We start from the raw sequence: 57,671 nt of genomic DNA, 5'->3' as shown, positions 1-57,671 counted from the left end.
GGTTGGGCGGCGGGAAAAGGTGATAAGGATCAGGGGACGGCAAGGTCTCCTACCACCCCAGCCAAGTCTTTCTGATCATTGAAGTAAGAACCCGAAGCACCCCCGGTGACGGGAATGCCCCAGGCCAGACTGCAACCTATGCGGGTGCCTCGGGTGACCCCTCCCAAGGTCCGGGAGAGGTCGTGGACATAGCCACAGGTTAGTTCAAGGCCCTCCAGTCAACCCCGTTGGCCCGTCTATCGCGATCATCGTTCAGGTTATCCCGCCGGTCGCCGATGGTCAGGTGGCCAGGATTCACGCAGCGGCGATTATGGCAAAGATGCCTGACGACTTGGTGGCGGTTGGTGGCAAGGTTGACGTGGCAGAAGATATGTGTTGAAAGCGCGATACGAGAAACACTGTCGAAAAGAAAAAATGACACTCAGTTGAACTAAGATTGCAATGTAAAAGAGAAACAAGGCTATACACCTGCCTGTTTCGAGCACTGCTGTTCAACGCTCGTAAACCCCTGAAGAACTAAGAACTGCTAGCCTCATGTTGAGGAGAATCTTGCGTTCTTCATCCCCCCCCCCAAATCACCCGTGATTGACCTATTTCGCGGGAAAAACTTAAAATTGGACGTAAAATGAATGTACTAATACCGACTCCGATTTCCCGGAGAACAAGAATAAAGAGAGGGCTAAAAGCTGAGGAGGCGCAAACCCCGTGGAGCCGCTAGTCGATCAACCAGAAACAATCCAAGAGGGCCAAGATCCAGCAACCGAAGAGGACCAGAAGAAACTAGAACATGAACAGCACAAGGAAACTCTCTCCCGCTTCGTGGCGAAGCGATATCTGCGTCGTGATGGCAAGTTCTTCCGAGTAAAGAACACTGGAGCTCCGATCTCGGCCACCGATGTGAAGCGGGCCAGTTTCCATCAAGTCAAGGACGCTTTCCGCGACATTGAGATCACCGATGAGCTTTGGTCTGTCCGTCGTCATATAAAATGGGACATCAGAGCGGTTTGAACACTAGAGGCTCTGGCTCGTATGTGTGATTGATTATGCGGCTTGTTTTAGATGTTGCAAGCGGCGTTGGCGGATTGTCTGTTTCTTAATCTTTTCCCTTTCTCTGAGAATGGCCTTGTCGCGGCCGAAGTAGACGTCGGCTGGTGTGACGTTGTTCAGGCTCTCGTGGTAACGTTGGTTGTTATAATATTCGACGAAGGCACCGATCTGGCGCTCAAGATCGCCGGGCAAGTAGTAGTTTTCGAGCAGAACCCGGTTCTTCATGGTCTGGTGCCAGCGTTCGATCTTGCCTTGGGTCTGCGGATGGAATGGTGCGCCCCGAACATGCGTCATTTTTTGATCCTCCAACCACTTGGCCAGATCGCCGGAGATGTAGCATGAACCGTTGTCGCTGAGCAGGCGTGGCTTGTGACGCACAACCGCCTGGTCGCAACCAGACGCCGTCAGCGCCAGTTCGATCGTGTCTGTCATGTCCTCGGCACGCATGTTGGTGCAAAGCTTCCACGCAATGATGTAGCGGCTGTAATCATCGAGGATCGTGCTCAGATAATACCAACCCCAGCCAATGATCTTGAAGTAGGTGAAGTCTGTTTGCCACATCTCGTTGATGGTCGTGGTTTTGTCTTTGAACTCCTCGGCCGCTTTAATGACCACATAGTCAGGTGCTGTTATCAGGTCCGCTGCTTTGAGAATGCCCCTCTCGGGGTCATGCTGCGCATAACCCTGTCGGGCAGTGGATAAGCTGATGATTCAGAAACAAAATACCGTTTCTCATCAGTGTATTTGACGGCCAGTTCCCGCGTGGTCAGCGCTTCATGTTCCAGCGCGAACTCGATCAGGTCATCACGACGGGCATCAGGGATGCGGTTCCAGACCGATCCTGGACGTGGGGATCGGTCTGCCAGTCCATCCAGGCCGCCGTCAATATAGAGATCATACCATCGATAGAATCGTCGTGCGCGGGATGCCCAGCATGTCGAGGGTTTGTTTCACCGGCAAGTGTGATCCCTCAACGGTGCGGATGATCTCCAGTTTCTCGGACGCAGGGTATCTCATTCCTCGAACTCCCCAGCCCCTGTCATGCTTTTTTTGAGCAGACGGTTCTCAAGGGTGAGATCGGCAACGCATTCCTTTAATGCTAGCGACTCCGAGCGCAGCTCCTTCACTTCGGGCGACGTAGCCTGTCGTGCCGTATCACCAGATAACCGGCGCTTGCCAGCTTCCAGAAATTCCTTCGACCAGCTGTAATATAGGCTCTCAGCGATACCTTCCCGGCGACACAGCACCGAGATGCTTTCCTCGCCACGCAGGCCCGCCAAGACGATGCGGATTTTCACTTCAGCTGAATAGGTTTGCCGCGTCTTGCGGCGGATGTTCTTAACCACCTTGTCGGCGGCGTCTTTCGATGTCTGGGGCTTCTTCGTCATCTTGATCTCCTAATCGATAAGATGAACCAGAAATCCTCCGTTATTCAAATCCTCAAATCTGTCCCACGGGTGCTGACGTCAGACACTTGATGAGCAACCCGATCCCAGCGCTGATCATGTCAGAGACTACATCATTTATCGGCAGACAGCGAGGTGTGAGGGTTACTTGAAACGGATGCAGGCCCATGAAAGAAAATGGGGAGAGGTCGCGCCCTATCGCTACCCGTGATTTTAGTCGTTTGGGATGAGTGAAACTGCTGGCTGGAGTTAATTTGGAGAACGCGCAAATGTTGAGCACCGAAAAAGTTGCTGTGCGTCGGCAGAGTTTTTGGGTCCAAAGGCGGCCTAAACTAAGAGAGAGTTTGGCTCATCTGGTTGGTTGGATTATGCGGCGGGTTGTCTTTGATGCAAGCGGCGTGCTTCGAGCGTCTTTCGTTTGATCCTTTCCCTTTGTTGTGGAATGGCTTTGTCGCGTCCGAAGTAGACGTCTGATGGCGTGACGTTGTTCAGGCTCTCATGGAAACGTTGGTGATTATAGTGATCGACGAAGGCTTCGATTTGAGCCTCGAGATCACCGAGTAAGAAGTAGTTTTCCAGCAGGATGCGGTTCTTCAAGGTTTGGTGCCATCGTTCGATCTTGCCCTGTGTCCGGGGGTGGTATTACGCACCGCGAGAATGCTTCATGCCTTTGCCTTGCAGCCACTTGGCCAAATCGCCTGAGACGTAGCTTGATCCGTTTTCGCTCAACAATCGCGACTTGTGAACCACTTGGACCTGGTCGCAGCCAGACGCCTGAAAAGCCAGCTCTAGAGTGTCGGTCACATCCTCAGCCTTCATGTTTGTACAGAGCTTCCATCCCTATCGGGACATTGCTGCGCAATACCCTGCCGGGCAGTGGAGACGATGTAACGGCTGTAATCGTCCAAGATGGTGCTGAGATAGAACCATCCCCAGCCCAGAACCTTGAGGTACGTAAAGTCGGTCTGCCACAGCTGGTGGATGGCTGTCGTTTTGTCTTTGAACTCGCTGGCGGCCTTAATGACAATGAAGGCAGGACTGGTGATCAGATCGTGCGCCTTCAAGATCCGATATGTCGAAGCCTCCGATACAAAGTAGCTTTCCTTGTCCGTGAATGTCACCGCCAATTCCCGTGACGACAACTCCGTTTCCGTCAACGCGAGTTTAACCACCTTGCGCCGAATCTCATCGGGAATGCGGTTCCAAACATGCTTTGGTTTGGGCGATTGATCCTGTGATCCTGCAACCCAGCCTCCCCACGCTGCAGATAACGATCATACCAACGGTAAAACGTAGTGCGCGGGATGCCGAGCTTGGCCAAAGTCTGGCGCGCTGACCGATGGCCTTCTTCGACCAAACGGATGATCTCCAGCTCTTCGGATGCTGCATACCTCATTCGTGGTCGCCCCCATTGCCCAGCATGCTTTTTTTTAGCAAACGGAGCTCGAGTGTTTGCTCTGCAACGACTTCCTTCAGATCACGGGCTTCACGGCGCAGGTCTTTGACCTCGTCTGTGTTCGCAGCACGTGCCGTATCCCCAGCTAAACGTCGCTTCCCAGCTTCCATGAAGTCCTTGGAACATTTGTAATAGATGCCCTGCGAGATTCCTTCACGGCGGCACAGCTCTGCAATGCTGTCCTCACCGCGCAGCCCGTCCAGCACGATCCGGATCTTTTCTTCAGATGAATAATGCTTGCGGGTAGCCCGTTTGATATCTTTGACGATCTTCTCGCCAAGGCTTTTGCGTGTTCCAGTTGTTTGTCTCATTTTCCACGCCTCAGTGGTTACGATGAGCAACAAACCCTCTCTTAGCAAATAGCCCTATTTGGACCCATAGGCGCTGACGTCAGACAGTCGAGAACCTCCGCCGATGTCCGCTTTGGGCCTTTCGTGTCGGTCGACACGATCGGCAGATTCCGAGCATTCTTTGTATTTGCAGTGTATTTTCTTCACTACGGCAATGCGGGCATTCGCTGCGTTTTGTATTAGCAACCTCAAACTGCAGGGCATGACAGCTCGACATTCATATCCCTGTCATATTGGCCTGCTAGCGCGCCCGTTATGGGAACACAGCAAACTCGCGAACATCTGATAGAGGCCGCGGAGTCGGTGATCCGCCGCGCGTCCCGGCTTGAGGACATATCGGTCAGGCGCATCGTAACGGAAGCGGGCACCAACGTCTCGGCCATCTCCTATCATTTTACGTCACTTGAAGGTCTTACGGTGGCGACTGCCTCGAAGGTGTATCGCCGGTTGAACCTCGCGCGGCTAACCGAACTGCAGGCTGCAGTCTCTGCCGCGCAGCCGCGCCCGGTTCCGATCAAGCGGATTATCCGGGCACTCATAGGCACGTCGGTTCGATGGAGCGTCAATCCCGAGAGCCCCTATGCCATTTTTCGCTACCTACGCCATGTGACGAGCATGTCTGACCACACCGAAATCCTGAAAGAGATAGTCAATGACGTCGATCACCACACCACCTTCGTTCATTATCTCTCGCAATCGGCACCATGGTTCACCGAAAGTGAAATCCGCTGGCGGCTGACCGCAGCACTTGGCGTCCGGTCCCAGTTCACGCGGCAGTCGCACCGGGCAGAGGTCCTTACGGGTGAAAGCATGACGGGCGACCCGGAGGCGTTGATCGACAGTCTTTGCGAGATCATCTCGGCCATGTTCCAGCGGCCTGTCGCGGAACACGCGCCGACCCCGCAGCAGAATCCGCGCGTTTCGAACAACGTTTGAGGTCCGTCATAGGGCAGTGACCGAATCGAACTAGACCGCGTTTCGAACCACAAGAGGAAGCGCGCCCATGGCAGACATCCAGATCACCGGCCTGGCAAAGGCCTTCGGAGGCAATCCGATCCTGACGGATCTGGACCTGTCGATCCGTTCCCAGGAGTTTCTAGTGGTACTGGGTGCCTCGGGCTGCGGCAAGTCCACGCTACTGCGCCTTATCGCGGGCTTGGAGGAACCGGACGCGGGCAGCATCCGCATTGATGGCGCGCCAGTAGAGCATTTGCAGCCCGGCAAGCGCGGCTGTGCGATGGTTTTCCAGAACTACGCGCTTTACCCGCATATGAGCGTGGCGGCGAACATGGGCTACGGGCTGAAGGTCGCCGGTATGGCGCGCGCTCAGCGCACAGCGCGCGTGTCCGAAGTTGCCCGTATGCTGGAACTTGATCACCTACTGGACCGCAAGCCCAGCCAGCTTTCTGGCGGGCAGCGCCAGAGGGTTGCCATGGGCCGCGCGATGACGCGCGAACCCAAGGTATTCCTGTTCGACGAGCCGCTATCGAATCTCGACGCCAAGCTCCGCACGGCCATGCGTGCGGAAATTCGTCGTCTGCACCGTCAGCTTGGCACAACGTCCGTTTTTGTCACCCATGACCAGGTCGAGGCCATGAGCATGGCAGATCGTATGGTGCTGATGAATGCCGGACAGATCGAGCAGATCGGCACGCCGCAAGAGTTGTTCCACCGCCCCCAAAGCGCCTTTGTCGCGGGGTTTCTGGGCAGCCCGGCCATGAACCTGTTTGAGGTGGCCGTGGGCCCTGAGGGCCGTGTGTTGACGGCATCGGGCTGGGAACCGGCGCCGGGTCTTGTCGTTAATCGCCCTCTGGGCACGGCGCTGACGATGGGACTGCGCCCCGGTGCCTTGCATCCTGATGGCAGGGAACGGCGTTTCACCCCGGACCTTTGCGAGGACATGGGCACTGAATTGCACCTGCACGCGCGCAGTGCTGGCGCACCGCAGGAGGTCATTCTAGTCCTGCCCGCCGATCGCCCGTTGCCCCGTGGCCCCTTCGGTCTGAGCGCGGCACCCGAAGACGCACACCTTTTCGACATCAAATCGGGGCGGCGTGTCGCCGCCCGTTCCACAACCAAAAAAATGGAAATGGCCCATGGCTGACCCAACATTCGTTCACCTGACAGACCTGCATTTTGGCGAACCCGACGATCCGCATTTGCATTCGGACACCGAGGCGACGATGGACCAGATCCTCTCCAACATCGCCAAGATCGAGCCGCGTCCCGATTTTGCCATCGCGTCTGGCGACCTGACCAACGCCGGGGATCCGCAGAGCTATCGCAAGCTCACCCGTGCGCTCGACGGGATCGGGATGCCCGTGGTCTATGCCATTGGCAACCACGACACCCGGGCGGGTTTCCGCGAAGGGATGCTGGGCGAAGCACCTGGCAGCGATATGCCCTACGACCATGATCAGGTATTGGCCGGCATTCATGTGATCACCCTTGACAGCACCGTCCCCGGTGCCATCGGCGGCGCGATTGAGCCCGCGCAATTCGACTGGCTGAAAACCCGCCTCGCGGATCACGCGGATTTGCCAAAGCTGCTGGTCATTCATCATCCCCCCATGCTGGGCGAGACGCAGGATCCTGATTTCTGGCGCGGCATCCGTTTCGAGGACAGCCTACGCCTGGCTGAAATCCTCAAGGGCCGCGACGACATCAAGGGCATTCTCTGTGGTCATATCCACCACGACCGGTTCAGCGTCTGGCACGGCATCCCGGTTATCGTCGGTCTGGGCCAGCATGCGGCCACCGACATTTTGGTCACCGACCGGCTGCGCATGGTCCAAGGCGCGGGCTTTGGCATCGGCCGCCTGCGCCCATCCGGGCTGACCATGGCGCTGGTACCGCTGCCCTCGGACCGCGCCGAGCTGAATTCCTATCCGCTCTCAATGTTGCGCGCGCACGTAGAACAAGTCGAAGCAGCGGCGCATGCCGCGCCGGAGCACGCCGATTGATCGGCTTTCATACCCATTCGAAAACACGACAACCCTCCCCCGAAAGGATCTGAAGATGCTACGCAGAACGTTGATGTCCACTGGTGCCGCGGCGCTGGTTTTTGCCGGCCTCGGCCTGCCCTCCTCCGCCCAGATGGCGGAGGAGATCACAGAGCCGGTGACGGTCACCTTTTATTCCTACAACCTTGCCACGGCAGGTCAGCGCAACGACGCGACCATGGAAATGCTGAACAAGTTCATGGAAGATAACCCACTGATCACGGTTGAGCCCATCGGCGCGCCGTCCAACGAGATCCTCTCGCGCGTACAGGCCGATATCGTTGCGGGTCAGCAGCCAGATGTGGCCCAGCTCGTGTTCCGTGACCTGATCTACGCCGCGCACGATCTGGGGGCCGAAGCGCTGGAAGACCTTGCAAAGGACGAATTAGCCCAGCACTCCGAAGGAATGGTAGAGAACGGTCTGGAACTGGGCCGCGTCGACGGCAAGACCTATGGACTGGCCTACACATTCTCCACGCCGGTGATGTTCATCAACAAGGACATCTTTCGCGAAGCCGGACTTGACCCCCAAACCCCGCCCCGCACGTGGGAAGAGGTGAAAGCCGCCGGCATAGCGATCCAGAAGAATACCAACTACCACGGCTTCTTCCCAGGCGCCTTTGGCCCGATTGACGGCACTTTCGTCTATCAGTCCATCGTGATGTCCAACGGCGGTCGTGTGCGCGAAGGCAACAAGCTGACCTTCGCCGACGACGGAGCGGCAGATGCCGTCGCCATGCTACGCGACCTGCGCGACAGCGGGGCCTACGCCGACATCGACGTGGCCGCCCACATGGATACCTTCTCCGCTGGCAAGCTGGGCATGTTCCTTTTCACTTCCGCGGTGCAGAATAGCTTTTCCAATGCAGCCGAAGGCAACTTCGAAATGGACGTCGTAGCGATGCCGTCCTTCGGCGACAAACCGACAGCCCCGACCAATTCAGGCTCTGCACTTTATGTTCTATCTAAGGACCCGGTGCAGCAACGCGCCGCGTGGGAACTGATGAAGTTCCTTACCTCCAAATATGCCTATACGCAGATCACCTCTAAGATCGGGTATCTGCCGCTCCGCCTCGATATTGTGAATGACCCCAAGTACCTCAAGGATTGGGTAGAGGCGAACCCCCTCATCCGCCCGAACCTCGAACAGCTTGAGCGTCTGACCGCGAATGTCGCCTTCGCCGGCCCGAATTACCGCCAGGTCGAAAACATGATGAAAGACGCGGCGACTGCTGCCGTGTTGGGCGATGACGATCCGTACGAGGTACTGAGCGCCGCGCAGGACGAAGCGCAAAAGCTAATGCCCTCAGACGACTGATCGCCCACCTAAACGCACGCGCGCGGCCCCTTTACAAGGGGCTGCGCTCCCCCAGTCAAAGGTGTACCACATGACCGACGCGCCCCTTCAGGCCACACTCTCTCCGCTGGGATTGCAGCGCAGGGCCCGCCACTTTGCGAACTTGCGGCTTCCCATCGCGCCCTGGCTTTATCTAGCGCCGACGCTTTGCATTCTCTTTGTCTGGATTTACTGGCCCCTCTTAAGGTCCATTGAGCTTTCCTTCACCGAGTGGAACATGCTGCCCACGGCCACCCCGCGGCCGGTGGGCCTTCAGAACTACCGCAACCTGCTTGAGTTGCCCGAACTGCAACAGGCGGCAATGAACACCGTCTGGTACGTAGTTGGGCTGTTGCCACTGTCGGTGGTGATCCCGCTTTTCGTGGCAATACTGACGCAGAACCTACGCGGGCCGATGCGCAACCTCTACCGCTCGCTCATCTTCGTGCCGATGATCGTGCCGCCCATCGTTGCCGCCGTGCTCTGGCGCTGGTTGCTAAACCGCGACTACGGTCTGGTCAATCTGGGGCTCTCTACCCTTGGCATCGATCCTGTCAGTTTTTTCGCCGATCCCGATCTCGCGCTTTGGACGATGGTCTGGATCACGGGCTGGAAGCTGATGGGGTTCTCGACACTGTTGTTCTCGGCGGCCAACAGTACCATTGATCCCGGCTACCTTGAGGCCGCGCGCATGGACGGCGCAACCGAATGGCAAATCACGCGGGACATCCGGCTGCCGCTTCTGTCGCCGATGATCCTGCTTCTGATCATGATGACTGTGCTTTTCGGCGCGCAGTGGAGCTTTGTCTATATCAACGCGATCACGGACGGCGGACCGCTGGGATCTACCTCCAACATCTTCTTCCTGATGTGGAAATACGGATTTCAGACCTTCTCTGCGGGATGGAGCGCGACTGCAGGTGTGATGACCTTCATCACCTTCGGCGTGCTGGCCCTCGTATTTCAGGCCCTGTCTAGAAAGGTGACTTTCCATGACGATTAGGTTCTCGCCGAAAGGCATTCTCACGCATGGCACGATGATACTGCTGTCTCTAACGGCGGTTGTGCCGATCTGCTGGATGGTTGTCACGTCGCTGCGCCCTGCCACAGGTATCTTCGAAGCGACGCTCTGGCCCTCGGAAGTGACATTCGACAACTACGTTTATGTTTTCGACGCGATCCCGATGCTTCGGATGTTGTGGAATACCTTTGTCATGGCCAGCGCCACCGCGATCGCACAAGTGCTGACGGGGCTGACTGCCGCCTACGCGCTGACACGCTGGCGCTTTCGGGGCGGCAAGGCCGTGCAGGCGCTGATCGCGTTGTCCTGGTTGGTGCCTTTCCAGGTCACCATGATACCCAACTATGTGCTGTCCACGAAGCTTGGGCTGCTCAACACCATAACAGGCCTCGTCCTGCCCAACGCCGCCGCCGCTTTTGCGGTTCTGCTGCTGGTCAACGCCATGCGGTCTTTCCCCCGGCAGGTGATCGAGGCGGCGCGTATGGATGATGCTGGGCACTGGCGCATCTTGTGGCAGATCATCGTCCCCAACTTGCGCGCTCCCCTCGCCTCTCTCGGTGTGCTCGCCTTCATCTCGGCGTGGAACGAATACTTCTGGCCACTCTTGTTGATCCGGCGGATGGACGATGCGGTTGTCCAGATCGGCCTTCAGATGTTTATGTCGCAAGAAGGCAACCAGTGGGGGCCGTTGATGGCCGCCGCTACGCTAGCCTCCCTACCGGTTTTGGCCATTTATCTTGTTCTGCACCGTCAGATCATCGAGAGCTTCATGAAATCAGGTATCAAATGACACAAAACAACGGGCTAACGCCTGTAGGCATGCATAATTTCCGCGACCTCGGGGGCATCCAGCTCAAGGACGGGCAACAGGTGCGCCGGGGTGCAATCTTTCGCTCCTGCGCACTGCGTGACACCGCCATCCCCCATATAGCAGGCCATGCCGGACCAGCCCGCGTGATCGACCTGCGCTCCGAGGCTGAGATCGCTGCCGATCCCGGGGCACTTGCCACCTGCAAAGACCGGGTATGCATCCCGATTTTCGCACGTCTCGACCCGGTGTCGGCTTTGCTGGCAGCGGATCCTGACGCGAGGCTGTCGCAACGCTATATCATGGCGCTCGACACCGTGCCCGAAGGCTTTGCCGCAGTCATGACCGCCATCGCGCGGGCACCTGCAGGTCCCGTCGTATTTCACTGCACTGCTGGAAAGGACCGAACCGGCCTAGTTGCAGCACTGCTCCTGTCGTTACTGGGGGCCAGCCCAGACAGCATCGCGCGCGACTACGCCGAAACCGCAAATTTTGCGCCCGGCTTGCTGCGCAGTCTCGAACGCGATGCCCGCGACCGCGGCGGAGATCCCGCCCTCATTCGCCGTATCCTGACGTCAAATGCCGAAGACATGCTGTCTGTCATTGATCACATCGAAGCCCGGCACGGCGGCGCAACCACTTACGTAACCACAGCGGGGTTGTCCGCCGCAGATAGGAAACAGCTTGAACGCAGATTGGTTGTGAGCAAAGAGAGCAGCCCTGCCCCCCCCCCCGGCCCCGATGTTGAAGTTCTTCTCGGTTGATCTGAGCTTGATGCTGCCAATGATTTCCAAAAAATGACAGCGGCAAGCTGAGCGACGTGCTGCATTGGTCAGCGCTTCACCTCAATCGAAGCCCTCAACAGGCAAAGGCCACAGTTCGTTCTGTCCATCGGGCTGGCGGACAGTCGTAGTACTCCGCGCAGATTCAGTCCAAGTAACAGAGTATTGGCGGCACACGCAATCTACGCAAACCGGAGTTCTGTGCCCCACCGCAGTATCGAACGATCCAAGCTCGAAGCCGACTTCGGATGCGTTGCAGCATCATATGATACGCTGCCTCGGTCAACGTCGTGTTGTCGATGTGGGAGGGATTGGCAGATCGGAGGATCAGTTGTTAAATGTCACTGAGAACTCACCCATGTGAACACATTGCCCTGACGGTTTTGTTCAAGGGCCCGAGGTGATCATCGCGGATGAGGCGGTGTCGGCACCGGATGTCTCGACGACAGCGCGGGTCACGCAGCTGATGTAGGACATCCAGGATCAGCTTGGCATTGCCTTTCTGTTCGTCTCGCATGATATCGCCGTCGTAGAACGCGTCAGCCACCGCATCGCGGTCATGTATCAGGGAGAAATTGTTGAAATGGGCGAGACCCAGCAGGTGCTGCGATACCCCTGCCACCCGCATACAAAAAAACTTCTCTCCGCGGCCCCAAGCCCACTTCCACGCAAACCCGACGGCGCATATCTGCAGGTTTCGCAAAGCGGTGTTCTAGTGAATTAAGCTGTCTGGAAAACGTAAGGTGCTCTAACTTAAAATCCATGCCGCCGTCGGTGTCCTCATGCCTCTCGGAAACGGGTCCATTGTGTACCATCAGCAGACAACCCAACTCTGGGCACGATGACACGGACACGTGGGTGGGCATCTTGGTCGAATTCTCGAACAGCCATCGGTAGAAGGCGGGCTCGTAATGATATGCAATGTCTGCAATCCGCGCCGGAAGCGTGAAGCCATTATGTGCTGTTTGACCTAAGCGACGGCCAAAGTTGCCGACGTCCCGACGCGCATACCCAAACCTTGGCCTTGCACTATTAGCAGGACAAGGCCAGTTCTTCACCATCTGATGATCTTTGCGAAATTGGGTCAATTCTATCGGCACGCCGTACGGCACATTCAACCCAATTTACATCCACCCAAGCGTACGCGGCAACCAAAGGCTCAAGCCGGGGATCAAGACCAACACGATCAAGCGTAGCAAATCTCCTATGACAAACGGCACAACGCCCTTGAATATCTGGCGCATGGTCAGGTTATCGGCCATCGCGTGTATGACAAAGACGTTGATCCCGATCGGAGGAGTGATCATTCCCAGTTCAATCACCACGATATTGACGACACCCCACCATATGGGATCGTACCCCATGTTGATAATCAACGGATACACAAATGGAAGCGTCAGAACCATTGCAGCGATCGTGTCGAAAATTGCCCCCATAAGGATATAAAACAGCAGCAGACAGAAGATCACGACAAGAGAAGGCAACCCCAATCCTTCGATCCATGACACTGCTGCCGCAGGCAGGCCGCTCAGTGTTGCAAAGTAGGAAAAGATCGACGCCCCGATAATAATAACAAAGATCAGTCCCGTATTTGATGCAGTATCTCCGAGACAGCCCAGAAACGTCCGCACATTCAGGCGCTTCCGGAACAGGGCAAGGCAAAGTGCAATCGTAGCCCCGACGGATGCTGCCTCGGTTACTGTAAAGATACCGCTATAGATGCCACCGGAGACTGCAAAGGCGAGCAACATCACAGCCCAATTCTGCTTCGTTACCATCCAGCGCTCGGACCAATTAGAACGCTGCCCCGCAGGTGCTGCGTCAGGATTGATTTTCACGGCCACGGCCACTGCGCCGAAATAGAATACGACCGCTAAAAGTCCTGGAATTATCGCTGCGAGAAACAAAGTGATAATAGAGTTCTCGGTCAGGATCGCATAGAGGATCATCACTACACTTGGGGGAACGATCATGCCAAGTGTGCCACCTGATGCGATAGCCCCCGCAGCCAACCCGGGCGAATACCCACGTGCCAGCATTTGTGGCAAAGCGATCCGGACCATTGTCGCAGCAGTCGCAACTGATGAGCCGCAGATCGCACCAAAACCGGCGCATGCGCCTATGGTCGCGAAAATCAAACCGCCCTTGCGGTGTCCCAGAAAGCTGTAGGCAAGACGATAGAGTTCACTGGACAACCCGCCCGCATGGGCAAGGTTTCCCATTAAAAGAAACATCGCGACCACCGCGAGCCCTTCTGAGGCCAAAGCAGACGAAGGTTCCGTCCCCAACAAAGACAGCGCAGGGCCGAACCCGATGATAAAGCCTGTACCAACGACACCAACCACACCCATGGCGATCCCAATTGGCACCTGTAACAAGATCAAGGCAAACATTGCTAAAAGGCCAAGTGAGCCGACAAGAAATGGATCAGTCATTGGGTAATCCTAAATGGCTTCCGCACTTTCGCGGGAATTGAGTGTCGAATGTGCAGGCTTGATGCCCTTGAACGCAGCTTTGGTCCAAATTGCGGTGACGTAGATTTGTACCGGCACACAGAAGGACATGATGATCGTTGCAACCCACCACCAAGGAGCAAGCAGCATTTCGACCGTACGTGTGGTGCGCGCGGCGGCAGTATAATTCTCCCCGAGGACGATAAACTGCCAGACAAGAAGCCCGAAAAACACAAGTGTCACAAACGCGGCCAGTGCTTCGAACCACATTGACACCCGCGGCCCGACCACCTTTTCCAATACACGGATAGTCACGTTGCTTTGACGCAGCAGACCGGCGGGAAAACAGCTTGCAATGACGATCGGATACACCAACTCACCGTAGTCATTGAAACCAGACACACGAGGCAAGCCAAGATAACGCGCGCTACCGTCGTAGAAGGTGAGGATGGCCACAATGACAAGCCCGCAAAACCCGGCCACAGCGATCGACTGGGTAAGTTTGTCGAGCTTACGGGCAAGCGCGATGCTGCCCGTATACTCCACCTTTTCGCTGGCCGCCTGCATTAGTTGCCAGCCCGGATTTCAGCAAGGATGTCCACAGCTGCATCATAGACCACGCTACCGTTAGGGGTGCGCTCAATCCACCAATCGTGAACCGCTTTGGATCGCTCCTCGTACGCCTTAAGGTCACTTTCCGAAATTTCGGTTCTGTTCAGCGCCCCCTCAGCCGTTACCTTTTCAATGATAGCTGCGCCGGCATCGGTATAAGCGCCGGCACCCATGTTCGCGAAAGCCTCGCCACCATGGGCAGACATTGCTGCCTGGGTCTGCGCAGGAAGAGAATTCCATTTGCCTTCGTTCATGAGAAACAGAAACGGAATTGCGCCTGTTGGCACCTCAAAGGACTGCTCGACCAGTGGAAAGGACTTGAATGTCGCCATACCGGTCCAGCCTTGAATGACACCCTCGACAGTACCCCGGCTGAGGGCTTCGTTATACTCCGATGATGACAACGTCTGGGGGGCTGCGCCAAATTCCTCAAGCCAACGGGCTTGGATCGGTCCTGCCGAACGGATCTTCAGGTCCTTCAGCCCGTCCAGCGTTTCGATCTGCTTTTTCATGAACAGCGTGTTGGGCTCTGTCGAGAAAAAGCCGACAACATGCACGCCGTCAAAGCCCGTCAACAAACCGGCTTCATAGAGTTTCCATCCGGTTGTCGATGCTTCGTGGGCGTTTCGGAACAGGAATGGCAATTCGAAAAGGCCCATTTCCGGAAACTGGCCAGCTGTATAGCTAGGCAAGATCCAGGCCGCATCTGCGACACCGTTTTGAACAAGCTCAAACTGTTTAAACGGGCTTTTTCCCAATGTGCCGCCCCAGAACCCGCGCATCGCGATCTGATCACCAAGATCGGCCGCAACGGCGTCCATCCACGGTTCGATTACTTTGGATACGCCGGTCGCTTTTTCAGAGGTAAAGCTGGCCACCTTGATCGTATCCTGCGCCATCGCCGACATCGTCAAAAGACCTAGAGCTGCGACACTGGTTGCGAGATTTTTTATCAGTTTCATTCTTATTTTCCCTGTTGTTGAAGTTTCGTTTCAATCTAATCCGCCAAGTTTTCTAAGAACCGGCGCGGTCTTTGGAATGGTGACGGTCTTCTCTTCGGTGTAGAATGCTTCGCATGACGCGCCGCCTTCGCGCCCGACGCCGGAATCGCCATACCCCCCGAAAGGCGCGCGCAATTCGCGCATCATCGGCGTATTCACCCACAATACCCCTGCTCGCAGGCCCTCAGTCATTTCCATGACCGTGGGCAGGTGGTCCGACCAGACGTAAGCCACCAGCCCGAACTTGGTGTCGTTGGCCATGGCGACAGCTTCTTGAGTGCTGTCAAAGGGCAAGATGGTAGCGAACGGGCCGAATATTTCTTCTTGGGCGACAGTATCCGAATTCGAAGTGGCGCAGACTGCGGTGGGCGAAATGAAATATCCCTCCCCCATATCTTCCCGACGGCTGCCCCCGGTTAACAGTTTGCCACCTTCGTTTTTGGTAATATTGGCAAAGTCCAGAACGCGGTTCATGTGCGGCAGTGACGCCAGCGGGCCAAGCTCGGTCTCATCTGCAGTCGGATCTCCCACTTTCAATTTTGCGGCCCGCTCGACAAAGCGCTCACAAAACTCCGCGTGGATGCTCCGCTCTACCAGAATGCGGGAACCGGCCAAACATTGCTGACCGTTATTCGAAAAAATCCCCAGTAAGGCCCCGTCTAGCGCACGTTCAAAGTCCGCCGTCGCGGTAATGATGTTCGCTGACTTGCCACCCAGTTCCATTGTACAAGGCACAAGGTTCCGACCTGCGGCCGACATGATCGAACGGCCGGTTTCCGTGCCACCCGTGAAGCTGATCAAGTCCACATCAGGGTGTTCTACAAGTGCCGACCCTGTGACCGTGCCGCGGCCATTCACAAGATTAAGTACGCCTTCGGGCAAGACGTCTTGCAACAATTCAACCAATCTCATCAATGCGAGCGGTGTCTGCTCGGACGGTTTCAACACACAGGTGTTGCCGAAGGCCAAAGCCGACGCAATTTTCATAGACGCCAGCGCAACCGGCGCATTCCACGGCGCAATCAGTGCCGCGACACCGACCGGATCACGGGTAACGGTCGTCATATACCCTTCGGTTTGATCGAACCGCTGACCGCTGCTTTGGCTGATGTATTCGGCAAAGAACCCGAAATTATGGGCGGCGCGCGCCATATGGCGCTGGCGCAACTCACGCAGCAACAATCCTGTTGCAACGCACTCAAGTCGCGCCAGTTCGTCTGCGTGATCAAGGATTGTCTGCTGGCAGCGTCGCAGAACGTCGACCCGTTTCGCCACAGACAACCGCGACCAAGGTCCGGTATCGAAGGCTTGGCGCGCCATTTTTACCGCGGCATCAACCGATGCTGCATCATCTTCCACAAGCGACGAAACTTGTTGGCCGGTTGCAGGATAAAATACGGGCATTTCGATACCGCCGCCCAAAGAGCGTTTTCCGCCAACAAATCCGTGCGCTACAGAGGGGGGGGCAATAGGTAAGTGGAAAGTCACGATTTGATCCTCATGTCATGAAAGCTCCGCCATTCACATGAAGTGTCTGGCCGTTTACATAGGCGGCATCCTGCGACAACAGGAACAAGATGGGTCCAACGATATCAGCGGGTGTTGCAATACGGCCCATCGGGTTCGACGCCCCGTAGGCTTTCGTATCAAAACGAGGCAATTCAACCGGGGTGCCGCGGTGCGATCCACCGTACAAAAACTCCGTATCCACCGCCGAAGGTGCCACGCAATTGACCCGAATTCGCGGGGCCAGCTCCAGCGCGAGCTGTCGGGTCAATGCAGAGATGCCAGCCTTGGCCACAGCGTATGGGCCGTAACCGGCCCGCGCGAAATGCCCTAGACCGGAACCAACATTCACAAATGACCCGCCGTCTTTGAGACGGGGAGCCATCACAACGGCGGCGCGATGTGCGGTTGTTAAATTGCCGTCGATCAGGTGATGCCAGTCGTCGGCTGGCGCATCAACGACTGGTTGGGACTTGCCCATAAAGCCCGCCAAATTCACGAAACCGTCGGTGGGCTCACCATCAAGGGCATGCTCCAACGCACCATTGCCGGACGCATCAAAGCCGGTCACATGCACCCCTTCAGGCGCATGCCATTTTGTTAATGTTGAAAACAGATCGACAACCTCAACCCGCCAGCCTCGCGTTACGGCGGTTCCCACCAAGGCACGGCCGATGCCACCTGCCCCGCCAAGAATAGTAAGGGTCCGCGTCACGTGATCGCCTCGGCGCGCTTCAGACCGGTAAACATCGAAGATCGCATTAGGAAAGCTCGGGCGGCATCTCGATCCGCGACGGTTTGCTGCAACTCTCGCAAATAGGCTTTACGCTCTGCCGGATCCTTGACGGCCATCCGTTTGCGGTTCGCATCGGCCTGTGCAAGGATCTCTTCGGCTGCGATCGGACGGCGTTGACGTGTATAAAGATCAAGCAAATCATCCGGCGCACCATCCAGAACCGCGACCAATTTTTCGGACAGATTGAACGCGTCGTGAATGCCGCCATTCATCCCCATACCGCCTTTGGGGCTATTAAGGTGAGCCGCATCACCGGCAAGCAGCAAACGCCCTTTTCGATAATCGGACACGATGCGACGATGCACGCGATAAATCCGCTTTTCTTCTACCTCAATCTCTGGTGCATCAGGAATAATTGCGCGGGTCTTGGCGATAATGGACCTGTCGGTCAATGCATCTTCGGGAGTTTCATCTGCGCCGGGGTGCAGCGAGATGCGCCACAAATCAGGCAAGCGCAAAAGGGAATAGGTACCCTCATTATGCCAGACGTAGTTCACCCCAGACAAACCAGAAAGGTAATTTTCAAACGGCAACTTTGTCGTCGCCAACACGGTACTCTCAGGATAGGTTTGCCCTTCTAACGACACACCCATTGCGTTGCGCACCAAACTGCGCGCACCATCGCAACCGATGACGTAATCAGCTGAAATCCGTTCGCCACCGACCTCAACCCAAGCAGATCCATTGGCATCCTGACCAACAGCAGAAACCGGCGTGGAAAATGAAACGGTTCCGGAAGGCAGGCGGCGCAACAACGCCTCCGACAAGCGGGCCTGACGGCATTGAAGCCGATACGGGTGATCCGTTTCATCCGCCAGGACATTCAGGTCGAACTCAACAAGATCACCATCTTCATGTTGGCGAATTTGCCAAGTTGGCGTGATCCGCCCCTGTGCAACAAGCTCTGCAGTGATGCCGGATTCTTTAAACATATCAAGGGTCGGCGGATGGAACGTAGAGGCGCGCAGTTGGTCGGAAATTGCGTCGTCCGCTTCGAATACGTGAACGCTTACTCCCAAGCCGATCAAGCGCCACGCCATCGTTAGACCAACCGGTCCGGCCCCTATTATCACTACGGAATTCGTCATACCACTATGCATGTAACTTGTCGCAATCTTATTGACATAAGGATATACTATTATATCTTTTAAGCGCATGTCAAGAAAGAGTATTGAGGGGAAAATGAAGAAATTTACTTTGAGGCCCGCACGAACTGCGCTGCTGATTGTCGACTTGCAGAACGATTTTCTGCATCCCGAAGGTGCCTATGCGCGCGGCGGTCAAAAGGACGCCGCTATCGCAGCACTTCCAGAGCGGATCGCCCCCTTGGCGGACGCTCTGAGACGCAAAGGCGGCTGGGTTGTTTCGACCCAATTTACGCTTGTACCAGGGCGAGGCGGGGAGCCACTGATTTCACCCCACCTCAAAGAACTACGCCCCTTCCTGCGCAAAGGCGACTTCCAACCCGGTGCGTGGGGACATCAATTGGTAGATGAATTGCAGCCTGCTGATTTAACCATCGAAAAGGTCGCTTATTCGGCATTTTACATGACGCGTATGGAATGGGCCCTTCGAAAGGTCGGTATCGAATCTTTGATCGTGGGCGGCATCGTCACGAATGGCGGTGTGGCGTCGACCGTGCGCGATGCACATGTGCGTGATTTGAACACCTGCGTGTTAAGTGACGGATGCGCGGCCTTTAGTGCCCAAACCCACAATTCCGCGATCGCGGACCTTGGTACAGTATCACCCGTGATGACCTGCGCGCAGGCACTCCAAAGCATCCAAGAGGCAGATGAAACATGAGCCAGTCAGATTACGGTGCCGGCGGCATCATCGGGATGTTGACACCCCAAGCCAATACAACTGTTGAGCCGGAGTTCTGGGCCTTAATGCCTGCCGATTGGTCGATGCTTAACGCACGATTGACGAGCGATAAGTCCACGATTGAAGAGCGCCTTGTTGATTACACCACGCGCTTTGTCCACACCGCTGAAGACTTTGCCAACGCGCCAGTTGATGTCATTGGCATCGGATGCACCGGTGCCTCCTACCTGATTGGGCGTGACAAAGAACAAGAGCTGATGGCCGAGATTTCGGAACGTCACAACAAGCGCTGTTATACAGCGGCCGCTGCGACAATCCTTGCCTTGAATGCCGTATCGGCCAAGAAGATTGCATTACTGTCCCCCTACCCCGACAGCTTGAATGAAAAATGCGTCCCCTACTGGGAAAGCTTCGGGTTCGAGGTGGTTAAGGTCACCGGACCAAAACTGGTGGAAAGCAAATTCCACCCTATCTATGCGATGACCGGTGCGGCAACACTCGCCTCAATGGACGCGCTTAAGGATACGGATTGCGACGCGATTGTCATGCTTGGGACGGGCATGCCAACCCTGTTGCCGTTGATCGCACGCGCCGGATGGAGCGGACCTGTTCCGATTTCCTGCAACCTTGCGCTCGCATGGGCCTGTGTTGAACCGCAGCGAGGTCGCCAATTGGATGCATCAACCTTGGCCGAATGGGTTTCTGCGGAGGAATGGGGTCCGCGATTCAAAGCGCTTTTCCCGGCGGCCGCAGACTGACTATGAATACAACCAAGGCCGTCGCGCACGGTCTTGGTTGAAAAAACCATCGATTTCTTTGCGAAAAACAAGGGTTTCGTCAATCGGGGAAACCCCGTTCAGCAACATGCGACGGGGATTATCCGCGATCTCAAACGGGATTTCCCTACCATCAAATCCGATTGTTTTTTGCTCGAGCCGAATGGCAACGTGATGCGCTGCAGGGTCCACTTCTACCCACTGAGCCATCGCACGAACCTGATCGCGCGGTAGCGCGATTGGCAAGATCCCGTTTGCAATGCAATTTGCCTGAAAAATCGATGCAAAGCTTTCGGCGACAACCGCGCGAATACCGAAGTCTTTCAGCGCCCAGACTGCATGCTCGCGTGACGATCCACAACCGGCGTTCGCGCCGAACAACAATATCGTCGCCTTTGTAAAAGGCGCTTGGTTCAGAATGAAGTCGGGGTTCGGGTCGCGCTGCGTATCGAGATATCGCTGATTGGCAAACAACCCATCTGCCAAGCCTTTCTTGGAAACGCGCTTCATCTCTCGCGATGGAATGATCGCGTCCGTGTTGATGTTGTCGTCCATCATCGGGGCCACGATACCGCTGTGGTCGATCCAAGGAGTGTTCATGAGGGGAACTTTCGCAGATCAGCGATTTCGCCACAGATCGCGCTCCAGGCTACGGTTTCCGGACTGGTGATATGCGTGCGCACACCTGGTCCCTGCCGGCCTTCAAAGCTGCGATTGGTTGAGGAAACGACGCGGGACTTGGGAGCAAAGGTTTCTCCTCCCGCATAAAAACACATCGCGCAGCCCGCTTCCTGCCATTCGAACCCAGCCGCCTTGAAAATCAGGTCCAGCCCCTCTGCCTCGGCAGCCAATTTGACCGCCGTTGATCCGGGCACGCAAATGCCCCGCACACCTGCTGCCAGTTTCCGCCCCTTCAGGATATTCGCTGCACGTTGCAAATCGCTTAACCGGCTATTTGTACAGGACCCTATGAAAGCACCGTCAATGGGCATCCCCAACAACGGTGCACCCGCAGTCAGGCCCATATAATCAATCGCTCGAAGAAGGTCAGGCTGGTCAGATTCAGGCGTGGGAAGGTCGGCATCAATAGCGATAGACTGATCCGCACTTGTTCCCCAACTTACGGTTGGACTGATGGAGCTCACATCAATGGTAAGGTCTAAGTCGAATTTTGCGTCCCTATCAGAGGCCAGTGTCTTCCAATGTGCAACTGCCGCATCTTGGTCTGCCGGTCGGGGTGCATTTGCTCGCCCAGCGACATATTCAATTGTCTTCTCGTCAGGCGCAATAATTACGGTAAAGGCACCGAACTCGACCCCCATATTACAAAGGGTAAGACGTTCTTCGATCGACAAGTCAGCGACTGCTGGTCCGGCAAATTCAATAACGTGGTCTTTACCAAAACCGGCCCCGAATTTGGCAATCAAATGCAGGATTATATCCTTAGGACCAATCCATTCCGGACGTTGCCCAGTCAGCGAAAAACGTATCTGGCCATACTGTGGCAACCGCAACGTCCCGGTCGCAAGGGCATGCTCGCATTCAGTTGAGCCGATCCCCCACGCCAACGCGCCTAGTGCCCCAAGCGTGCAAGTATGGCTATCGGGACAAACCATTGTAATGCCAGGTAACGCGATGCCTTGTTCGGGTGCGATAACGTGCACAATTCCTTGCCTGCTGTCATCGACGTCAAATAACCCCAGTCCAAGCGTCTTGGTTGTTCGCCGCATTTCGTCAACGAACACCTGTCCGCCAGGCATGCGGGTGGTAGATGGACGTCCCGGCGCGGTATCAACAATATGGTCGATGGTCGAAAAGACAGCCTCCGGGCGCAGAAGTTCTCGCCCGTCATCAAGCATATTTGACAACGCGATAGATCCGGTTCGCTCGTGCAGCATGATCCGGTCGATCGCGATCAAGTGGGCACCATCCTCAAGCTTTGAAACTACGTGCAAATCCCGGATTTTTTCGAACAAAGTGCGGGGCATCATTATCCTATGACATCGCTTTCACGCATTTCGGCCATCTCTTCTATCGAAAAGCCCAATTGCTCAAGGACTTGTGCCGTGTCTTGTCCCGCCGCTGGCAAATCACGTCGCAGCGCGGCACGTTTGCCGTCCAATGCCATAGGAAGGCGAGGCAGCTGCACCTGCTCACCGGTATCTGGCAAGGTCAGCGTTTCCAGCCCCTCCGCCATGAGGTGCGGGTCGCTCAACAGATCCTGCGGCTTGCGGATGGGGGCGTAGGGCAGTCCTGCGGTCTCCAGTTTTGCCTCCAGCTCGGCAATCGGCTTGCCGCCGAACAATGCTTGCAAACGCGGGATGATATCGCCGCGAAGTTCAACCCGCTCCGAATTGGTGCGGTATCCCTCAGCATCTCGCCAGTCACTCAGGCCAAAGGTATCGCAAAAGGTCTCCCACTGACCATCACTTACGACACCAACGAAAATTTGGCCATCTGCGCAGTCAAACACATCGTAGACAGCCCATGCCGACACCCTTTCGGGCATGGGGGGTGCCGGCGTACCGGTAACGGCATGCTGTGCAATGTGCTGTCCAACCATGAACGCTGTTGTTTCATAGAGCGACGCAGCCACATGCGCCCCTGATCCGGTTTCGGTGCGCCGGAACAACGCAGCAAGTATTCCGATCACCCCGAACATGGCCCCGCTGATATCAATAACCGATGCACCCGCACGCAGCGGGCGACCTGTCGGACCTGTCATATAGGCCAAGCCGCCCATCATCTGGGCTACTTCATCCAGCGCGGTCCGGTCCTGGTAAGGCCCTGAAAGAAAACCTTTGGAAGATTGATAAATCAATTTTGGGTTTAACTTTTCAATGTCGGCGCGCCCAAGGCCGATCTTATCAAGCGCACCGTTACGGAAATTTTCGATCATGACATCAGCGTTAACAAGCAGCTTACGAATAACCGCCTGCCCTTCAGCGCTTTTCAAATCAACGCAGATGCTTTTCTTGTTGCGATTGAACATCGCAAAGTACCCTGCACCGGACCCTTTGAGTTTACGGGTTTTATCCCCGCCAAGCGGTTCGATTTTGATGACTTCGGCACCCAGATCCGCCAAAATCATCCCCGCTGTTGGCCCCATCACCATGTGGGAAAACTCGATAACTGTAATATTTTTTAGTGCGTCCATCACTTCACCGCTTATCATTTTGACGGTAATGATATATAAACATACCAATAAGTCAAATGAAGAATAGTTCCCAGAGATCGGAGACAAAATGATCCTAGTCAGTGAAGTGGGTCCACGCGATGGCGTACAAAGTCTGGATGCAGTACTGCCGTTGGAGTTGAAGAAGCGCTGGATCGCGGCCGAAGCCGCGGCAGGCGTTCGTGAAATTGAGGTCGGTTCCTTTGTAAACTACAAGATGTTGCCACAGATGGCGGATACTGCCGAACTGGTGGCTTTCGCGCGCGGCCTACCGGATCTGAACGTCGCAGTTCTGGTGCCCAATCTGCGCGGCGCACAAGCCGCAATTGCCGCGGGAGCGCATAAAATTTCGATACCTGTCTCGGCAAGCGAAACCCACTCATTGCGGAACGTGAACCGGTCCCACTCTCAGATGCTGGATGAGGTGAGCAGCATCCGAGGAGAAATTGACGCATTGCCCGAAGCTGATCGTCCCTATTTCGAAGCAGGTATCGCAACCGCTTTCGGCTGTACGATCGAAGGTAATGTGCCGGAAAGTACCATCGTTCGCTTGGCTGAGGAACTAATTGCGGCAGGTGCCCAAGAAATTGGGTTATCCGATACAACCGGATATGCCGACCCCGCAATGATCCGGTCTCGCATTAAAGCTGTCCATCGCGCTGTTGGATCCGACCGTCTGACCGGCGTTCATTTACACAATACGCGCGGACTTGGGTTAGCCAACGCCTTGGCGGCGCTGGATTGCGGCATGACTACACTCGATTCGTCTCTTGGTGGTCTTGGCGGTTGCCCCTATGCTCCCGGAGCGAGCGGAAATATTGTGACAGAGGACCTCGTCTTCATGCTAGAGAGAATGGGCTATGATACGGGCGTGGATCTGGAGAAACTCCTGAAAGTACGGGAAACCTTGGAGCGGGACTTGGCAGACGGGCCAATTTTCGGCTTCCTTGCGGAAGCTGGCCTACCATTGGGTTGGGCAAAAACAAAGGGACGAAAATAAATATGGTAGACAGCCGGGCAGAGTTTCAGATTGATGCGTTAGATGCAGACAATCCGACACCGCTTTATTATCAGATCTACCTAATTTACCGTCAGAAAATCCTGACCGGTGCGTTAGAAAACGGTGCCCGGCTGCCTAGCGAAGAAGAGCTGTCCGAAGCATATGGTGTTTCACGGATCACTGCAAAACGCAGCATGAACGAACTTGCGACGCGCGGATTGGTCAGCCGCACGCGCGGGCGCGGAACGATTGTCAGCCATGTGAACACTGCTCCCTCATTGGCCAGCGATTTCTCGGGTTTTGTCGAAGACTTGATCGCGATCGGGACGACGACAACAGTTGATGTTCTGTCCTTCGATTATGTTCAACCGCCTGACCAGATCGCCCAGCAATTGAACCTTGCACCGGGCGCTTTAACCCAACGGGCAGAACGGCGTCGGCTACGCGAAGGTGTACCGTTCTCGCATATGACTACGCATCTTCCCGAAGGCATCGGCCGCACATTTGAACGCAGTGATTTGAGTGCTAAACCGATCCTGCGTTTGATTGAGGAAGCCGGTCACTCCATCGCAGAGGCAACCCAGTCGATCTCCGCAGAACCGGCCCATCCGATTGTCGCTCAAGCGTTAGAGGTTCCAATCGGATCCGCACTTTTGAAAGTCACGCGGGTCGTGCTGAACCAAGAAGCTGTCCCTGTGCAACATATCGAGGTGCTGTATCGCCCGGACATGTACCATCTCGAAATGCACCTGCGCCGTTCTCCAAGCGAACAGGGCCATATGAAATGGTTCTCCCTGTAAGCTTGGATGGTTCACGACCGACCAAACCGATCTAAAGAAAACCGTTGTCAGTATTGCCAGATGTGGTGCGTAAGGTGCTGCGCCCCCCGCGCACATCTCAGCGAAACGCCGGCGCAAGGGGGAAATTCATTGGAGAACTGAATGGTGTCACAAAGACCGGTCAGCGCTGCACTACCATAAGGTCGTTGATGTTAATTAGTTCTGGTAACGACTGGAGTTTTGCAAAGAGTTCGACGGCAAGTATGTCCTCCAAACGCCCGAACCGGCTGCAATCCATAAACTTTGCCTCAAGCTGTTCTGACGTCAAAGGTAAGTCGGTATGGCCTGTTGCACGGCGCACTTTCTCCGTTTGAACTTCTGTACAGTCGTTAAACACAACCGTTGTCATGTCGTATGGTGCTGGAATGGTATAGTCTGGATCATATTCATTCACGGCGTCTACTTCGACTTTTGCAATCAAAGTCCGCAGCAAAGGGTCGGCCAACGTCTCATCCGAAAGAGTAGCCAGCGATACCGTCCCAAATCGAAGCGCTGCAGCACAAGCATAGGCAAGCGAGAACTTCGCCTCTGATGCGCTGTTGGGATCGGGATTATTCATCAGCATTGCATATTTTTCAGAAACCCTTGGCCTGATTGCTTTGATCGCATCCAGGTCAAAATCACCCCGACCGGACAGACCCAAAATACCGTCAATGATCCTCTGTGAGGCGCCAATGGTTGGATATTTTTTGATGTTCAAGCCAGATTTTCCGATATGCCAAAACGTTCCAAACTTTGCCTTGCGTGTCAGATCGGCATTTCGGTCCGGCGAAAGCGCGGCCAACAGCCCTTTTGGCCCTTCGATCGCGGTCGGGCTGGCAGTCATCCCACTCTGCGCGAGGAAGCAGCACCGCATTCCCGCCTCTGCCGCGCGGCCGGCATGATAGGGTTTGGTCATTGAGCCAAAGTTTTCCATAACACCGCCGCCATAAGATGTAGCAAGACCAAGTGCATGGCTGGTTTCGGTTGCACTTAGCCCCAAAAGCGACGCGACCGCAGCAGCCGCCCCCAAAGGACCAAAGGTTGCCGTGGGATGCCAGCCTTTGGAATGGAGATGATCTGGTTCGCGCGCCATTACTTCTGCCCAAACCTCGTATCCCGCAACATAGGCTGTGATCATCGCGGGGCCGTCAGCGCCGACAATCTGCGCCGCGGCCAGAATGGCCGGCACCATGATCGAACTGGGGTGGTTGGCAAAGGCGTAATCGTCATAGTCGAGTGCATGGGCCGCAACAGCATCCAATAGCGCCGAATGTTCGGCCTGATACTCGGACGCGCCCAACAATGCGCGAGTCACCACCGGCCCTCCGGGCGTTGTTGTCTGCGCCAGATATTTTTCTGTGGCGTACGTAACGGATTCTACCCGTCCGGCCAGCAATGCCGCAATCGTATCCGTAAAACCTAAAGTCGCCACGCGCACAGCATCTTGCGGCAGGTCGTCAAAGGTGAGCGTGGAGACAAAGGCGGCAGCATCTGCTTGTAGGGTCATGTTCGGGGTCCAATCGGATCAAGGAGAAGTCGAATGCCATAGGCATCCATCATGTCGATACGCAAAGTATCACCAAGAAAATCAACCGAGAAATCGCGGTCACGAGCCGCGCGCTCGATCTCTTTCAGGTTCATTGCTGTCAGGTGTAAATCAGAGCAAAACGGAACGGCCGGCCATTTCTCCCGCGGCAAATCGCCTGGACCGATACCAATATGGGCATGACCTAAATTTACTGCGTTTCCGCAAGATACGCCGCCAGCCAAAACCATCCGTTTGGACATGGCAGCCGTTGCTTCTTCAGGGCAGAAAATGTGAAAACCCCGCATAATGTCCGCCCCGTTCTTGTGATTGAGAACAGCGTCATCTCTCATGATCTCGGGCGTTAGGTGCTGGGTCCAACACAACAATGCTTCGTCAGCCGGATCATAGTCTGCAACAAAGAAAGAAAAACGCGCAATTCCATCAACACCGGAGCGCACGACCGGACGAGCCCAGTCCATGACGTCGCTCAGTGGCAGGCCGGTTATCGCGCGCGCGCAGTCACGGGCGTCTGTCACTCCAAAGGCGACGATGTGCAGCCCAAAGTGTTTTTCCTGAGCACGCGACATCAGATGCGATCCGCGTGGTCCGGTAATTTCCTGTAACTCGATATATCCTTCGCGCAGCATGATCGAACATTGCTCTGAACCGGCGGGCTCGCCCTCACCGTTCAAATGTGCAGCGCGTGGAGTTAACGTAAAACCCAGAGCCGCAAAATCACCCGCGGCCTTTTCAAGGTTGGGTACCAGCAACCCGACATGATCAAGCGTGACCTCTTGGTCGCGCTGCTGGTTCATGGATGCACCTGACGTGTCAGCCAAACCCATTTGTTTACTGCCAATGATCAGGCGTAGAGAACCCGATTGTTTTTGGATCACTTTCCACAAACGCACGGAATGCGTCTGACTTATAAGCTTCAACCAGCGCTTCGGCCCATTCGGAATTTGCATTGGCGTCACGGCCCACGACAGTGATCTGATATTGAAGGGCAGGTTTTTCCAACGAAAAGCTTTGGGACAACAGGTTTCCCGAAGAGATTACGTGATTACCAAGTGCTGCCGCAACATCGACGTCCGCCATTGCGCGCATGATCTGCGGCGCATCAAGGGGGACAATTTCCAGATTTTTGGGATTGTCGGCAATGTCATTTTCGGTGGCCCGTGTCGGTTCGACCCCCTCCTTGACGGTAATCAAATCAAGCTCCTGCAAAAACGCCAAGGCACGGCCCAGATTTGTCGGATCGTTGGGGACCGCAATCGACATCCCTTCCTCGATTCCCTCGACCGAAGTAACCTTGTTGGAATACAACCCCAGAGGCGCAGAAGGGATATGCAAGTAGGCGACCAAGTCCCCTTTGTATTGCTCGTTGAACTGGTTCATCCAACCATCATTTTGAAAAACATTCGCATCCAGATCGCCGTCAATTAGCGCGGTGTTGGGTTGGATTGCATTCGAAAATTCGATGCTTTCTACCGCAAAACCTTTTTCTTCCAGAATTGGACGGATACCCCGTTCAAACTGGTCCGCATAAGGACCGGGGAAGAACCCCATTCGAATGGTTTTGTCCTGTGCCAGGGCAATTCCTGAACTCAGGACGAGTGTGGCGCTTGCCAGTGCCGCTGCAATAAGTGTCTTCATGACTGAACTCCCTTTTGAAGATGGACCTGTTATCTTTTATCAACGGCGCGGGCGGCCCAAGTACCCAACCATTGCGTTAGTTGAACAAGAATAAACATGACGATGACGCACCAGATCATCACCTCGGTTTCGAAACGGTAATACCCGTACCGGATTGCAAGATCTCCGATGCCCCCAGCGCCGATTGCACCGGCAACGGCTGAATAGGCGATAAAGCTAATCGCGGTCACGGTTAGACTGGACACAAGCGCCGGCATCGCTTCCGGCAACAGGACAAGACGCACAATCTGGCGGTGTGAGGCACCTCCGGCGATTGCGGCGTCGACAACGCCGCGTGGTACTTCGCGCAGGGATTGTTCGACCAGTCGTGCAAAGAATGGAATGGCCGCAACAGAAAGCCCGACAGCCGCGGCCCGCGGCCCGATTGACGTTCCCACCAAAAGCCGTGTGACCGGAATTAGGACCACCAACAAAATAATGAAGGGAAACGAGCGCAGAACATTCACAGCATAACCAAGCGTTTCGTTTAGCCAGCGACGTTCCTTTAGCCCGCCGCGACCCGTGATATACAGCAGCAGACCAAGGGGCCCCCCAACCACGATGGCGACAACCATGGTAATACCAACCATCAACAGGGTTTCCCAAATCGACTTTTTTAACAGTGGGCCATATTCAACAAGAGCATCAATCACAGGCTACACCTCACGCGCTGTCGTCGGGCAAAACGGTGTCGTCCGTCCAACCCTTCGCTGTTTCAAGAAAGAACTGCCCCAAGGGCGTTTCCGGTTTCGGCTCGGCCATATCGACCCATTCTCGGATCTCGCCTTCCTGCATGATTGCGCAGCGATTACAGATGTAACTGGCCACTTTGATGTCATGGGTGACGATCACGATTGTCGTGCCCTTTTCCTCGTTCAACCGCTTCAAAAACCGCAAGATTGACAAGGACGTATGCGGATCAAGTGCACTTGTCGCTTCGTCACACAGTAGAACCTCAGGCTCGTTCACCAGAGCTCGTGCAATCGCGACACGTTGCCTTTGCCCGCCGGATAGTTGGGCAGGGTACGCATGCGCTTTGTCTTCCAACCCCACCACGGCCAACGCTTCTTCTGCACGTGACCGCCGCTCCTTTTTGCCCACACCGGCAACCCGCAGTGCAAAAGCTACATTTTCAAGGGCGGTATTATGGCTCAGCAGATTGAACTGTTGAAAAATCATCCCGATCTTGCGCCGCTGCGCACGCAAAGCGCCAGTTTGCAGATCGGTCAGGTTTGCACCGGCAACCTGAACCTCACCCGTTGTTGGGGTTTCAAGTAAGTTCATCAACCGCAGTAGCGTAGATTTCCCTGCGCCGGAAAACCCGAGCAATCCGACAATCTCTCCTGATGCGATTGTCAAATTAGTGGGTCGCAAGGCGTCAACCGGACCGGCCGAGGTTTGGAACCGCTTTGACGCGCCACGGATCGATATTGCGGTTGGGCTTTGTGTTGAGCCATCCATCATGATGCCGCCCACACGGCTTCAAGATCCGCCATCAGTTCAGATTGGGTAATCACATCGCCATATTTGGTACCCATATCGAACAAGGATAATTCGTGCAGCAAAGCGGAACGGTCACAGACGCATTCCTTGACAACGATCATGCGGAACCCGTGCGCCATGCCATCCACAACCGTTGCCCTGACGCAGCCGGATGTTGACGTGCCACAGACCAACAGGGTGTCGATGCCCTGAGAAGTCAACATTTCGGACAGACCCGTTCCATAGAAGGCAGATGCCGCCTCCTTTTCGATCACAGCGTCCTGATCGAAAGGCGCAACAAGCTCCTCAACTTCGACTTCTTGTTGTCCGGCGGTATTATCTTTCAACCCCGGCAGTTTCTCCAACCAAAGCACCTCGTCATGCCGCTCGGGTTGGTATGACACTACGGTATAGATGGTCGGTATGTCGTGTTGCCGCGTCCGGTCAAGCAACTGTGCAGTGGCGTTTACCGCATCCAACCCCGTGGCCGCGCGTCCGCGGGTATATATGTGTTGAAAGTCGACAATCAGAACAGCGGCCTTCTGTCCCAGACCCAGCTTGATCGAGCGGATCTTCTGGCCCTCGTACATCGCGCGAATTTCTTCCAATGCCGCACTGGTATCGGGAGTAGGATTGTTGGTGGTCATGGTGTTTGTCCTTCCAAACGGATGTCACAAAGAAGTTTGCTTGGCGTTGCAGAATAAGCCTCCTGGAGGGAGCCGAGTGCCATCAAAGCACGTTCGATACCGGCAATTCGGAAAGGTTGGCCCGACAAAAACGGGCGCATATGCCAAAGCATGACGCGGGCGGATTTGCGCCCGTCGATGGCCAGCTGACGCCCCGCCGCTTCGATACGCTCTGCGTAGCTTTCCGGTGTAATGCCGCGTGGCGCAGCAAACGCGAAACCGTCGTCAAGATCCGCCATTTGCGGCAACGCAGTCAGTCGACCGTGTGGAACCGTCATCGCAAAGGGTTGTTCGTCGCTACACCAATCAAGGGTATAGTTGTATCCGGCTTCGGCCAGCAACGCAGGCGTACGACGGGACTCGCCGTACTCGATCCCGTGCCATCCTGTTGGATTGATCTGCAAAGCAAGCAAACGATCTTTGGCTTCAGCGATATAGGCGCGTTCTTGATCTATCGTCATGGCGTCATGGATTGGGCGATTAACACTTAGCCCGTGTGCAACCCATTCGGCACGTCCCTGCGCCACATCCCGCCCAATCTGCGCCACCAAATCCGGCCGACGTTCGGCGGTCAGCACATCCATTGCAGCGCCATACGAAAGTCCCGCTTGTAAGATGGCATGCCTTAGACGCGGCCACCCAGCCCTAAGGCCGTAATCTCGCTGACCAATCCGCGCGATGTTCGGATCGGGGCGCAACCCGACGCCACCTGCCATCCAATTGGGCTGCGGCCAGTCTGGTGGCAACTTATCTTCGTGGGTTTCAAAGCTGATGACAGGACAAATACCCAAGGCCTTACCATTGGCGAACTCCATAGCTGTACGAAAAGGAAGCGGGTCCCAACCGTGATGATCGTGATCAGGGCGCCCCTTTTGCAATTGACCGGAACCGCTCATTGGTTTGCCTCCCATGCGGTACGGGCAGCGGCGGCAATCTCACCGCCCTGAGCGAACCAGACATCTTCACAGTTGCAAATATGATCCAAAATGCGCCGCAACGCGTTAATCGTGTGGGGCTGTCCGATCAGATAGGTATGCAGCGGCAGGCAGTACACTTTGCCACCTTCTTTGCGTAGCCGCTCGAACTGGGCAATGTTACTTTGAACAAGAAATTCTGCATCGAAATGCCCCTCAAGCGCGGGTCCGTCGTTTGTTTCATAGGCATACGGCATCGACATCAGCTGCCCTGCCGGCGTCTTGATCGGAGCCGGCACATCGTCATGCACCCAATCCGCGTGATAGGTAAAACCCGATGCCGCAATCAGATCCATTGTTTGCGCGCTATTGGTGACGCAAGGCCCAAGCAGCCCGCGAATTCTTTGTCCCGTGTGCTTTTGCGCCAGAGACAGCGTAAGATCGATTTCAACCTGCTCCTCCTGCGGTGTTCCGGAGCCAAGGTAGCGGGTGTTGTAAACCCCGTGGCTCATCACCTCCCAATCACGCTCCTTCACCAGTGCCGCGATTTCGGGACAATGTTCGAAAATTGCCAAATTGGTCGATGCCGTGACCCGCACCGGGTATTCGTCCAAGGCTTCCGTCATCCGCCAGACTCCGACGCGGTTGCCATAATCGCGCCAGGACCCTTGCATGATATCAGGGTGTTTGATCCGTGAGAACTGATCCCTAAAATCGTAGCGCTCTGGCAAATATTCATAAAATTCTAGGTTTGGCACAATCCAGACGGCAACCCGTTTTCCATTTGGCCAATCAATCGGCGCGACGGGCTCCGGTGAGATCCGATCTTGCGTGATCCAATCCATCATTTGATCTCCTTATCTTCAGGCTTCAGTGCGACAAGGCTCGCCTTGGCCGCCAGCACATGAGAGCGCATAACACTTTCGGCCCAATCCGGCTGTCCGGCTTCAATCGCATCCACCAGTTCGGCATGATGATTGGCGCTGCGGATCATCGCGCGGTCGGAGTAGCTGCGGTAGGTGCGGGCAACGATGCCAACATCCACGACCGCCCCCATGATGACCTGCAACCGGGGCGAGCGTGTGAGCCCGTAAAGCGTGCGGTGAAACTCCTCGTTGAGGTCGCTCAGCGTTTCGAATTCCGCCTCCTTTCGCGGTGGCGTCAGCGCGGTCATCTGATCAGAAAGACTCCGCAACAGCCCAATTTCATCAGGTCGGGCATTTATTGTCGCTTCGCGCACCGCATAACTCTCGATGCGTGCCCGAATATCAAAAACGAGCATCACCTCATCGAGCGCGAAATTCACAACTCGCGTGCTATAGCCCTCGCCGCGCTCGACAAAGCCCTCAGAAATCAGCCGGCTGATCGCTTCGCGGACAGGCGTGCGACTAATCTCAAGCCGCTTGGCGATTGCTGCCTCTGTCAAACGCTCACCTGCGTCCAGTGCCCCACTCAAGATACCTTTGCGCAAAGAGCGATACGCAACTTCGACGGCGCTTTGACGATCTTGCTTTCCACTCATGTTGCGACCCTTTCTAGGGCAGGAAAACCACCCGCACGTAAAACCAGTCCCGGTGCCTGAATGTTCAGCGCCCCCTCAAGCCATTCGGCAGCTTTGATCGCTCGATCCAGGTCGACCCCTGTTGAAATTCCGGAACGCTCAAGCATGTAAATCAAATCTTCGGTCGCGATATTACCTGTCGCGCGGGGCGCGAACGGGCACCCCCCTACGCCACCAAGGCTCGCTTCAAAAATGCTCACGCCCTGCTCAAGCCCCGCGAATACATTCGCGTATCCTGTATTGCGCGTATTGTGCAAATGCAGGCGCAGAGGCTTGTCTGGCGCGAAAGCCTGAACCGCCTTGATCCGGTCACGAATATCGCGAGGCACAGCAACGCCGATCGTATCGGCCAGCGATAACTCGTCCGGCAAAGCATCTCCAATCTCGCTCAGGACGGCCTCGAGCCGGGCACGCGTCACTTCACCCTCGAAAGGGCAGCCGAAGGCGGCAGCAAATGTCACGCAGCTACGCATCCCCGCAGGCATCGCGCTGTATATCTCTCTCCACAAAGCAACACATGCCGCCGTATCGCGCCCCTGATTGCGCAGGCTGAAGGTATCGGACAATACAATAACAAAGTTTACCTCACTGCACCCCGCCGCACAGGCACGCTCAAAACCCACTTTACTCAACACCAAACCGATAGCGTCAGCACGCAGCTCTGCCGGCAAATCGCGAACCAATTGGTCCGTGCCAGCCATCTGCGGCACCTTGGTCGCGCTCACAAAGCTACCAACCTCGAAGCGACACAAACCGGCTTCCCGCGCACGCTCAATCAGGCGCACGCGCTGAGTGAGCCCAAGAATCTTTGGCTCATTCTGTATACCATCTCGGGCAGAAACTTCGACGATTTCAGCGAATTCAGGCAATTTTCGATAAGTCCTTGCTATATTTGTATGCCAAACTGTATATCAGAAAGTGAAGAACGCAAGATATTATCGACCACCACCGTCGATTTTGCATACAGAACTGGAGAAACAGATGGCAAAACAGGCAGAATCCACAAAATCGCTGCAAGGCCCGTTACAGGACCTTCGGGTGATCGAAATGGGCCAACTTCTTGCGGGACCGTTTTGCGGGCAGATGTTGGCTGATTTCGGCGCTGAGGTTATAAAATGCGAGCAACCCGGTGTCGGCGATCCGATGCGGGTCTGGGGGCGCGAAAAACCACATGGCAAATCGTTATGGTGGCCCGTCGTGGCCCGTAACAAGAAATCAATCACGCTCAATCTACGTACCGAAGAGGGGCAACAAATCGTCCGCGATCTTGTTGCAGGTGCAGATATTTTGATCGAAAACTTTCGCCCCGGTACGATGGAACGCTGGAACCTCGGCTATGAAGAGCTTAGTAAAATCAATCCGCGTCTGGTCATGGTCCGCGTCACCGGATTTGGCCAGACCGGCCCTTATGCTAGCCGGGCCGGGTACGGCGCGATTGGCGAAGCTATGGGCGGAATGCGTTATGTAGTCGGTGATCCGGGATCACCGCCCAGCCGTATGGGCATCTCCATCGGTGACGAATTGGCTGCAATACATGCGGCCCTCGGAACAGTCATGGCGATCCATGCAAGGGAGCGCACGGGCCGTGGCCAAATCGTTGACAGCGCTATTTACGAAGCGGTGTTGAATATGATGGAAAGCCTTGTGACGGAACATCAAGTGGCGGGCTATGTACGCGAACGTACCGGCGCCATTCTTCCCAACGTGGCACCCTCAAATGTCTACGAAACGGCCGAAGGCAAGATGCTGTTGATTGCCGCGAATCAGGATACAGTTTTTAAGCGGCTGGCTGCTGCGATGGGCCAACCGGAATTGGCGAGCGATCCACGCTATGCAACCCATTCCGCACGCGGTACTTCGCAAGCGGAACTTGATGCGAAGATTGAAGAGTGGACCAAGACAATTGCCTTGGTCCCGTTGCAGGCGCTGTTGGAAGACCACGGCGTGCCCTGCGGACTGATTTATACTGCCGCTGACATGATGGAAGACCCCCACTTCAAAGCACGCGAAGCAATCGTGCAGGTGGAGCATCCTGAATTCGGGCCCATTTCAATGCAAAACGTGGCTCCTCGCCTGTCTGACACACCGGGCAGCGTGCGGCATGTCGGGCCTGAACTGGGCGAACACAACGATGAAATTTTTGGCGGCTTGCTTGGTATTGGCCCTTCCGAGCGTACGCAACTGATAGAAAAGGGAGTCATCTGATGACATTGAACACGCAATCACCCCGCCGTGCGGAACCGCTTTTTGACGCTAAGGCTGATGCCGCGCGCGCGTTCGAGGCTGTTAAAAACGGCGGCATCGCCATTCTGCCCCATACAATTGGTTACGCTGCGATGGCGAATAGCTCAGACGCCTTGCAACGCATTTTCAAAACCAAGCGCCGCGCATCCGGTAAGCTCAATGCGATGATTGGCAACTTGGAAATGCACCGTCAGGTGCACCAATGTTCCACCCGCGGCCGCGAAATTGTCGAGGCGATTACGCTTGATTACAATCTGCCACTCGGATGCATCGCGCCTGCTGATATGAGCCACTCTTTGTTGGCTGGGATGGATGCAGATATGCTGGAGCGCAGCAGCAAGAACGGAACGGTTGTCATGTTGATGAACGCCGGCGAATGTCATGCCCATTTGACGAAGCTTAGTCTCGCTGAAAACGTTCCTCTTTTCGGATCCTCCGCCAACGTTTCGCTGGGAGGCACCAAGTTCAAGGTCGAGGACATCGAACCAGAAATCATTGAAATCGCCGATGTGGTAGTTGACCATGGTTTGCAACCCTTTCACCCCTACGCCGCGTCTTCCACCCTAATCAATGTGGAGACTTTAGAACTGCAGCGTAAAGGGTCATGCTATGATGACATTTGCTATATTCTAGATCGCCACTTTGGAGTGCAGCCTGTATAACTTGAGTAGTAGACTGGAGACCGTCAGGACTGTTAGGTTCAGGACTCATAACCAGAATATGACGTCAGACACAAGCCATGGAAACAGTCAAGTTCGCGTCCGACGGGTTCTCAAAAAATGTGACGCAGCTTTCGACAAAGGTCTGAACCAGTTTTCGTTTCGGCCCTGGTGCAAAACCCAGTGAGAGTGTGACGCCGCTGTTGCTGTCCCGGATCGGTAGGCAGCATATGTCTTGTCCTGCGTAAGTCGGCAGGTCCTGTGGTTTCATGTTCAACAGGGAAATCCCGATTTTCGAGGCAACGAGCGACCGCACCATTTCAGTTGAATTAGCGGTCGCCACGATGTGCAGCTCTCCTCCGTTCTGTTCGAGCAGATCCAAGTAATACCCGCGCGCAGCCGGTCGATCCAACAGGATCAGCGGTTCGGCGACGACTTGGGAAACGCTGACCGTCTCCTGCTGGGCAAGCGCATGGTCCGTGGGACACAGGCAATATGTTGGCGCATAAATCAGCGGTTGCATCTCGATTTGCGGATTGGGCAGTTCTTCGACAAACAGGATCACATCGAATTGCCCGTCCACCAAACCGGTCTGGACAGAGTTGTTGTCGCCTTCGGTCAGCGTAAACGTCACGCCGGGATTGGCCTCAAGTATCTGCGCGGCAAGCATCGGTAGAAACGCCGGAGCAATCGGTGCGTTGTATCCAATGCTCAGATTGCCTGAGAGGTTTGATTGAAGATCGGAAATGCTCGTGAGCAATCCTTCGTAGCGTTCCAGCAGATCATCGATACGCCGTCCGACATCTCGGCCTGCGGCGGTCGGAAAGATGCCCTTCGCCCGGGCGCGCGTGACAAGCGCCATACCGAACGCGGCTTCGGCCTGATCCAATGCAGCCGCAATAGCGGATGGTGTGACGTGTGTGGCCTCTGCCGCACCCGTGATGCTGCCATGTTTCAAGGCAGCTTGTACGTAGCGCATGGCGCGCAGGGAAAGTGTCACAATTAAACCTCAGATTTTCTGAGATTATACCAGATATAAAAAGAATTTTCAAAGGATAGTAGGTCTGTCAAGATGATCGCAGCAACAGTTCAAGGAGCGCATCATGAAGTCCAGGACCAAAGTCGTCGTCATCGGTGGCGGCATCGCGGGCTGCTCGACCCTGTATCACCTCACGCAGATGGGATGGTCCGACGTTGTCTTGGTTGAACGGGATGAACTGACGTCCGGCACCACATGGCATTCGGCGGCACAGGTCACGAATTTCGGCATGACGCAGACGATGGTGGGCCTCAAGTCCCACTCCATCGCCCTTTACAAAAAGCTTCGGGACGATCCGGAGTATCCAGTCGGCTATCATCATGGCGATGGCGGCATTCGCCTGGCCAACACCGAAGAGCAGATGCAGGGCTATCGTCATTTCGCGTCGATGGCGCGGGGTATGGGCGTGGAATACGAGGTGATCGACGCCGAAGAATGCGCGCGCCGCCACCCACTGATTTCGACCGACAATCTTCTGGGCGGGCTTTGGGATGGCGAAGATGGCGATATCGACCCTGCCCAGCTGTGCCAGGCGCTTGCGTTTCATGCGCGCAAGGCCGGGGCAGAGGTCTATCGCAACACCCCCGTAACCGGGCTGACCCAGCACAAGGACGATACATGGACCGTACACACGGAGCACGGTGATATCGATTGTGACATCGTGGTCAATGCGGGCGGCTACCGCGTGAACGAGATCGGGGCGATGATGGGCGTTCAGCATCCCGTCGCGTCGATGGAACACCAATATTTCGTAACCGAGGACATTCCCGCCATCGCGGAGGCCGGGCACCGCATGCCTCTCCTGCGCTGTCCGATCTCGGACTATTATTCCCGTCAGGAAAAGGGCGGACTTCTGGTCGGTTTTTATGAACAGGATTGCAAAACCTGGGGGATGGACGGCATCAGCCCGAGCTTTTCTAACGATCTGTGCCCTGATGATCTGGACCGCGTCATGGACGTTCTGGAAGGCGCGTTTGAACGGATGCCTGCCTTGGCCGAGGTCGGGATCAAGCGGATCGTGAACGGCCCGATCACTTACACAATCGACGGTGCGCCCTTGGTCGGGCCAATTCCCGGAAAGCGCAACGCCTATTGTATCATCGGCCTGCGTGCGGGGCTGGGCGAAGGCGGCGGCCACGGCTGGCTTCTGGCGCAGCAGATCGTGGAGGGCGAGGCGTGCTATGACACCTGGGTGATCGACCCGCGGCGGTTCACCGGTCATGCGACGGTCGAGATGACCGCGCACAAGGCAATAGAGGACTATCAGAACGAGTTCCGGTTTCATTTCCCGCACGAACACCGCCCCGCAGGGCGCAATGCCAAAACAACGCCCCTGACGCCTGTTCTGGCCGCAGAAGGCGCGGAATTCACGGTGGTGAACGGATGGGAGCGCGTGGATTACATCAAGCCATCGCCGGATTTTCACCCCTCGTTGAGCTTCAATTTCGACGAGGCGTTCGACGTCATTGCCGCCGAGGTTGCCAATGTTGCAACGCATGTAGGCTTGGCAGAAGTGAATGGTTTCAACCGTATCGAAATCACCGGTAAGGATCGTCACGCTTTCCTTGACCGCATGATCTGCGGGACCGTCACCAAACGCGATGGCCGCGTCGGTCTGGGGTATCTCCTGAACGAACAAGGCTGCGTCAAGGCAGAGGCGACCGTGGCCAATCTGCCTGCATCGGATCGCGGGCCGGACCGGGTCTGGTACGGATCGGCTGCCGCCTCGGAATACCACGACATGGATTGGCTGGCCGCGCATCTGGACCCGAATGAGGATGTGCAGCTTCGTAGCCTGACCAATGACCACACAATACTGGTATTGGCGGGGCCGAAGGCACGCGCCGTCTTGTCCGATTGCGCGCGCGGAGACTGGTCTGCAGCGGCATTCCCGTGGCTGTCAGTGCGCGAATGTTGCATCGGGTTCGCACCCGCCGTGGTGATGGGCGTCAGCTTTTCGGGGGAACTGGCATACGAAATCCATGTGCCGAACGCATCGCTTTATGCCACCTATCTTGCTTTGCGCGAGGCGGGAAAGGCGCATGGTCTGAAACTCTTCGGCGCGCGCGCTGTGGACTCCATGCGCATGGAGAAAGGGTTTCTCCACTGGAAAGCCGACCTGATTACCGAATTCGACCCTTTCGAGACGGGCCTTTCGCGGTTCGTTAAACTGGACAAGCAGGATTTCATCGGCAAAGCGGCACTCCTGAAACGGCAGGCTGCTGGACCGCAAAGCAAACTGGTCACTTTAAAGATCGATACTGACCACGCCCCGGCACACCCGGGCGCATCACTCATGCAAGGCAACACAGTGGTTGGCACCATCACGTCCGGAGACTATGGCCACCGTGTCGGAATGAACCTTGCCTACGCCTTCGTTAAACCCGATTTTGCCGCTGTCGGATCATCGCTGCAGCTTGACTTGTGCGGTGAACACATCGCTGCGCATATTATCGAACCTTCACCCTTTGATTCCGGGTTCGAACGCATGCGGGCTTGAGTAGTCCCTCTCAGACCTTCCAAAGCAGCCACTGGCGCAACCGCAGCGAATTGGCGCTTCGTCCTGCGTCTTACCAGTTCAAGCTCGACACAGCGAATGGCACCCGTTCTCGGACCAGCCGTTCGTAGATGCTGCGGCGAAGGTGTCGGGAGAGCCCATTTTAACCGATACTGCAAGATGTACGAACGGCAGCTCCAACTCCAAAGTTTACAGGTCAAAGCCTGAACAACCCAAGGTGTTCGACAACTTCGCGCTTGGTGGCGTTTGTTCGGTCTCGTGCAATCTCCGTACCTTTTCTAATTACGTCTAAGACATAGGCGGGGTCTTTCGACAGTTGCGCTCTTCGCGTCCGAATAGGAGCAAGCAGCTCTTGCAGTATGCCGTCCAGTCGTTTTTTGACCACTCCGTCGCCAAGCCCGCCTCGCTGGTACTTTGCCGTCAGCTCTTCAACAGCGATCTTGTCTTCATCAAACGCGTCCAGATACGCAAAGACAACATTGCCTTCGACCTGTCCGGGGTCTTCGACACGCAAATGGCTCGGATCGGTAAACATCGCTTTGACGGCGACGCTGATTTCATCTGGCGATGCCGAAAGTGGAATAGCGTTGCCACCTGATTTAGACATCTTCGCTTTGCCGTCGATGCCAGGAAGCCGTCCGGCCTTTGGAATAACAGCGACGGCCTCGGGAAGTACCTTTCGGTTAGCGGTGGAATTGATCCGACGCACTATCTCATTAGTCTGTTCTATGAGTGGCGCTTGGTCGTCGCCCACTGGGACCAGGGTTGCTTTGAATGCAGTGATATCAGCGGCTTGTGCCGCCGGGTAGCATAGAAAGCCCGCAGGTATATCACGGCCAAATCCACGCGTCCGGATCTCATCTTTAATCGTTGGATTGCGTTCTAAGCGGGATACGGTGACGAAGTTGAGATACAGCATCGACAGTTCCGCAAGCGCTGGTAGATGCGATTGCAGGCAGATTGTCGTGCGCATTGGATCGATGCCGACAGCAAGGTAATCAAGAGCAACTTCCATCACGCTGCGTCGTACCTTTTCAGGATCATGAGCGTTGTCGGTTAGTGCTTGAGTATCCGCCAAAAGCAAAAATTGCTCATGACTGTTTTGGTACGCCAAACGATTTGCAAGCGAACCTGCGTAATGGCCGATATGAAGAGGCCCGGTCGTGCGGTCTCCGGTAAAAATGACTGGTTTGGTCATGAGCATGTCCTCGTTGAGAAGAGGTGCCGCAGGACGCATGGAAACAAAAAAGGCCGCCCTAACGGCGACCTCGGAATAGAATACTGTCCAGTCGCCTTATGAGGAGACCAGCCACCAAAAGTTTGAGATTATTTTTGTGCTTTCCATAGAGCTACATGTAATCCTCTAACCAAGGTCGGTCAATACAGCATCGCCTACATAGGGATTGAGCCCAAAAGTTCGTGCTGCGCGCAGCGGTTCAACCGGCCATTCGTAAATGCCGCAGCAAAGATCAGGCGTCGAACTTACACGATGCTGGACAGTCCGATCGTCGACTATTCGCACTTTGCTGACCCAGCATTCGTTCGTCGTGGCGGCACCTATGTTGTTGCAACGCAGCGTGCGTCGCCATTCCGGTTATTCATGGGCGTCATATCTGCTGATCCCGATTTTGCAAAGGTCGGGGTTCCCTTTCTGCCGGTCATTCAGCGAATGGCCACGGACCGGAGAAGCTCCCGGTCGGGATGGTATCAGACAATAGGCCAGGTTGTGGCGCAGTACTCCAGCGAAACACCGTGATACCGCCTGGTTCGATCGTCAATTGCGGGTCATGGCCCACCCGATGATCGGTCAGGACCGCATGGCAAGTTGCGGGTGATATCTGACATGTCACGCGACCGATCTGACCGGTCACCGCGCGGTGGACATGGCCCGAAATCATACGCGCGGGAGCGGGGTGTGCCTCCAGCCGTGACATCAGCGCTCCGCCGCCATGCAGGTTGTCGGCATCCATCGCGGGTATCCCGCTGTGCATCCACGGGTGATGCGAGGCGATGACGACCGGTTGCGCCCCGATGGCCGCGAGGGCGGCATCAAGAAACCCAACTCCTTCCAGCGAAAGTTCCCCGTGATGCGCGCCCTCGAGCAGCGTATCAAGGCCTATCACCGAAAATGGGCCGAAGTCGCGAACCCAGTGGATCGGCCCATCCTCTGGCATCCAAGGTGCGGGCGCAAAAGCGGCGCGCATCGCATCGCGCCGGTCGTGATTGCCGGGTACGGCCTGCCATGGAAGCTCTAGTTCAGCCATGATCGCAGCGAAATGCGCGTATTCCTCAGGCGTGCCGTGGTCGGTCAGGTCGCCGGTGACGATGACGCAGTCTATGCCGTCCAGCACAGACAGTTTGGCGTTGATGGTCGCAACGGCGCGGCGCAGTGCTTCGGCCGTGTCCGAACGTCCGTAAGCCAACGCGCCCGGGGCGACGATATGTGTATCGGTGATCTGGATGAAACCGGGCATCAGGCGGCCGCCTCCTCGGGCAAGATTAACAGAGCTTCAGGCGCGATGGACAAGCGCACCTCAGACCCCGGCTCCGGAGCGGACAGGCCAGTGTGCAAGGCAAAGAGCGGCCCTTCGGTGACCCCGGCCAGCGCGATGCGGTAATGCGTGCCAAGGAAGGTTACGGTTTCGACACGAGCCGTGATCGGGCCTTGCGCATCGATACGGATATTCTCCGCCCGCACCAGAACCTCGTGCCCCTCAGCGTGTTTCGGCAAGGCCAGCACCCCGCCCGGCAGGTGCAATTGATCTGCGTTGATGCGACCGTACAGTGGCATGGCATCGCCCACAAAGCGCGCGACGAAACCTGTGGCGGGGTTGCGATAGAGCGCCTCGGGCGTGCCGATCTGCGCGACCTCACCTTGGCTCATTACCGCTACGCGGTCGGCGATAGCCATAGCCTCGTCCTGATCATGGGTGACGAAGATTGCGGTGATCCCGAACTGGCGCAACAGGATAGCCAATTCGTCGCGCAGTTGCCCACGCAGGGCGGCATCGAGCGCCGAAAGGGGTTCGTCCAGCAGCAGAACGCGTGGCCGCGGTGCCATGGCGCGGGCCAAAGCCACCCGCTGCCGCTGGCCGCCCGACAGGGCCGTAATCGCGCGGTCGGCATAGTCCTCAAGGCGACACAAGGCGATCACCTCATCGACGCGCGCGTCGATTTCCACGCTCGGCAGTTTCTGCATTTTCAGCCCGTACCCGATATTACCGCGCACCGACATGTTGGGAAACAGCGCATAGGATTGAAACACCATGCCGATCTTGCGGGTTTCGACCGATTGCTGCGTTACATCCTCATCATCAAAGACAATCTTCGCGCCCGGATCCGGGGCCTCAAGCCCGGCGACGATGCGCAAAAGCGTAGACTTGCCGCACCCCGAGGGTCCGAGAAGCGAGACGATCTCGCCCTTAGCGATCTCCAAATCGGAGGGCAAAAGCGCCTTGGTGCCGTCGGGAAATGTCTTGGCGATGTTGGTAAGTGTCAGTGTCATTGCATGATCCTTTGAGCACGGGCGCTGGCCCACTGCATGGCCATTAAGAGTGGTACGATCATCACGAAGAAGACCAGCGTGTAGGCTGATGCCACCTCCAGCCGCATTGACGCATAGCTATCGGCCAGCCCCACAGGCAACGTCTTGAGCAGGGGCGTATGCAGCATCCATGTCAGGTTGAATTCGCCGATCGACAGCGTGACCACGGTCAGCGCCCCGGCAAGGATACCGGGCATGGCATTGGGGACGACGATGTCAATAAAACGCCGTGCGGGGCCCGCGCCAAGGGTTGCTGCCCCTTCCTCAAGCGACTTGAGGTCGATGGCGGCAAGAACCGACAGGACCGAGCGTACCATGAAGGGCAAAGTGTAAAGGACATGGCCCACAAGAATGAACAGCCAACTGGTGCGAAAGTCACTCCAGCCACCGTAGAGTTGCAACAGCGCCAACGCCAACGCGAGACCAGGAATTGCCAGCGGCAGCGAAATAAACTCTTCCAGCACACGCGAGGCACGCCCCGGATTGCGGGCAAGAGCGTAGGCGGCGGGCACACCAAGGATCAAGGTGACAACCAGACATGCCAGCGCCAGCCCGATAGACAGAAAGATACTGCCGGAATACAGTTCCCAGACCTGCCCCACCCATTTCAGCGTCAGCCCCGAGGACAGGCCGCGGAAATAGCTAACGGTCAGTCCGGCGAGGACGGACTGGATGATCGGGATCAACAGGAAAGCGCAAGCCAGCAGCGTGACAATCAGCGGGATGGATCTGGTCATGGATTTCATCTGTTAGCCTCCCGCCGCAATCGTCGCGCCCGACATGTTGCGCGCGATCAGCAGCAAAACCCAAGTCACCAGCCCCAGCACGACCGACAAGGCCGAGGCCATGGCAATATTCGCCGACAGGGTGAATTCGGTATAGATCACCATGGGCAACACATCGATATCGGTCGCCAAGGTAAAGGCGGTGCCAAAAGCGCCCATGGCGGTGGCAAAGGCAATGGCACCCGCAGCAATCAAGGCGGGGGCCAGCGCAGGCAACAACACATCAAGAACAATGCGATGCGCAGGCGCGCCCAGCGTTTTTGCGGCCTCTTCCAGTGCCGGATCGATCTTTTCCGCCGCTGCCATAACCGTCAACAGAACGCGCGGGATCGAGAAGTAGAGATAGCCCAGAAACAACCCCGTGATCGAATAGGCAAAAACCCAGTGACCGGGTAGGATCTGGTTCACGAGGCCCTGACGCCCGCCCAGCAGGATGATCATAAAGCCCACGACCACACCGGGAAAGGCCAGCGGCAGCGTCAAGATCGACAAGAGCACATTGCGTCCGGTAAACCGGTTGCGCACCAGATAAAGCCCTGCCGTAGTCGAGATCGCAAGCGCAGCTACGGTGACGGCCAGCGACACGACGACGGTCTGCATCAGTGTCGACAGATAGCGCGGGGTTTGCAGAATCCGCAGATAGATTGCCCATCCTGCGTCGCTCTCGCCCGAAGCGAGGATCAGCCGTCCAATCGGGATCGCCAAAAACGCGAGCGTAAAGATCGCCAGCGGCAGCATGCAAACTGTCAGGAAATGGCTTTGGCGCATTGCGGCCGCTCCAATAATAAATGAGTCGGGCAGAGCGGACTCTGCCCGACCTATCGCTCTATCGCGTTATTTGACTTCGTTCAGGTAGCGCTCACCAAAAGCTGCCTGAACACGTTCCATCTCGGCATAATCCACCGCGACGGCACGTTCGTAGTCAGAGGCCGGCAGGAACTTCTCGGCCACTTCGGCTGGCAGTTCCACCGGGCGGGCTGGCTGCAGATAGGCGTTGGTCCAGATTGCCTGCCCTTCATCCGACAGGATGAAATCCAACACGCGCTTGCCCAGCTCAGGGTTCGGCGCGTTGGCAACCAAGCTCATGACATAAGGCACACGCACCGACCCTTCGCAGGGCAGGACGAATTCAAAGTTGCCGTCTTCTTCGTACTTGCCGCGATAGGCGTTGAAGTCATAATCGAACAGGATCGGGATTTCGCCAGACACAACGCGCGCGTAAGAGGTTTGCTTGGGCACGATCGGGTCGTTCTCGGCCAAATCATTGAAGTAGGCGATGGCCGGGTCAAAGTTTTCCAGATCGCCACCATTGGCCATGTTGACGGCCACGGCACCGGCATAACCGACAAAGGCAGAGGAAGGGTCAAGATAGCCAACCATGCCGCGATATTCAGGCTTGGTCAGATCGGCCCAGCACTGTGGGACTGGCGCGCCGCCAAGCGCCTCGACGTTCACGAAAAGGCCCAGCGTGCCGTAATGGATGGCAAACCAATCGCCTTTTGGGTCTTTCAGACCTTCAGGGATGTCGTCAAAGCCTGCAGGAATGTAAGGCTCCACAACGCCTTCGTTGCCGGCCTTGATGCCTGTTGTCACACCGTAATAGGCCACATCAGCCACGGGGCTTGCACGCTCGGCCAGAAGCTGGCTGAGGGTTTGGCCCGAGTTCTTGTTGTCATGCGGCATCTGGATGTCGAGTTGTTCATCGATAGCCTCGAGCATTGACGCCCAATCGGCCCATTGCGGTGGGCAGTTGTAGCAGATGGCATCCTCGGCCAACGCGGGTGCGGCGATCGCAGTTGCGAAAAGCGCCGAAAGAACAGTATGTTTCATGAGTTCATCCTTGTTTGAGATCGGTCTTGAGCGAGTGAACAGACGGCGGCCAGGTGGCACCCTGTCCGTCGTCACGGCTTTCCGTGCGCGGGCGGGCAAGCGTGGCGCCCGCACGGAAATGAAAGGGCAAGGGGGGCAGCTGCACGCAGGCCTCACCTTGCAATATGTTAAGGAGGGTCTGCGCGGCCTGACGGCCCATGGCATCAGGTGCGGTCTCGACGGTTGCCAAAGGCACATCAAGCAGACGGCCAATCTCGATCCCGTCAAAACCCACCACGGACAGGTCCTGCGGTACGCTTTTACCCATCAGGCGGGCGGCCTTTTGCACCGCGATAGCCAGAAAATCGTTCGATGCGAACACCGCGGTCAACCCGCCGAGGGTGCCGAGGATACCAGCCAGCAATGCGGGTTCATTGGCCTCGGCTTCAGTCAGCTCAATCAAAGCGGGGTCCGGAAGCTTTCGTGCGCGGCACTCGGCATGAAACCCAGCATAGCGGTTGCGCGAACGGTCTGAGCTTGCAAAGCGCAAGGAGAGAAACGCCGTGCGCTTGTGACCGAGATCGGCAAACCGCCGCGCAACCTCGCGCGCGGCCTCGAAATTGTCGACATGGGCGGTCAAATATCCCTCGATCGGGTCGTGAAATAATAGCGACACCGGAAGGTTCCGCGCGCGCGCCTGCTTTAATGCTCGGCTCCGCTCTGCCGCAGCCATCGTAACGATCAACCCGTCAACCTCTTTGGCAGTGAGGGTCGCGATAGCCTCGTTGTCAGCGTCCCCATCGTAATTCGAACTGGCTATCAAAAGCTGATAGCCCGCCCCTGATAGTACCTCCTGCATACCCTGCACCGCTTCTGCAAAGACCGGGTTGGCCAGAGACGGCACGAGACAGCCAATTGTCATGCTGCGCCCACCCTGCAAGGCCCGGCCTATGGCGCTAAAGGAAAACCCCAAATCATGCGCCGCCTTTTCCACCCGCTCGCGAACATCGGCGCTGGCTGGACCAGATTTGTTAAGAACCCGACTGGCGGTCGCGATCCCGCAACCTGCCTCGCGCGCGACATCCTTGATTGTGATTTTTTGCCGTGGATCCAATGAACCGTACCTTCTGGAAACGTTTCCATGATTTGTACTGATGATTCATTTCAAGAATATGACAATGCATGGTTTCCGCAGCCTAACCCATGCACCTCAGGCCAGCAGTAGCGACAGCTGCTGCCTTGATCGTCCTGCTTGGCGTCGGTTCTTGGGCGCCCAGAGGGATACGTAATGACGCCTAATCGATGCCTGCTGATTGTTCCATCAGCTTGCCTAAACCTGATGTTGGCCACGCGATCCACGATCCAGGGGACTAGGATGCACTGTCTTTCGCGGGTTCAGCACTCAACCGGCAAGACGCGGAACGAAGGGGGCGTTCGCCGCAGTGTCGCCGATGTTTGTTTCGAACAACCCAGCCAAGAACCCGGAACTCGATGATATCGGTTTGATTAGAAAATGACCTCAAAGACTTGTGCGTCGAGCAAAAAACACGTTCTTTGCGTCTGTGCGCATTCTGGAGTTATGAAAGCACGAAGATGACACGAATTGTTTCGTTTTCCGAATCCGGCCTTGACCTAGGTGCTCTACATTGCGCCATGCTTGCCGCGTTTTCTGATTATATCGTTCCGTTGCAACCAGATGCGGACGCGTTCAAAGCGGCGCTGAGTTCGAGAGGTTTTGACCCCGAGGCGTCTTTCGTTGCCGTTGAGGATAATGAAGTCATCGGGTTCTGGAACGTCGCGACGCGGAACACCAAAAGGTATCTGATAGGCAGCGGAACACGGATCGAGCACAGAGGCCGCGGTTTGGCGTCTCGTTTGGGTATGGCGGCGTTACGTGCGGCCGAGAATAACGGAATTAAGAGCTTTTGGCTTGAGGTTATCGAGGGAAACACAGGCGCTGAACGTCTCTATCGGAAGCTGGGATTTGATGTGACCAGAAAGCTCGACTGCTATCGGCTTGATCATCCATCTCCTGATCGGTCCTCATGCGAATTGTCGGATTTTGACACCGTTGCCAAAGTCATTCAGCGGTATTCGACTTGGAAGCCAACTTGGCAAAACGTCACGGAAACCATCACCGGCTCACCGCTGACGTCCTTCCTGCATGAAAAAGGCGGCGCGATCGTCGGTGCAGGCGGTCTCGTGCATCAGATAGCCGCCAGCGAACCCTCGGCTTTGGAAGACCTCCTCGCTGCGGCAGCCACAGTCGGCTCGCTGACATTGGTCAATGTCGATACCGCTGACAACGTCTTGTGTTCTCTTGTGCAGAAGCTTGGGGGTCATCGCTTTATCGTTCAGTCTGAAATGTGCCTGTTGTTGCCAAAAGACTCCTAGAGGTCCTTCGAGCCCGGTACCGCATCAAGCAGTTTGGGCTCGCAGCGGACGGATGCACTGGCAGAGAAACAGGGTCCCATCGTCTTCGAACAAAGGTTGCCACAACCAACATAAAAAAGCCTGCGTTCAATCACAAAGCGAAAACATCACCACGAAAGCACATTTGCACCGGTGTCATCAAACCTACACAAGATATTGCGATTACCTTGTGTAACTCTGCAGGGAACGCTGGTATGTCAAATCGCACTTCGAACCGGGAAAACATTGAAAATCACCGTTCGTTGTTTATTTCCGACCTTCACTTAGGGGCCAGAGGCAGCGAAGCGCAGGACATCCTCGATTTTCTGAAATGCTGCCGCGCGGAAAAGGTTTATCTCGTCGGCGATATCTTCGATCTTTGGCACGTCGGAAAAATTCATTGGACCAACGTGCATAGCGACATTGTCGCCGAGCTAAATCGGTTTTCAGAAGATGGAGCACGCTTGTTTTATCTGGTTGGGAACCATGATCGGCTTGCGAAAGAAACAGTCCAAAAATACCTGCCAAAGGCAGAGTTCTCCGAGACTGTCATGCACAAAGCCGCAAACAAGAAAACCTACCTTGTTCTGCACGGAGATCAGGCGGATCGCCGGTTTTTGCGCTGGCATTTTATGACTTTGCTCGGGAGCCGATTGGACGCAGTTCTGCGTGGTTTGGACAATAGGATCACACGCGATGATGACTGTTCTGATAGAAAGGTCTTTAAGCGTCTGATTGATTGGTTCAATGGCATGAGGTCCATGGGCGAGCGCTTTGAAGCCCTTTTGCTGGCGACAGCGAAGAAAAACGGCGCGGACGGTGTCATTTGCGGCCATTCTCATCGGCCGATTGTCCGAAAACATGGCGACATGACCTATGCGAATTGCGGGGATTGGGTGGATAGCCTCACAGCTCTGACCGAAGATCAAAACGGCCGCATCGAATTACTTAGGTGGCGCTCGGAGCCTGCCGGATCGAAAGACACGCCAGCTTCAAAACTCTTTGCTCCTGCGTTTGGCAATAGGCAGCGCCAGAGGGCATAAGATGGTATGGACCTCACCTGAGCGAAAGAAGATCCGAGTAGCAGGAGTGATCACAAAGTCTCTCCTTCTGCCAGTGATTGTGATGATCTTGCTCATTCACCGCATGGCTTTGATGCTTGACGTTATTCTTTTTCCGCATCTCAAGAATGTGGAAATCAACAAACCCCTTTTCATCGTTGGTCTGCCTCGAAGTGGCACGACAACAGTCCATCGCTTGATGGCCAGCCATTCAGAACAATTTACGTCCATGCCGTTATGGGAGCTTATATTCGCGCCCGCGCTTTGCCAAAAATACCTCTGCTGGGCGGGCTATAAAATTGATGCAGCTCTGGGCGGCCCGATTTGGAAACTGCTTAGTTTGTTGCAGGACCATCTTATTTCTAGCTTTGACGACATTCATCCAACGCGTTTGACTGATCCAGAAGAGGATTATTTGGGCTTGCTTCCGTTTGACGGCTGCTTTTTGCGCTTTCTGATGTTTCCCTATGCAAAATCCACATGGGCGATCGGAGACTTTTCTTCGCTTCCTTCAGCAAAAAGGCAGCGTCTGTTGACGGCGTATCGCAGCCTCGTGAAACGTCATTTGGCCTTTCGAGGCGAAGAACTAAGGCTTCTGTCAAAAAACCCCAGTTTCACCACTTGGGTTCGTGATCTGGCTGACGAATTCCCCGACGCAGATTTCATCGGAACACATCGCGATCTTGCAAGTGTCGTGCCTTCTCAGTTGAGCTCAATCAATGGGGGGCTACAGTTGTTTGGCCACACCTCAAAAGATCCCTGGATCATCCGACAATTCTCCGGACTTTTGATTGATTACAAAGAACGGCTGACCGCCTATCAGAGTAGCCTCGGCACGCGCTACGCCGACGTTGATTTTGATGTGCTTATTCGTTCGCCCGAAAGTGTAATTGAAGAGATCTACAAGAAATTTCACATACCTTCGCGGAACGAAAACGACTCTGTTGTCTTCGACCGATTGCTTATGGCGGCGCGTTCTTACAAGTCCAAACACGCGTATTCGCTCTATGAATTTGGTTTGCAATCAGATGACGTTGGTCGCGGTTCCACGACTCTTCCGTCGAAAGGTTGAATGGGTCAGCTATGAACATTCAGGCAGCCAGCCCCGAAATCGGCAATTCTTTGAAACATGCTGAGGCACTGCACAACACTGCCGAAATCGCAGGTTCTTTAATCCAACATACGGACGCTTCAAACTTGCGTATTGCAGTGGTTTCAGATGCCATTTCAGGGCGCAATGGTGTGGGAACGTTCTATCAAGATCTCCTCGCGCAGATTGAGCCGATCGTTGATAAGATCGCATTGATTGCTCCCAGAAAACTGCCGGATGACAGCCTCGAACGATTCACCCTACCGATGCCCGGTGATAAAACTCAAAGACTTGCTTGGCCAAACCGGGAAGAGATCAATAAGCGTCTGAGTCACGTGGAGCCAAATCTGATTGTTGTTCCTTCCCTCGGGCCATTTACTTTTTTTGCTGTCGCCTATGCCCGCATGCACCAAATTCCTCTGGTTGTCGTCAATCACACCGATTTTGATCATATTCTTTCGATCTATTGGTCAAAACTGATCGCGGCGCCGCTCCGCATGGCTCTTGATTGGATGAACCTATGGCTCTGCAAACAGGCAGTTGCAGTTGGTGTGATGAATGCTGGTGCAGGCGGGGCCGCCAAACGAGCCGGCGCATCTAACGTACGGGTGATGGCGACACCTCTTAGCCAGTCGTTTCTATCCAAACCCATTCAACCTGTCGCAGAAGAGGTAACACGCGCAATCTTTGTCGGGCGTTTGGCAAAGGAAAAAGGCATCGCAGACCTGCTCACAACAGTACGCGAGATGCCAGAGACCCACTTTACGATTGTTGGTGACGGTCCATTGCGGGACAACGTCGAAGCCGTCGCCAAGACGTGCAAAAACCTGACCTATCTGGGTTGGCAGCCCAGATCGGCCGTTCTGGAAGAACTGGATGCTGCCGATATTTTGATCCTTCCCTCAGCCTATGAAACCTTTGGCACTGTTGCCTTGGAAGCTTTGGCGCGCGAACGATTTGTCATTGCGAGTTCTGGCTGCGGGATCGCAGAATGGCCATCGCTCGCCGACGGGATTTTCGTGGTTCCTGAGGAATATAGCCTGACCAGAGTGCTTCAGAATTTGCAAAAGATGCCCGCAGCGGATCGATTGCAAAAAGCGCGTCAGAGCTGGGATGCGGTTAGAAACTTTAACAATCAAGCAGTTCATGAATGGTTGGACTTGTTTCAAGACGCAGCGCGTCCTGTCGATCGCTGAGGCAGGATTAACTGCATGAAAACGCTTGTCTCTATTCACGACGTGATGCCTGATACGATGGGCGAAGTGGCGGAGCAGCTGCAAATCTGCAGCCAACTTGGCGTTGGAAAGGTTACTTTGCTGGTTGTGCCGGGGCTAAACTGGACAACTGCGCAAATTGAACAGATCTGCAAATGGCAGGCAGGCGGCTACGAACTGGCGGCGCACGGATGGCACCATAAGTGTGACACCATTTCGTCCTTGAAACATCGGTTGCACAGCACCTTCCTATCGCGCGATGTGGCTGAACATCTAAGCTTAACTTCCGATCAGATCGCAGCACTGATGATACGGTCTGGGGATTGGTTTGAGGAAAACGGCTTCAAACGGCCCGAGCTTTATGTGCCGCCGGCATGGGCGCTTGGTGAGATAACAGACAACGCTTTGGCCGAGACCGGGTTTTGCATGGTCGAAACCTTGAGAGGCGTACGTTTTCCGAAAAGCGACCGACTTATATCTTTGCCCTTGGTTGGCTTTGAAGCGGATACAGCATTCAGGGCATTTGCGCTTTCAGTGTTCAACGGGATCGTTGCAGGCACATCAAAAAACCGGCTACTGCGGGTGTCGATCCACCCTCACGATCACAAACTCCGGCTGCAGGATAGCCTCCGAAAGATTTTGAACAACAGCGATGAGAGTTTCGATTATGCATCCCTTGGCATTGGATATGGTCTTCAAAAGCCCCGTAAAGCAATCGTTTAGTGCCTGTTGAGGCTGACCTGAGCCCCAAAAACTCCTCCAAATTTGTGTAGGGTCCGCCCAACAACAGGACGGACAAATGAAGGCGCGACTGTTGAATGTCATTGAGAACTGACCCGGTATTGTCACCGAGATTTGACCCGCCTTTATTGTTTATCAGCAGTTAGGTTTTGGTCAATGTTGGCGTCTCCTTTGTGGTTTTCTTTGCTGCCTCTGAACTGGCTTTGAAGCGGTAGCTATCGTTGCCTGTTTCGAGGATGTGGCAGCGGTGCGTGAGGCGATCGAGGAGCGCTGTTGTCATCTTTGCGTCGCCGAAGACCTGCGCCCATTCACTAAAGCTGAGATTGGTCGTGATGACGACGCTGGTGCGCTCATAGAGCTTGCTAAGAAGGTGGAACAGCAACGCACCGCCTGACGGGCTGAACGGCAGGTAACCGAGCTCGTCAAGGATGACTAAGTCGATTTTGGTGAGCATCTCAGCCATTTTCCCGGCCTTCCCGAGGGCCTTTTCTTGCTCCAACGCGTTGACGAGCTCGACGGTCGAGTAGAAGCGCACCTTGCGTCTGTGGTGCTCAATTGCTTGGACGCCGATTGCGGTGGCGACATGGCTTTTGCCAGTGCCAGGCCCACCAATCAGAACGACGTTTTCCGCGTTCTCTATGAACTCGCCGCGATGGAGCTGTCGAACCGTGGCTTCGTTGATGTCGCTCGATGCGAAGTCAAAGCCTGCGAGGTCCTTGTAGGATGGGAAGCGCGCAACTTTGGTATGATAGGCAATTGATCGCACTTCCCGTTCGGCCATTTCCGCCTTGAGCAGTTGGGACAACATAGGTGTGGCGGCTTCAAACGCGGGCGCACCTTGTGCAACCAAGTCATCGACCGCGTGCGCCATGCCGTGCAGCTTGAGACTGCGCAGCATGATGACGATGGAGGCTCCTGCAGGATCATGACGCATTGCGCTTTCCTCCTGCCTGTCTGAGGTCGTCGTAGCGATCCACATTTGCTTTTGGGGCCGTTTCTAAAGCGAGGGCATCTGGTGGATCGATCTCTGGGTGATCTGTCTGCTTTGGGTCAATCAGCCTGTGCAGCAGGTTCAAGATATGCGTCTTGGTTGGCACCCCGGCTTCCAGTGCCAGTTCAACTGCTCGCAAAACTGCGCTCTCATCGTGGTGCAAAACTAGGGACAGGATATCGACCATCTCGCGATCTCCACCTTCCTTACGCAGCATGTGGTTTTGCAATCGGCAGAAGATGTCCGGCATCTCTGTAAACGGCGCACCATTGCGGAGTGCTCCCGGTTTGCGTTGGATGACCGCCAGATAATGGCGCCAGTCGTAGATGACCTTGCCTGGCTTACGATGAGAACGATCTATAATCCGGTCATGGGTGCAAACAGTCTGACCCTCTGCAACAAGGACAAGCTGTTCTGGATAAACATGCAGGCTCACGCGCCGGTTCGCAAAACTGGCTGGGACGCTGTAGCGGTTGCGCTCGAAGGTGATCAAACAGGTCGGAGACACGCGCTTGCTGTGCTCAACAAAGCCATCGAAGGCTGGCGGCAGAGTCATCAACGTTGGCTTCTCTGCGGCCCAAGCATCAGCGACGGTGCCCGGTAACGCGCGATGCGCCGTCTCGGACCAAAGGGCTATACAACGGTCTTCAAGCCACTGGTTCAGTTCCTCCAGATCCTTGAAGACAGGCATGACCTGCCACAGCCGGTTCCGGGCATCGCGGACGTTCTTCTCAACTTGGCCCTTCTCCCAGCCCGCCGCCGGATTGCAGAACTCAGGTTCAAAGACGTAATGGCTGGCCATCGCTTTGAAGCGCGCATTGATGTCGCGCTGTTTCCCGCGACCGACACGATCTACGGCCGTCTTCATATTGTCATAGATGCCTCGTCCCGGAACGCCGCCGAACACGCGGAATGCATGCCAGTGGGCATCGAACAGCATCTCATGTGTCTGTAAAGGATAGGCCCGAACAATAAAGGCGCGGCTGTGTGAGAGCTTGGTGTGTGCCACTTGCAACTTGACGCGTTCGCCGCCGATCGTGGCCCAGTCTTCGCTCCAGTCGAACTGGAACGCCTCACCCGGTTGGAACATCAAAGGCACAAATGTCCCGCGCCCGGTCGTTTGTTCTGCGCGATGCCGATCAGCCCGCCATGCACGCGCAAAAGCGGCAACGCGCTCATAGGATCCATCGTACCCGAGCTTAACCAGATCTTCATACATCAGCTTAACGTTGCGCCGCTCTTTCCTAGATTTACGGGTCTGCGCCAAAAGCCATGCCGACAACCGATCCGCGTAAGGATCCAGCTTGCTTGGCCTCGACCGTGTCTTGAACGTCGGTTCGGCCGCGCCTTCACGCAGGTACTTCCGGATAGTGTTGCGAGACAAACCCGTGCGCCGCGCAATCTCTCGTATCGGCATTTTATCACGCAATGCCCAGCGTCGAATGACACTCAAAAATCCCATGTCGATCACTCCAAATCTCCCTGAACAAAAACGTCAGGGCCATGTGTTCACATGGGTCAATTCTCAGTGACAATTTATGGGGCTACCGGGTCAGTTCTCAGTGACATTCAACAGCGCGACTTACCGACGAACAGATCATAGTGATGATCAAGGAACAGGAAGCTGGCGAGAAGACTGCCGATGTATGTCGGCGGCATGGGATCAGTTCAGCGACGTTCTACAAATACAAATCGAAGTATGGCGGCATGGAGCCGTCTGACGCGAAGCGGCTGCGAGCGTTGGAAGACGAGAACGGTAAGCTGAAGAAGCTACTGGCCGAACAGATGTTGGAATGAGCCTTTGTCCGCCATTGGTCCGAGGACAATGGGCGAATGCAATGTTGCGAGACATCAATTCAAAAAAGTGGTGACGATGCGGCCTTTGTCCGCCATTGGTCCGAGGACAATGGACGTATGGGCGAAGCGGAAAGCTGTGGTTCACGTGAAGGAAGTTCATCAGGTCAGTCAGCGACGGGCGTGCGATGTGCTGCAAGTTGATCGGTCATCGGTGCGGTATCTGTCGCGCCGTGGTGATGATGCGGAACTGCGAGATGCAATCAAACGCGTGTCTCGTGAGCGGCGTCGGTTTGGTTGCCGCCGCATGCACGTGATGATTGCGCGGGAAGGTTTCGAGGTAAACCACAAGAAAGTCAGGCGCATCTACCGTGAAGAGAAGCTTCAGGTGCGTCGCAGAGGTGGCAGGAAGCGTGCGTTGGGCACAAGGAAGCCGATGGCCCTGCCCGATGGCCCAAACCAACGCTGGAGCTTGGATTTCGTGTCTGACGCTCTGACAGACGGTCGCAGGTTTCGCATCTTGGCAGTCGTTGATGACTTCAGCCGCGAGAACTTGGTGCTGGTGGCGGACACGTCGCTGTCTGGTCAACGGGTCACGCGTGAGCTGGATCAGATCATCGCTGAACGCGGCATGCCAAAGACGATTGTATCGGACAACGGCACTGAGTTCACCAGCATGGCAATCCTTAAGTGGGTTCAGGACACAGGCATCGACTGGCATTATATTGCGCCTGGAAAGCCTCAGCAGAACGGCTTCATTGAAAGCTTCAACGGCAAGCTCAGAGATGAATGCCTCAACGAAACGCTGTTTGGTACCTTAGGCGATGCGCGTGAAACGCTCGAAGAATGGCAGCAGGATTACAACTGGCGCAGACCACATTCAGCATTGGAAAACCTGACGCCGATGGAATTCTTGCGGAGAAAGGCCATGGACAAGATGGCGGCCTAACGCCAAAGATTCAGCACCAAGGACTCCGCACAAGGCTGGAGGGAACTTGGGGCTCAGGTCACAATCGATATAACCTTGACCTCAAACGAAAGAGAGGACGGGTTTCCCCATCCTCTCGTCAGATCAGTCGGTTATGGTACGAGGTATCAAACCACCCCCGACTAAAACCGTCTATTAGAAGCCCAGAACCAAGGACACACCAAGAGTATTGTCGGTGGATTTCAGGCCTGCAGCGGGGTCTGTGTTGTACTCTGTCCGATAGCTGACCCGTGTGGACAGGTTATCGGACATTTTGTAGTTCACGCCTGCGTCGTTGGCGATGATGGTGTTGATATCAGAGCCAAGAACGTCTGTGTCCATGGTGAAAGACACCGTGTCGTTGAACGCGTAGTAGTAGCGTGACGAGGCGATAAAGCCGACTTCGGTTTCAGAATTGCCAGTCACGTCCTCAAAGTAGCGGACACCGGGGCCAGCTTGGACGCGCCATGTGTGCCCGTCTTTGTTGATCGCACGATAGCCGGGGCCAAAGCCCAAGAACGCATCTGTTGTTTCGCCGTTGATGGAGGCACCAGTAGCGTCGGTTTGGAAACCGTCATATTGCACACGTGCGATACCGAAAGCGTAAAGCTTCTCGGTGAAGTAGCGGCTACCTTCATAAGTTGCAAAGAAGGACTCTTCGCTTTTTGTGCCATTAGCTTCGCCATATTCCGCTGCGAAACCGATCAGGTGGTTCCAGTCACCGACGCCGTATGTCAGACGGCCTGCGGCAGACAATTCGCCGTTGTCTGTGTTACCGGATGTGCCGGATGCAGACAGCGCGAAAGAGCCACGCCAACCTTGTGCAACGCCGTTCGGGCCGTAACGCTCTGCGTCATCGCCGCGTTCCAGATCTTTGTTTACGTCATCTGTGATGTCGTCAATGTCATCATTCAAAGCTTCGATACCTGTAATGCGGTTTTGCGCAACAACAGGAGCAGCAACCATCAGCGCCAATGCAGATATACTGGCCACTTTCAAAAGAGTGTTCATGGGTCATTCCTTTCCCAACAAGGAGAACCGTCATCCGGCGACAGCGCCGTAGATCGGGAGCATCTCTGCTGTGATTGGGTATAAGGAAAGCCCTTAGATGAGTGAAATTCGAATTACTTGTGGTTGCGATGAGCATTACTCACTTGTATTCAGTTGTTCTTAGCCAGATCCGTATGCATCCATCGCTTCAAGCTGCTTCATTACGAATTCCTGTTCCTTTTCAGCACCTTGCACAACCCTCGCCAAGGTGCGACGGGCCAAGGCTGCAAGGTCTTCGTCGATGTCGTTGCGCCAAATCACCCATGAAGGGTACGGAAAGCGTGGCGCGTCGGCCACAATGTGTAGTTTTCCAGCATCCAGATGCCGCTTTGCGGTGCGAGCAGGCAGGTAGGCAGCAGCGCGCCGGTTGACGATATATTCCATTGCCAGTGCGCCAAGCGCCATGGAACGACCAGCATCGGTGAGATGCGGCAACGCAATTGTGAGTGCATGGGTAAATTCAGGGCCCCAATCGACTGCAACATAGGTGTCTTTCAAGTCGAGTGTCGCATCGGGGTAAGAGGCAACCAGAACAAGCTCATCATCAAGGGCAGGTTCTGCGATCAAACCCGGGCGGAGTTGGGGTGTATAAAGAAGTGCAGCATGAATCACGCCCTCAACCAGAAAGCGCATGATGCGGTCGCTCATACCAAGTTCGCAATGCAGACTCAGTTCTGGCATCTCTAGTTGCATGGCATCCATCCACCTGAAT

Annotated in this window: 54 protein-coding genes and 2 pseudogenes (1 of these 56 only partly in view); 22 read left to right on the top strand and 34 right to left on the bottom strand. The window is 55.6% G+C overall.

What is annotated here, in order from left to right; all coding sequences use genetic code 11:
* Positions 1-199: 199 nt before the first annotated feature.
* Entirely contained in the window at positions 200-421 is a 222-nt protein-coding gene (locus Z947_RS22535; protein ID WP_037938802.1) for an HNH endonuclease family protein, read from the bottom strand.
* A gap of 284 nt (positions 422-705) precedes the next feature.
* On the opposite strand from Z947_RS22535, the gene Z947_RS0108095 reads away from it, so the two are divergent.
* The gene (locus tag Z947_RS0108095; protein WP_025043804.1) at positions 706-1,008 is read left to right on the top strand and encodes a hypothetical protein; all 303 of its coding nucleotides are present in this window, start codon (positions 706-708) and stop codon (positions 1,006-1,008) included.
* Positions 1,009-1,041: 33 nt separating this feature from the next.
* On the opposite strand, the pseudogene Z947_RS20915 reads toward Z947_RS0108095, so the two are convergent.
* Positions 1,042-2,435: pseudogene (locus tag Z947_RS20915) on the bottom strand (IS3 family transposase).
* A gap of 384 nt (positions 2,436-2,819) precedes the next feature.
* Positions 2,820-4,220 (bottom strand): annotated as a pseudogene (locus tag Z947_RS21820) (IS3 family transposase).
* 294 nt (positions 4,221-4,514) lie between these two features.
* Here Z947_RS21820 and Z947_RS0108055 point away from each other — a divergent pair.
* The 8 genes from Z947_RS0108055 to Z947_RS22500 all read left to right on the top strand — a co-directional run bounded on the left by Z947_RS0108055 (position 4,515) and on the right by Z947_RS22500 (position 11,932).
* Positions 4,515-5,195 (top strand): TetR/AcrR family transcriptional regulator, encoded by a 681-nt coding sequence (locus Z947_RS0108055; protein ID WP_025043798.1) that lies wholly within the window; start codon positions 4,515-4,517, stop codon positions 5,193-5,195.
* Positions 5,196-5,262: 67 nt separating this feature from the next.
* On the top strand, positions 5,263-6,363 hold the full coding sequence (locus tag Z947_RS0108050; protein ID WP_025043797.1) for an ABC transporter ATP-binding protein: 1,101 nt from the start codon (positions 5,263-5,265) through the stop codon (positions 6,361-6,363).
* On the top strand, positions 6,356-7,222 hold the full coding sequence (locus tag Z947_RS0108045; RefSeq protein ID WP_025043796.1) for a metallophosphoesterase: 867 nt from the start codon (positions 6,356-6,358) through the stop codon (positions 7,220-7,222). Before Z947_RS0108050 ends, Z947_RS0108045 begins: the two co-directional genes overlap by 8 nt.
* Before the next feature lie 55 nt (positions 7,223-7,277).
* Positions 7,278-8,579: an ABC transporter substrate-binding protein gene (locus tag Z947_RS0108040; protein ID WP_025043795.1), complete on the top strand. Its 1,302-nt coding sequence runs from the start codon at positions 7,278-7,280 to the stop codon at positions 8,577-8,579.
* A gap of 70 nt (positions 8,580-8,649) precedes the next feature.
* Positions 8,650-9,600, top strand: a complete 951-nt coding sequence (locus Z947_RS0108035) for a carbohydrate ABC transporter permease (protein WP_025043794.1) — start codon at positions 8,650-8,652, stop codon at positions 9,598-9,600.
* On the top strand, positions 9,590-10,408 hold the full coding sequence (locus Z947_RS0108030) for a carbohydrate ABC transporter permease (RefSeq protein WP_025043793.1): 819 nt from the start codon (positions 9,590-9,592) through the stop codon (positions 10,406-10,408). Before Z947_RS0108035 ends, Z947_RS0108030 begins: the two co-directional genes overlap by 11 nt.
* Positions 10,405-11,190: a tyrosine-protein phosphatase gene (locus Z947_RS0108025; RefSeq protein WP_025043792.1), complete on the top strand. Its 786-nt coding sequence runs from the start codon at positions 10,405-10,407 to the stop codon at positions 11,188-11,190. The genes Z947_RS0108030 and Z947_RS0108025 overlap by 4 nt, the downstream gene beginning before the upstream one ends.
* A gap of 577 nt (positions 11,191-11,767) precedes the next feature.
* On the top strand, positions 11,768-11,932 hold the full coding sequence (locus tag Z947_RS22500) for an ABC transporter ATP-binding protein (RefSeq protein WP_338057819.1): 165 nt from the start codon (positions 11,768-11,770) through the stop codon (positions 11,930-11,932).
* Positions 11,933-12,332: 400 nt separating this feature from the next.
* On the opposite strand, the gene Z947_RS0108015 is transcribed toward Z947_RS22500, so the two are convergent.
* The 6 genes from Z947_RS0108015 to Z947_RS0107990 are packed head-to-tail and all read right to left on the bottom strand — an operon-like array spanning position 12,333 to position 18,664.
* Entirely contained in the window at positions 12,333-13,643 is a 1,311-nt protein-coding gene (locus tag Z947_RS0108015) for a TRAP transporter large permease (protein WP_025043790.1), read from the bottom strand.
* A 9-nt stretch (positions 13,644-13,652) separates the two neighbouring features.
* On the bottom strand, positions 13,653-14,228 hold the full coding sequence (locus tag Z947_RS0108010; RefSeq protein WP_025043789.1) for a TRAP transporter small permease subunit: 576 nt from the start codon (positions 14,226-14,228) through the stop codon (positions 13,653-13,655).
* Positions 14,228-15,235 carry a TRAP transporter substrate-binding protein gene (locus Z947_RS0108005; RefSeq protein ID WP_025043788.1) on the bottom strand — a complete coding sequence of 336 codons (1,008 nt, stop codon included), beginning with the start codon at positions 15,233-15,235 and terminating at the stop codon, positions 14,228-14,230. Before Z947_RS0108005 ends, Z947_RS0108010 begins: the two co-directional genes overlap by 1 nt.
* A gap of 30 nt (positions 15,236-15,265) precedes the next feature.
* The gene (locus tag Z947_RS0108000; protein WP_240477524.1) at positions 15,266-16,762 is read right to left on the bottom strand and encodes an aldehyde dehydrogenase; all 1,497 of its coding nucleotides are present in this window, start codon (positions 16,760-16,762) and stop codon (positions 15,266-15,268) included.
* 10 nt (positions 16,763-16,772) lie between these two features.
* Positions 16,773-17,495, bottom strand: coding sequence for an SDR family NAD(P)-dependent oxidoreductase (locus tag Z947_RS21490; protein WP_025043786.1), 723 nt, complete (start codon positions 17,493-17,495; stop codon positions 16,773-16,775).
* Positions 17,492-18,664 carry an FAD-dependent oxidoreductase gene (locus Z947_RS0107990; protein ID WP_052880607.1) on the bottom strand — a complete coding sequence of 391 codons (1,173 nt, stop codon included), beginning with the start codon at positions 18,662-18,664 and terminating at the stop codon, positions 17,492-17,494. Before Z947_RS0107990 ends, Z947_RS21490 begins: the two co-directional genes overlap by 4 nt.
* 94 nt (positions 18,665-18,758) lie before the next feature.
* Here Z947_RS0107990 and Z947_RS0107985 point away from each other — a divergent pair, with 94 nt between their 5' ends.
* Positions 18,759-19,382 carry a cysteine hydrolase family protein gene (locus tag Z947_RS0107985; protein WP_025043784.1) on the top strand — a complete coding sequence of 208 codons (624 nt, stop codon included), beginning with the start codon at positions 18,759-18,761 and terminating at the stop codon, positions 19,380-19,382.
* Positions 19,379-20,161, top strand: coding sequence for a maleate cis-trans isomerase family protein (locus Z947_RS0107980; protein ID WP_025043783.1), 783 nt, complete (start codon positions 19,379-19,381; stop codon positions 20,159-20,161). The genes Z947_RS0107985 and Z947_RS0107980 overlap by 4 nt, the downstream gene beginning before the upstream one ends.
* Here the strand turns inward: Z947_RS0107980 and leuD are convergent, their stop codons facing one another.
* From leuD to Z947_RS0107965, 3 genes are read right to left on the bottom strand one after another with little or no spacing between them, the layout of a single operon-like run.
* Positions 20,162-20,779 carry a 3-isopropylmalate dehydratase small subunit gene (leuD, locus tag Z947_RS0107975; protein ID WP_025043782.1) on the bottom strand — a complete coding sequence of 206 codons (618 nt, stop codon included), beginning with the start codon at positions 20,777-20,779 and terminating at the stop codon, positions 20,162-20,164.
* Positions 20,776-22,170, bottom strand: a complete 1,395-nt coding sequence (locus Z947_RS0107970) for a 3-isopropylmalate dehydratase large subunit (RefSeq protein ID WP_205623826.1) — start codon at positions 22,168-22,170, stop codon at positions 20,776-20,778. Before Z947_RS0107970 ends, leuD begins: the two co-directional genes overlap by 4 nt.
* Complete coding sequence (locus Z947_RS0107965) at positions 22,170-23,336, bottom strand: CaiB/BaiF CoA transferase family protein (RefSeq protein WP_037938796.1); 1,167 nt, start codon at positions 23,334-23,336, stop codon at positions 22,170-22,172. The genes Z947_RS0107970 and Z947_RS0107965 overlap by 1 nt, the downstream gene beginning before the upstream one ends.
* Before the next feature lie 88 nt (positions 23,337-23,424).
* Between Z947_RS0107965 and Z947_RS0107960 the strand changes: the two genes are divergently transcribed.
* Complete coding sequence (locus Z947_RS0107960; protein ID WP_025043779.1) at positions 23,425-24,354, top strand: hydroxymethylglutaryl-CoA lyase; 930 nt, start codon at positions 23,425-23,427, stop codon at positions 24,352-24,354.
* A gap of 2 nt (positions 24,355-24,356) precedes the next feature.
* A complete protein-coding gene (locus tag Z947_RS0107955) occupies positions 24,357-25,154 on the top strand; it encodes a GntR family transcriptional regulator (RefSeq protein WP_025043778.1) in 798 nt (265 codons plus the stop codon).
* Positions 25,155-25,314: 160 nt separating this feature from the next.
* On the opposite strand, the gene Z947_RS0107950 is transcribed toward Z947_RS0107955, so the two are convergent.
* From Z947_RS0107950 to Z947_RS0107910, 10 genes are all read right to left on the bottom strand, one after another.
* Complete coding sequence (locus tag Z947_RS0107950) at positions 25,315-26,682, bottom strand: MmgE/PrpD family protein (protein WP_025043777.1); 1,368 nt, start codon at positions 26,680-26,682, stop codon at positions 25,315-25,317.
* Entirely contained in the window at positions 26,679-27,614 is a 936-nt protein-coding gene (locus tag Z947_RS0107945; protein WP_162171870.1) for a VOC family protein, read from the bottom strand. Before Z947_RS0107945 ends, Z947_RS0107950 begins: the two co-directional genes overlap by 4 nt.
* On the bottom strand, positions 27,553-28,359 hold the full coding sequence (locus Z947_RS0107940) for a MetQ/NlpA family ABC transporter substrate-binding protein (RefSeq protein WP_025043775.1): 807 nt from the start codon (positions 28,357-28,359) through the stop codon (positions 27,553-27,555). Before Z947_RS0107940 ends, Z947_RS0107945 begins: the two co-directional genes overlap by 62 nt.
* A 29-nt stretch (positions 28,360-28,388) precedes the next feature.
* Positions 28,389-28,988 (bottom strand): methionine ABC transporter permease, encoded by a 600-nt coding sequence (locus Z947_RS20895; protein WP_081781202.1) that lies wholly within the window; start codon positions 28,986-28,988, stop codon positions 28,389-28,391.
* 73 nt (positions 28,989-29,061) lie between these two features.
* The gene (locus tag Z947_RS20890) at positions 29,062-29,862 is read right to left on the bottom strand and encodes a methionine ABC transporter ATP-binding protein (RefSeq protein ID WP_205623825.1); all 801 of its coding nucleotides are present in this window, start codon (positions 29,860-29,862) and stop codon (positions 29,062-29,064) included.
* Positions 29,859-30,527 carry an isochorismatase family protein gene (locus Z947_RS0107930; protein ID WP_052880605.1) on the bottom strand — a complete coding sequence of 223 codons (669 nt, stop codon included), beginning with the start codon at positions 30,525-30,527 and terminating at the stop codon, positions 29,859-29,861. The genes Z947_RS20890 and Z947_RS0107930 overlap by 4 nt, the downstream gene beginning before the upstream one ends.
* Positions 30,524-31,462 carry a polysaccharide deacetylase family protein gene (locus Z947_RS0107925; RefSeq protein ID WP_025043773.1) on the bottom strand — a complete coding sequence of 313 codons (939 nt, stop codon included), beginning with the start codon at positions 31,460-31,462 and terminating at the stop codon, positions 30,524-30,526. Before Z947_RS0107925 ends, Z947_RS0107930 begins: the two co-directional genes overlap by 4 nt.
* Entirely contained in the window at positions 31,459-32,328 is an 870-nt protein-coding gene (locus Z947_RS0107920; protein ID WP_025043772.1) for a polysaccharide deacetylase family protein, read from the bottom strand. The genes Z947_RS0107925 and Z947_RS0107920 overlap by 4 nt, the downstream gene beginning before the upstream one ends.
* Positions 32,325-33,002, bottom strand: coding sequence for a GntR family transcriptional regulator (locus Z947_RS0107915; RefSeq protein WP_025043771.1), 678 nt, complete (start codon positions 33,000-33,002; stop codon positions 32,325-32,327). The genes Z947_RS0107920 and Z947_RS0107915 overlap by 4 nt, the downstream gene beginning before the upstream one ends.
* On the bottom strand, positions 32,999-33,910 hold the full coding sequence (locus Z947_RS0107910) for a hydroxymethylglutaryl-CoA lyase (RefSeq protein ID WP_025043770.1): 912 nt from the start codon (positions 33,908-33,910) through the stop codon (positions 32,999-33,001). The genes Z947_RS0107915 and Z947_RS0107910 overlap by 4 nt, the downstream gene beginning before the upstream one ends.
* 112 nt (positions 33,911-34,022) lie before the next feature.
* On the opposite strand from Z947_RS0107910, the gene Z947_RS0107905 reads away from it, so the two are divergent.
* On the top strand, positions 34,023-35,246 hold the full coding sequence (locus Z947_RS0107905) for a CaiB/BaiF CoA transferase family protein (protein WP_052880604.1): 1,224 nt from the start codon (positions 34,023-34,025) through the stop codon (positions 35,244-35,246).
* Entirely contained in the window at positions 35,246-35,947 is a 702-nt protein-coding gene (locus Z947_RS0107900; RefSeq protein ID WP_025043768.1) for a Sua5/YciO/YrdC/YwlC family protein, read from the top strand. The genes Z947_RS0107905 and Z947_RS0107900 overlap by 1 nt, the downstream gene beginning before the upstream one ends.
* A gap of 64 nt (positions 35,948-36,011) precedes the next feature.
* Here Z947_RS0107900 and Z947_RS0107895 read toward each other — a convergent pair whose 3' ends face one another.
* Positions 36,012-36,944, bottom strand: coding sequence for a LysR family transcriptional regulator (locus Z947_RS0107895; protein WP_025043767.1), 933 nt, complete (start codon positions 36,942-36,944; stop codon positions 36,012-36,014).
* A gap of 103 nt (positions 36,945-37,047) precedes the next feature.
* On the opposite strand from Z947_RS0107895, the gene Z947_RS0107890 reads away from it, so the two are divergent.
* A complete protein-coding gene (locus Z947_RS0107890; RefSeq protein ID WP_025043766.1) occupies positions 37,048-39,483 on the top strand; it encodes a GcvT family protein in 2,436 nt (811 codons plus the stop codon).
* A 214-nt stretch (positions 39,484-39,697) separates the two neighbouring features.
* On the opposite strand, the gene trpS is transcribed toward Z947_RS0107890, so the two are convergent.
* The 7 genes from trpS to Z947_RS0107855 form a co-directional block, all read right to left on the bottom strand.
* Positions 39,698-40,699: a tryptophan--tRNA ligase gene (gene trpS, locus Z947_RS0107885; protein ID WP_025043765.1), complete on the bottom strand. Its 1,002-nt coding sequence runs from the start codon at positions 40,697-40,699 to the stop codon at positions 39,698-39,700.
* 460 nt (positions 40,700-41,159) lie between these two features.
* Positions 41,160-41,975: a phosphodiesterase gene (locus tag Z947_RS0107880; RefSeq protein WP_025043764.1), complete on the bottom strand. Its 816-nt coding sequence runs from the start codon at positions 41,973-41,975 to the stop codon at positions 41,160-41,162.
* Positions 41,975-43,006 carry an ABC transporter ATP-binding protein gene (locus Z947_RS0107875; protein ID WP_025043763.1) on the bottom strand — a complete coding sequence of 344 codons (1,032 nt, stop codon included), beginning with the start codon at positions 43,004-43,006 and terminating at the stop codon, positions 41,975-41,977. The genes Z947_RS0107880 and Z947_RS0107875 overlap by 1 nt, the downstream gene beginning before the upstream one ends.
* Positions 43,003-43,782 carry an ABC transporter permease gene (locus Z947_RS0107870; protein ID WP_240477523.1) on the bottom strand — a complete coding sequence of 260 codons (780 nt, stop codon included), beginning with the start codon at positions 43,780-43,782 and terminating at the stop codon, positions 43,003-43,005. The genes Z947_RS0107875 and Z947_RS0107870 overlap by 4 nt, the downstream gene beginning before the upstream one ends.
* 12 nt (positions 43,783-43,794) lie before the next feature.
* A complete protein-coding gene (locus Z947_RS0107865) occupies positions 43,795-44,598 on the bottom strand; it encodes an ABC transporter permease (protein ID WP_025043761.1) in 804 nt (267 codons plus the stop codon).
* Between the two features lie 66 nt (positions 44,599-44,664).
* A complete protein-coding gene (locus Z947_RS0107860; protein ID WP_025043760.1) occupies positions 44,665-45,660 on the bottom strand; it encodes an ABC transporter substrate-binding protein in 996 nt (331 codons plus the stop codon).
* A 4-nt stretch (positions 45,661-45,664) separates the two neighbouring features.
* Entirely contained in the window at positions 45,665-46,753 is a 1,089-nt protein-coding gene (locus Z947_RS0107855; protein WP_025043759.1) for a LacI family DNA-binding transcriptional regulator, read from the bottom strand.
* Positions 46,754-47,232: 479 nt separating this feature from the next.
* Here Z947_RS0107855 and Z947_RS21485 point away from each other — a divergent pair, with 479 nt between their 5' ends.
* The 5 genes from Z947_RS21485 (at position 47,233) to Z947_RS0107830 (ending at position 52,139) form a co-directional block, all read left to right on the top strand.
* Positions 47,233-48,033 carry a GNAT family N-acetyltransferase gene (locus Z947_RS21485; RefSeq protein WP_025043758.1) on the top strand — a complete coding sequence of 267 codons (801 nt, stop codon included), beginning with the start codon at positions 47,233-47,235 and terminating at the stop codon, positions 48,031-48,033.
* A gap of 233 nt (positions 48,034-48,266) precedes the next feature.
* Entirely contained in the window at positions 48,267-49,094 is an 828-nt protein-coding gene (locus tag Z947_RS0107845) for a UDP-2,3-diacylglucosamine diphosphatase (protein ID WP_025043757.1), read from the top strand.
* A gap of 1 nt (position 49,095) precedes the next feature.
* Positions 49,096-50,184, top strand: coding sequence for a sulfotransferase family protein (locus Z947_RS0107840; protein WP_081781127.1), 1,089 nt, complete (start codon positions 49,096-49,098; stop codon positions 50,182-50,184).
* Positions 50,185-50,195: 11 nt separating this feature from the next.
* Positions 50,196-51,398, top strand: coding sequence for a glycosyltransferase (locus Z947_RS0107835; protein ID WP_025043755.1), 1,203 nt, complete (start codon positions 50,196-50,198; stop codon positions 51,396-51,398).
* A 15-nt stretch (positions 51,399-51,413) separates the two neighbouring features.
* Positions 51,414-52,139 (top strand): polysaccharide deacetylase family protein, encoded by a 726-nt coding sequence (locus Z947_RS0107830; RefSeq protein WP_025043754.1) that lies wholly within the window; start codon positions 51,414-51,416, stop codon positions 52,137-52,139.
* A gap of 160 nt (positions 52,140-52,299) precedes the next feature.
* Here Z947_RS0107830 and istB read toward each other — a convergent pair whose 3' ends face one another.
* Both istB and istA read right to left on the bottom strand, forming a co-directional pair.
* Positions 52,300-53,091, bottom strand: a complete 792-nt coding sequence (gene istB, locus Z947_RS0107825) for an IS21-like element helper ATPase IstB (RefSeq protein WP_025043753.1) — start codon at positions 53,089-53,091, stop codon at positions 52,300-52,302.
* Positions 53,081-54,610, bottom strand: coding sequence for an IS21 family transposase (gene istA, locus Z947_RS0107820; RefSeq protein WP_025043752.1), 1,530 nt, complete (start codon positions 54,608-54,610; stop codon positions 53,081-53,083). The genes istB and istA overlap by 11 nt, the downstream gene beginning before the upstream one ends.
* A 143-nt stretch (positions 54,611-54,753) precedes the next feature.
* On the opposite strand from istA, the gene Z947_RS0107810 reads away from it, so the two are divergent.
* A protein-coding gene (locus Z947_RS0107810; RefSeq protein WP_420804501.1) for an IS3 family transposase occupies positions 54,754-55,891 on the top strand; the annotation gives its coding sequence in 2 pieces (ribosomal slippage) (positions 54,754-54,941 and positions 54,940-55,891; 1,140 coding nt in all).
* Between the two features lie 174 nt (positions 55,892-56,065).
* Here Z947_RS0107810 and Z947_RS0107805 read toward each other — a convergent pair.
* Positions 56,066-56,920: a DUF481 domain-containing protein gene (locus Z947_RS0107805; RefSeq protein WP_025043750.1), complete on the bottom strand. Its 855-nt coding sequence runs from the start codon at positions 56,918-56,920 to the stop codon at positions 56,066-56,068.
* A gap of 159 nt (positions 56,921-57,079) precedes the next feature.
* Positions 57,080-57,671 carry the 3' portion of a LysR family transcriptional regulator gene (locus Z947_RS0107800; RefSeq protein WP_025043749.1) on the bottom strand. It continues 314 nt past the right edge of the window, so 592 of the gene's 906 nt are visible here — the last part of the coding sequence; its start codon lies off the right edge, out of view — the gene reads right to left on this strand; it ends in the stop codon at positions 57,080-57,082.

It is taken from the genome of Sulfitobacter geojensis, assembly GCF_000622325.1.
Lineage (GTDB): Bacteria > Pseudomonadota > Alphaproteobacteria > Rhodobacterales > Rhodobacteraceae > Sulfitobacter > Sulfitobacter geojensis.
Note: the sequence above shows the minus strand (reverse complement) of the source record. Positions and strands in the feature narration are given on the sequence as shown.

Bases quoted from the DNA above. Each gene is read 5' to 3' on its own strand.
- Z947_RS0108055 (WP_025043798.1), top strand. From the start codon at position 4,515: ATGGGAACACAGCAAACTCGCGAACATCTGATAGAGGCCGCGGAGTCG.
- Z947_RS0108050 (WP_025043797.1), top strand. From the start codon at position 5,263: ATGGCAGACATCCAGATCACCGGCCTGGCAAAGGCCTTCGGAGGCAAT.
- Z947_RS0108045 (WP_025043796.1), top strand. From the start codon at position 6,356: ATGGCTGACCCAACATTCGTTCACCTGACAGACCTGCATTTTGGCGAA.
- Z947_RS0108040 (WP_025043795.1), top strand. From the start codon at position 7,278: ATGCTACGCAGAACGTTGATGTCCACTGGTGCCGCGGCGCTGGTTTTT.
- Z947_RS0108035 (WP_025043794.1), top strand. From the start codon at position 8,650: ATGACCGACGCGCCCCTTCAGGCCACACTCTCTCCGCTGGGATTGCAG.
- Z947_RS0108030 (WP_025043793.1), top strand. From the start codon at position 9,590: ATGACGATTAGGTTCTCGCCGAAAGGCATTCTCACGCATGGCACGATG.
- Z947_RS0108025 (WP_025043792.1), top strand. From the start codon at position 10,405: ATGACACAAAACAACGGGCTAACGCCTGTAGGCATGCATAATTTCCGC.
- Z947_RS22500 (WP_338057819.1), top strand. From the start codon at position 11,768: ATGTATCAGGGAGAAATTGTTGAAATGGGCGAGACCCAGCAGGTGCTG.
- Z947_RS0108015 (WP_025043790.1), bottom strand. From the start codon at position 13,643: ATGACTGATCCATTTCTTGTCGGCTCACTTGGCCTTTTAGCAATGTTT.
- Z947_RS0108010 (WP_025043789.1), bottom strand. From the start codon at position 14,228: ATGCAGGCGGCCAGCGAAAAGGTGGAGTATACGGGCAGCATCGCGCTT.
- Z947_RS0108005 (WP_025043788.1), bottom strand. From the start codon at position 15,235: ATGAAACTGATAAAAAATCTCGCAACCAGTGTCGCAGCTCTAGGTCTT.
- Z947_RS0107990 (WP_052880607.1), bottom strand. From the start codon at position 18,664: ATGACGAATTCCGTAGTGATAATAGGGGCCGGACCGGTTGGTCTAACG.
- Z947_RS0107985 (WP_025043784.1), top strand. From the start codon at position 18,759: ATGAAGAAATTTACTTTGAGGCCCGCACGAACTGCGCTGCTGATTGTC.
- Z947_RS0107980 (WP_025043783.1), top strand. From the start codon at position 19,379: ATGAGCCAGTCAGATTACGGTGCCGGCGGCATCATCGGGATGTTGACA.
- leuD (WP_025043782.1), bottom strand. From the start codon at position 20,779: ATGAACACTCCTTGGATCGACCACAGCGGTATCGTGGCCCCGATGATG.
- Z947_RS0107970 (WP_205623826.1), bottom strand. From the start codon at position 22,170: ATGATGCCCCGCACTTTGTTCGAAAAAATCCGGGATTTGCACGTAGTT.
- Z947_RS0107965 (WP_037938796.1), bottom strand. From the start codon at position 23,336: ATGGACGCACTAAAAAATATTACAGTTATCGAGTTTTCCCACATGGTG.
- Z947_RS0107960 (WP_025043779.1), top strand. From the start codon at position 23,425: ATGATCCTAGTCAGTGAAGTGGGTCCACGCGATGGCGTACAAAGTCTG.
- Z947_RS0107955 (WP_025043778.1), top strand. From the start codon at position 24,357: ATGGTAGACAGCCGGGCAGAGTTTCAGATTGATGCGTTAGATGCAGAC.
- Z947_RS0107950 (WP_025043777.1), bottom strand. From the start codon at position 26,682: ATGACCCTACAAGCAGATGCTGCCGCCTTTGTCTCCACGCTCACCTTT.
- Z947_RS0107940 (WP_025043775.1), bottom strand. From the start codon at position 28,359: ATGAAGACACTTATTGCAGCGGCACTGGCAAGCGCCACACTCGTCCTG.
- Z947_RS20895 (WP_081781202.1), bottom strand. From the start codon at position 28,988: ATGGTTGGTATTACCATGGTTGTCGCCATCGTGGTTGGGGGGCCCCTT.
- Z947_RS20890 (WP_205623825.1), bottom strand. From the start codon at position 29,862: ATGATGGATGGCTCAACACAAAGCCCAACCGCAATATCGATCCGTGGC.
- Z947_RS0107930 (WP_052880605.1), bottom strand. From the start codon at position 30,527: ATGACCACCAACAATCCTACTCCCGATACCAGTGCGGCATTGGAAGAA.
- Z947_RS0107925 (WP_025043773.1), bottom strand. From the start codon at position 31,462: ATGAGCGGTTCCGGTCAATTGCAAAAGGGGCGCCCTGATCACGATCAT.
- Z947_RS0107920 (WP_025043772.1), bottom strand. From the start codon at position 32,328: ATGATGGATTGGATCACGCAAGATCGGATCTCACCGGAGCCCGTCGCG.
- Z947_RS0107915 (WP_025043771.1), bottom strand. From the start codon at position 33,002: ATGAGTGGAAAGCAAGATCGTCAAAGCGCCGTCGAAGTTGCGTATCGC.
- Z947_RS0107905 (WP_052880604.1), top strand. From the start codon at position 34,023: ATGGCAAAACAGGCAGAATCCACAAAATCGCTGCAAGGCCCGTTACAG.
- Z947_RS0107900 (WP_025043768.1), top strand. From the start codon at position 35,246: ATGACATTGAACACGCAATCACCCCGCCGTGCGGAACCGCTTTTTGAC.
- Z947_RS0107890 (WP_025043766.1), top strand. From the start codon at position 37,048: ATGAAGTCCAGGACCAAAGTCGTCGTCATCGGTGGCGGCATCGCGGGC.
- trpS (WP_025043765.1), bottom strand. From the start codon at position 40,699: ATGACCAAACCAGTCATTTTTACCGGAGACCGCACGACCGGGCCTCTT.
- Z947_RS0107880 (WP_025043764.1), bottom strand. From the start codon at position 41,975: ATGCCCGGTTTCATCCAGATCACCGATACACATATCGTCGCCCCGGGC.
- Z947_RS0107875 (WP_025043763.1), bottom strand. From the start codon at position 43,006: ATGACACTGACACTTACCAACATCGCCAAGACATTTCCCGACGGCACC.
- Z947_RS0107870 (WP_240477523.1), bottom strand. From the start codon at position 43,782: ATGACCAGATCCATCCCGCTGATTGTCACGCTGCTGGCTTGCGCTTTC.
- Z947_RS0107865 (WP_025043761.1), bottom strand. From the start codon at position 44,598: ATGCGCCAAAGCCATTTCCTGACAGTTTGCATGCTGCCGCTGGCGATC.
- Z947_RS0107860 (WP_025043760.1), bottom strand. From the start codon at position 45,660: ATGAAACATACTGTTCTTTCGGCGCTTTTCGCAACTGCGATCGCCGCA.
- Z947_RS21485 (WP_025043758.1), top strand. From the start codon at position 47,233: ATGACACGAATTGTTTCGTTTTCCGAATCCGGCCTTGACCTAGGTGCT.
- Z947_RS0107845 (WP_025043757.1), top strand. From the start codon at position 48,267: ATGTCAAATCGCACTTCGAACCGGGAAAACATTGAAAATCACCGTTCG.
- Z947_RS0107840 (WP_081781127.1), top strand. From the start codon at position 49,096: ATGGTATGGACCTCACCTGAGCGAAAGAAGATCCGAGTAGCAGGAGTG.
- Z947_RS0107835 (WP_025043755.1), top strand. From the start codon at position 50,196: ATGAACATTCAGGCAGCCAGCCCCGAAATCGGCAATTCTTTGAAACAT.
- Z947_RS0107830 (WP_025043754.1), top strand. From the start codon at position 51,414: ATGAAAACGCTTGTCTCTATTCACGACGTGATGCCTGATACGATGGGC.
- istB (WP_025043753.1), bottom strand. From the start codon at position 53,091: ATGCGTCATGATCCTGCAGGAGCCTCCATCGTCATCATGCTGCGCAGT.
- istA (WP_025043752.1), bottom strand. From the start codon at position 54,610: ATGGGATTTTTGAGTGTCATTCGACGCTGGGCATTGCGTGATAAAATG.
- Z947_RS0107805 (WP_025043750.1), bottom strand. From the start codon at position 56,920: ATGAACACTCTTTTGAAAGTGGCCAGTATATCTGCATTGGCGCTGATG.